The following is a 52,514-nucleotide window of genomic DNA, read 5'->3' on the forward strand; positions in this document are numbered from 1 at the left end:
GGTTCAGCAGGCCGGACAGCCGTGCGGCGCCGACCGTCGAGCTGCTGCCCTTGAGCCGGTGCGCCCGGAACGCCACGGCGTCGGCGTCCGCCAGGTCGACGGCGGCCCGGAAGGTCTCGGGGAACCCGGCGCAGTCGGCGAGCCACTGGTCGACCACCACGTCACGCACCTCCGGCCCCAGCTCACCGAGGTCGGCCCACTGCTCGAGGTCGAGCACCGGCGCGGTGCCGCCCGCCGAGGCGCCCGGCCCGGCGACCGCGGACGCCGGGACGCTCTGTACCACTGCGGGTTCCGTCGCGGCCGGTTCCGTCGCGGGCAGCGGCTGCCGCTCCGGCCCTGGCGGTCCTGGCGGCTCTTGCGGCACTGGTGGCTCTTGTGGAGCTGGTGGCTCCGCCGCCGCGGCGGGGCCGCCGGGCAGGTCGGTCCGGCGGCCGGCCAGCGGCACCACCTGGGCCAGCGTCGCCCGCAGGTCCTCGGCGCGGACCGGCTTGCTCAGGTAGGCGTCCATCCCGGCGGCAGCGCAGGCTCGCTGGTCCTCGGCGGTCACGCTGGCGGTCAGGGCGATGACGAACGGCTGGTGCACCGCGCCGTCGAGGCCTCGGATCGCTCGGGTGGCGTCGAGCCCGTCCATGACCGGCATGTGCACGTCCATGAGCACCGCGTCGTACGCGGTCCGGCGCACCGCGTCCACGGCCGCCCGCCCGTCGCCGACGATGTCCACCCGGTGACCGGCCAGCCGCAGCATGGCCTGGCCCACCGACTGGTTGATCTTGTTGTCCTCGGCCATCAGCACGTACAGCGACGGGCCCGCGGCCGCCGGGGGAACCAGGTCGACGCGGGCCGGCCCGCCGTCCGACAGCAGGCCCATCACCACCTTGTGCAGGTCGCCGCTGCGCACCGGCTTGGTCAGCACGGCCGCGAAGACCGCGCGGTCGTCGGCGGACATCGACGCGGACAGGCTGGTCAGCAGGACCAGCGGCACGCCGTCCCAGCCGGGCAGCCGGCGCAGCTCCCGGGCCAGCGCAACCCCGTCCCCGTCGGGCAGGTACATGTCCAGCAGGGCGATGTCCGGCACCGCGGCGCCCGCGGACCCGACTGCGGACCCGTCCGGTCGCGCGGCTCCGTCCGCAGCGCCGTCCGGGGCGTCCGGTGGGGCGAGGGGTGAAGCCGGCGCGGTGGCCACCGCCAAGGCCTGCCTGCCGGACGCCGCCGGCAGTCCGAGCATCCCCCACCGGGTCAGCTGGCCCTGCAGGATCCGCAGGTTGTCGGGATGGTCGTCGACCAGCAGCGCCCGCCGCCCCGCCAGCGACACCGTGCTCAGCGCGGAGCTGCCCCGTGGCGCCTGCGCCGGACCGAACTCGACGGTGAAGGTGAAGGTCGATCCCCGGCCCGGTTCCGACCGGACCGCGATGTCGCCGCCCATCATGGTCACGATGGCGCGGCTGATCGCCAACCCGAGCCCGGACCCGCCGTACACGCGCGTGGTGGAGGCGTCGACCTGGCTGAACGGTCGGAAGAGCCGGGACATGCGGTCGGCGGGGATGCCGATGCCGGTGTCGGACACCGCGAACTCGACGAGCGTCCGCCCGCCCGGCCGGGTACCCGCCGGCCGGACCTCGACCACGACGCTGCCGTCGGCGGTGAACTTCACGGCGTTGCCGACCAGGTTCAGCAGCACCTGGCGGACCCGGGTGCGGTCCCCCCTGACCCAGCTCGGGCAGCCCTCGGCGAAGTCGCAGAGCAGGACGTCGTTCTTGCCGTCGGCGGTGACGGCGACCAACCCGAGCACGTCCTCGACCGCGTCGACCAGGTCGAACGGCCGGTCCTCCAGGTCCAGCTCGCCCGACTCGATCTTCGAGAAGTCGAGGATGTCGTTGATCACCTCGAGCAGCAGGTCACCGCTGCGACGCACGGTCTCGACGTACTCGCGCTGCACCGGGTCCAGCGGCGTCTCCAGCAGCAGCCCGGTCATGCCGATGACCGCGTTCATCGGGGTGCGGATCTCGTGGCTCATGGTGGCCAGGAACGCCGACTTGGCCGCCGTCGCCGCCAGCGCCTCGTCCCGCGCCACCGCCAGGCTGCGGTTGAGCTCCACCTCCTGCTGGGTGAGCCGGAAGGCGGCGCGTGCCGCCAGCAGCAGCCGGGCCGCGCCGGCGAGCAGGGTCGCGATGGCGAAGTACTTGGACAGCGCCGGCAGCGGGAAGAACTGGTCCACGACGACGACCAGCAGCGCGGCGAAGGTGAACAGCGACGGGCCGATCAACGACAGGGTGGCCATCGCGCGCCGCGGCGCCGGGGGCCGCCCGGTGCGCCACGCGACGACGGCGATCAGCAGGAAGGCCAGCGGAGCGGCGGCGTCGGCGATCGTCCCGCGCTGGTAGGTGCCCGAGACCAGCGACGGCACCAGGGCGGCGTTGCCCGCGGCCAGCACCGCCCACGCCGCCGTCATCAGCCACCAGTTGATGCTCGGCCGGCGCCCGAGGACGGTGGCCGCGCCGATCATCAGGGACACCAGCACGGTCACGCCCACGGCGTAGGCCAGCGCCTGCACGTTGCGGCTGCCCACGTCCTGGAGCGGAGCGAACATCAGCGCCGCCGCGACGGCAACGAGACCGCAGCTGGCGATGAGGCCGTCGAGCCAGACGCCGGACCCGGCGCGCGGCAGCCGGGGCCGCAGCAGCACCACGGTGCCGACGAACGCGGTGGCCAGGAACGCGACGTAGCACGCGTCGGCCGGCGTGGTCGCCGGCTGCGGCTGCCCGGCCGGGACCGTGACGGAGACGATCGCGTCGCCGAGGAAGATCCAGAACACGCTCAGCCCCAGCAGCCCCCAGGCGGCGCGTTCGCTGCGGATCCGGAGGACGCGGGCCGCGATCAGCGCCGGCGCCGCCAGCTCGAGAGCCAGGTAGAACCACGAGTCCCACCACCCGGGCCGGTCGGCGCGGTGGCTGACGAGGGTGGACGCCGCGTAGACCAGGACGCCGGTCAGCAGGACGGCGAAGGATGCGGTCACCCAGCGCGGGCGGGGCAGCGGTGCACTGCCGACCGGGCCGACCGGGCCGGCCGACACCGGCCTGGCACCGGACCGGCGCACGCGCTCCGTCGACGTCGCCGGCTCCGTCACGGAGGGTGTCGCAACCCAGTCCATCCCTGCCGCGCACCTCCGACCGCCCGCCGCCACGCCGGTGCCCGTGCACCGTCGGCCACCGCCCGGGGACCGCCGCCGGGGAAACGGTGGAATTGTGCTCCGCCGCCTCCGCCGGTCTGCATCGGATGGCACACTCATGGTGCACCACAACGGTGCCGGACGGGTCAGGAACAGCGGAAGCGGGAGGCCGATGGAGGTCCGCGGATATCGCGGCGCAGCAGCGGCGGACACCTCCGTCGACGGCGATGGGGTGAATGGTTCGGCCGCAGTTCCGTGCGATTTCACCGAGCGTATACCGGGTCCGGCCGGCGCTCCCGCGCGATCGGGCGTCCGATCACCCCAACGCGCATCGACCTCACTGTCCGTCACTGCTACGGCGCCGACCGCCCCGGCGTTTCCGGGCGGCGGTCGTGACGGAGGGTCACCGGATGCGGTGGCCGGGTCCGACCGGAGCGAGCGACCCGCCGGGCCGGTGCGACCGCCGGCCACGGGTGACGACGGACACGTCGACGCCGCCGCGACGGCCGTCGGGATGCGACCGGCGGGTACGGCCCGGGCCGCCGGGCTCCGGGTCGGCGTGGTGACGGCGTACCCGCCGGGACGGAACAGCCTCAACGAGTTCGGCCACCACCTGGTCAAGCACCTCGAGCGGCAACCGGAGGTGGCCGAGGTCGTCGTCTTCGCCGACGAGACGGACGCGGGCGTCGCGCCGTCCCGTCCCGGTCTGCGAGTGGAGGCGTGCTGGCGGTTCAACAGCGTCGGCAACCTCGTCCGCATCGCCGCGGCGGTGCGTCGCACCCGCCCGGACGCCGTCCTGCTCAACCTGCAGTTCGCCACCTTCGGTGACCGCCGGGTGGCCGGCGGGCTCGGCCTGCTGCTGCCGCTGGTGCTGCGCATGCTGCGGGTGCCCAGCATCGTCGTCCTGCACAACCTGGCCGACAACGTCGACATGCGGGATGCCGGATTCGCGTCCTCGGCGGCGGTGGCGCGGCTGCTGACAATGGCCGGGCGAATCCTGACCCGAGCATTGTTGAAAGCCGATCTGGTGGCCCTGACCATTCCGCGGTATGTCGAGTTCCTGCAGCGCAGCTATGGCGCCGAGAATGTGGTGCTGGCGCCGCACGGTAGTTTCGAGGAATTGGCGGTCCCGTCGGTGGACGTTCCACCCGGACGGCGCCGGATCCTGGCCTTCGGAAAATGGGGTACGTACAAGACCGTCGACATCCTGGTGCAGGCCTACACGGAGCTGCTGCGACGCGGGCACGGCGACGACCTCGAGCTCGTGCTGGCCGGGACGGACAGCCCCAACTCGCCCGGGTACATGGCCTCCGTCGCCGAGCGGTTCGCCGACGTGCCGCACCTGGTGCTGCCGGGTTACGTGGCCGAGGAGGACGTCCCGGCGCTGTTCAGCTCGGCGGCGGTGGTGGCCTTCCCGTACACGTCGACCACCGGCAGCTCCGGGGTCCTGCACCAGGCCGGCGAGTACGGCCGGGCCGCGGTGCTGCCGCGGATCGGCGACCTGGTCGACATCATCGAGGAGGAGGGCTTCCGCGGCGTCTACTTCGAGCCGGGCGACGCGGTGAGCCTCGCCGACGCGCTGCAGACGGTGCTCCAGGACGACGATCTGCGCAGCGACCTGGGCCGCCGCAACTTCGCCGCCGCCACCGGCATCCCGATGTTCGAGGTGGTGCACTGGCACGTGCTGCACCTGCAGCGGCTGCTGGACCGCCGGCGTGCCCGCCGGGGTGCGCGATGACGGCCGCCACCACCGGGACGGGCGGCAGTCCGGTGCCCGCTCCGGTGCCGGCCGGCGGCACGCCGGCTGCCGCGCCCCGCGGTGGCCGGGAACTCGTGGGCGGGGGCGCCGTCCTCGGGCTGGCGATGATCGTCGCCAACGCCGGCAACTACGCGCTGAACCTGGTGCTCGGCCGCTGGCTCGGTCCCGCGGAGTTCTCCGACGCCAACCTGATGGTCACCCTCATGCTGACCGTGGCGTCGGCGGCGCTGTGCCTGCAGATGGTGGCGGCCCGGTTCGTCGCCGCGGCGGACGAGGCCGGCGACCCCGACCGCGCCGACCGGATCGCCCACCGGCTGCGGCGGTGGGCGCTGGTCGGCGGGATCGCCACGGGCGTGCTGCTCGCCGCGCCGGCCGCCGGCTGGGCGCGGCTGTTCCAGACCGGCTCGGCCTGGCCGTTCGTCCTGCTGGGCGCCGGCATGCCGTGCTACCTCCTGCAGTCCGTCGGTCGCGGTGTCATGCAGGGCCGGCTGCGGTTCCGGCCGCTGGCGGCGACGTTCGTGGTGGAGATGGCCGTGCGGCTGGTGCTGGGCATCGCGCTGGTCGCCGCGGGCGCCGGCGTCCTCGGCGCGACCGCGGCCCTGACCGCGTCGTTCGTGGCCACCTGGCTGGCGGTCCGGCTGCTCGGCGGGACCGGCGGCACCCGGGCCGCCGCGGGCGGGATCGGCGACGTGCGCGAGGTGCGCCGCTACGCCGGCACCGTGTCGGTGCTGCTCGTCGGCCAGATCCTGGCCAACAACACCGACGTGCTCGTCGCCAAGGCGTTCTTCGCGCCGGCCGAGGCCGGCGTCTACTCCGCCGTCGCCCTGGTCGGCCGGGCGGTGTTCTTCCTGGCCTGGTCGGTGGCCACGGTGCTGTTCCCGGCGGCGGCGCGCCGGCACAGCAGCGGCGGCCACACCGGCGGGCTGCTGCGCGGCGGTTCGCTCGCGGTGCTGGCCATCGGGGCGCTGTGCACCGCCGGGGCAGCGTTGGTCGGCGGTCCGGTGCTCGGCGTGGTGCTGGGACCGGACTACGCCCACGTGTCCGGGCCGCTGGCCGGGTACGCCGCGATGACCACGCTGTTCGCCGTGGCCAACCTGGTGGCCAGCCACGACCTGTCCCGCGGGCGGTTGGGGACGTCGGTGCTGGTGCTCGCCGGCGCCGCGGTGCAGCTGGTGTTCCTGCTCGTCCGGCACGCCGACATCGGCCAGCTGATCGCCGGCCAGACCGTCGCGATGGCGCTGACCCTGCTGGCGGTGGCCGTGGCGGCACGGTCCGAACTGTTCGGCCGGCACGGCCAGCACGGACACGACCACGAGAGAGAGGTCGCGGCGGCATGAGCGGCAGCACACCGACGGTCGCCGGCACGGACCGGTACCGCGCGTTCAAGGCCTGGGTCAGCACCCCGCTGACGGAGCCGCCTCGCATCTCGGTCGTCATCCCGGCCTACAACGAGGAGTGGCGGATCCTGCCGACGGTCGGCGCCATCGCCACCCACCTGAGCGCCCGCGGGGAGCCGTGGGAGCTCGTCGTCGCCGACGACGGGTCGAGCGACAGCACGGTGGCGTTGCTGCAGGACCTGCGCTTCCCGAACCTGCGCGTGCTCGTCGCGGATCGCAACCGCGGCAAGGGATCCGCGGTCCGCCGCGGTGTCGCGGCGGCACGCGGCCGGTACGTGCTCTTCGCCGACGCCGACCAGTCGACCCCGATCGAGCAGTTCGACCGGCTGCTCGCGCTGATCACCGACGAGGGGTACGACGTCGTGGTCGGCTCCCGGGCGGCCCGGGGTGCCGCCGTGCACAGCAAGAGCCTGCTGCGCAAGGTGCTCAGCCGCGGCCTGCGGATCCTGGTCTCGGCCGGGTTCGGCGTGAAGGTGGCCGACACCCAGTGCGGCTTCAAGCTCTTCACCGCCGATGCGGCACGCAGTCTGTTCGCACTGCAGGTGGTGGACGGGTTCTCGTTCGACCTCGAGGTGCTGTACCTGGCGAGCCGGCTGGGGCTGCGCACCGCCGAGGAGCCGGTGGAGTGGATCGACGCGCCCGGCTCGACGGTGGACGCCGCCAAGGTCAGCCTCCAGTTCCTGGCCGACCTGGTCCGGATCCGGCTGCACGACCTGCGCGGCGGCTACCGGCAGCGCCCGGCGCTGCCGGCCTCGGAGGCTCCGCACACCGCCGATGCAGCGGAGGCGGGGGAGGTGGCGGATGCGGCCGACGGACCGGGTGTCCCGGCCGCGACCGGGATGTCGGCGCGACCGGTCGCACGGCCGGACGAGAACGTCACCACTGCACCCGGTCCCGCGGCGAGGCGCTCCGCGGCGCCGGGTGCCGCCGAGCCCCCACCCGTCCCGCCCGCCGGCCCGGACCCCGCGCCGCAGCCGGTCGAGCAGTCGACCGAGCGGCCGGCGCCTGCGCCGGCGCCGAGGCACACCCACGGTCCCGTCCCTCTGTCCCTGTCCCGAGAGGTCGCCCCGCGATGAGGATCCGTATCGACACGTCCGGGAGCCGGGCGTCCGTCGCCGTCGCCGGACGGTTCGACGCCCACGAGGTCGCCGAGTTCCGCACGGTCGTCGAGCCGCTCGTGGCCGCGGCGGACGAGCTGCGCCTGGACCTGTCCAACGTCGTGTTCATCGACTCCACCGCGCTGGCCGAGCTGGTCCGGCTGGACAAGGCGACCCGCGCCGCCGGCGGCACCCTCGTGCTCACCGACCTGTCCGACCCGGTGCGGGTGATCATGGAGATCACCGCGCTGCTCCCGGTCTTCACCGTCGAGGAGCCCGCGGGGGCCGGCGCGGACGGAGCGCCGTGAGCAGTGCGCTGAGCAGTGCCGTCGCCGGGCCCGGCGGTGCCGGCCCGCTGGAGTCGGCGCTGGCCCGGCTGACCGACCCCGCCGGGTCCGACGCCGACCGCCGGGAGGCGGCCGACGGGATCCGCGACCTGGTGCAGGACATGACCCTGGCCCAGCACGAGATCACCGGCGCGCTGATCGCGGTGCAGGACCGGATGACGGCCCTGCGCGCGTTGACGCAGATCAACGTCGAGTCCCTCGGCGAGGCCGAGGCCGACGTCCGGATGCTGACCGAGGCCCGGACGATGACCGACTCCGACACGGTGGTGCTGGTGGGCGACGACACCCACCTGTACGCCGGTCCGGACCCGGAGGCGGCCGCAGCGCTCGTCCGCCTGGTGCGCGACCAGCTGGCCGCTCCGCGGCAGGTGCCGATCGCCGTCACCGACGGCGGCGCCACCGTGGTGGCGGTGCTGCGGCAGCCCGATCCCTTCCGGCGTGCGCTCGGTTTCGCCCGCGACGGGTGGGCCTTCACCACCGGCGACCTGCAGCTCGTCGAGGCGGTGATGAGCGCGACCGACATGATGCAGACCCTGACCCGGATGCACCTCGAGGCTGTGGAGCGGGCGGCCATCGCCCAGGAGCACCAGGCGGCGTCGTCGCTGGCGCAGGCGGTCCTGGCGCAGCCGCTGCCCCGGGTGGACGGCGTCGAGCTGTTCTGCAGCTCCATGCCGGCCAGCCTGGCGGGTGGCGACTTCCACGTCTTCGCCGTGGTCGACGGTCGGCTGTGGTTCGCCGTCGGCGACGTCGCGGGCAAGGGACTGCCCGCGGCGATCGTCATGTCCAGGGCGGTGAGCGCCACCCGGGTCGCGCTGCGCACCAGCCTCGACCCCGGCGCCGCCGTCGCCGCGGTCAGCGCCGAGCTCTACGACTACCTCGGGGACGTCGGCGTGTTCGTGACCCTGGTGGTCGGCGTCCTGGACCCGGCGGACGGCACCGTCCGGGCCTGCAACGCCGGGCACTCGCCGGTGCTGGTGCGGCAGCAGGGGCGGGTCCGGCCGGTCGCGGCCGACACCGCGCCGGTCGGCGTGCTGGAGATCGAGGACCCGACGGTCACCGAGCTCCGGCTGGCCCCGGGCGACGCGCTGCTGGTCGGCTCGGACGGGTTGGCGGAGCAGGAGGACGGCGCGGGCGAGCTGTTCGGCTACGTGCGGCTGGAACAGGTGCTGGCCGGCGGCCCGTCGTCGGCGGAGGAGCTGGGCCGGCAGGTGCTCGCAGCCGTCGCCGGGCATGCCGACGGGACGGCGCCGTCCGACGACTGCACGCTCGTCGTGCTGACCCCGTCCGGGGCGGTGGCCCGGTGACCGAGGTCGCGACGTCGCTCGACCTGGGAGCCGACCTGCTGTCGGTGCGCCGCATCGGACCCTGGCTGTCCGAGCTGCTCGACGGTCTGCCGGCCGCGGAGGCCGGCGCGCTGCACGGCCGGCTCGAGCTCGCCGTCCACGAGGTGTGCGTCAACATCGTCGAGCACGCCGGCGTCGCGGACGGCGACGTCCTCGGACTGCGCGGGGACGTGACCCTCGACGCGGTCACCGTCCGGGTCACCGGGCCGGGGATGCCGATCGACCCGGCCCTGATCCCGGAGCCCAGGCCGTCCGAGCCGCAGATCCGCGGGTACGGGCTGATGATCGTCCGCCGGCTGGTCGACCGGCTGGAGTGCCGTGCCGACGGTGGGCGCGCCGTCTGGATGCTGCGGGTGGACCGCGACGGGAAGGGAACAGGTCGATGACGGGCGTCGCGACGGACACCGGCGCGGCTGCCGGCGGCGAAGGCACGGACCTGCGGATCGAGATCACCGCGGACGAGCCGGGAGCTGCGGTGCTGCGCCTGGCCGGGCGGCTGGATGCGCTGCAGGCGCCGGAGCTCGACGCGCGGTTCCGCGAGCTGGTCCCGCTCGGCCGGGTGCGGCTGCTCGTCGACCTGTCCGCGGTGGGCTTCGTGGACAGCGCCGGCCTGGCCGTGCTGGTCCGCGCCCGGCGGACCACCCGCGAGCACGGCGGGGACGTGGTGCTGATCCGGCCGCGGTCCCCGGAGGGGCAGCGGGTGTTCCGGCTGACGCAGTTCGACCAGGTGTTCCGCATGCTCGACGAGAGCCCGCGGTGACCCGGCCGTCCGCCGGCGCGGCCGGCGAGGGCCGCCGCGCGCTGGTCGTCGACGACGACACCGTCTCGCGCCTGGTGCTGACGCACATGCTGCGGCGGTCGGGCTGGCAGGTGACCGAGGCCGCGGACGTCCAGCCCGCCCTGGAGGTGCTCGAGGCCGGCGGGATCGACATGGTCCTGAGCGACTACTCGATGCCCGGCGGGACCGGCGTCGACCTGCTCCCGGCCGTGGACGCACAACCGCGGCGGCCGCTGTTCGTGCTGATCACCGGCATCCTCGAGCACCTGGAGAGCGGCGGCGAGGGTGGCGGCGTGGACGCCCGGCTGACCAAGCCGATCAGCAGCCGCGCGCTGGCCGACTGCCTGACGGCCCTGCGGGCCGGCGGGGCCGCCCGGTGACGGAGGCGCCGGCCGGCACCGCCCGTGCCGCCGGTGCCGGACGTCCCGCCCGCCCCGGACGTGCCGGACGTGGTGCCGTCGCGCGCCGGGTGGCCGTCGCCGCCGGATGGCTGGCGGCCGCCGGGATGTCCGTCGCCGCCGGCGCCCGGCTCTGGCGGTCGCAGAGCGAGCCGGTGCTGATCGGCCTGCAGGGCACGGTGATCTGGTCGCTGCTGCCCGCCTACCCGCTGGCCGTCGCGGCGCTGGTCGGCCGGCGTCGCGCGCTGGCCGCGGTCGCCGGGGCGCTGTGCGTCGCGCACGCCGGCTGGACGCTCGCGGCGGTCGGCTGGCACGGCGACCGGCCGGCACCGGCCGGGACGGTGCAGGTCCGGCTGGTCACCGCGAACGTGCTGCTGGACAACCCCTCCGTCCCCGCGCTGGCCGACGACCTGCTGGCCGCCCGCCCGGACGTGCTGCTGCTGCAGGAGGTGACGCCGCAGATCCTCGACCGGCTGGCCGGCACCCCGCTCTGGCAGGCCCTGCCGTACCGGGTCACCGACCCGCTGCCGGGCTTCCACGGCTCGGCGATCCTGTCCCGGTGGCCGGTGCTGTCCGGCGGGGCCTTCGACGTCGCCGGGTTCCCGATGACCCAGGCGGACATCCGGACGCCGGCCGGGCCGGTGCACGTCGTCGACGTGCACGCCCAGGCCCCGCTGAGCCACGAGGCGGCCGCGCGGTGGTCCGCGCAGTTCGACCGGCTCGCCCGGTTGCCGCTGCCAGCGGGCCGGCCGCTGGTGCTGGCCGGGGACTTCAACGCCACGCTCGACCACCGCCCGATGCAGCGGCTGCTCGCCGCCGGGTTCCGGGACGCCTTCGCCGAGTCGGGCACCGGCCTCGGCGCGACCTGGCCGGAGTGGTCCGGGCCGGTGCCGCCGCTCATGCGGCTGGACCACGTGCTGGTGAACGACCCGGTGACGGTGCTGTCGATCCGGGAGCGGACGAGCCCGGGCAGCGACCACCGGCGGCTGGAGGTCGAGCTCGCGGTCCCGGTGGCGCGGTGAGCACCGCCGCCCCGCAGCGGGCGGAGCCCGGGACGCCCGCGGAGCCCGGCACGCCGGCGGATCGCGCCCGTCCCGACGGGACGGGGGACCCGGCGGCCGAGCCTGCACGGCGCCATCCGGGCCACCGCTGGACCCGGCACTGGATCGAGCGCTGGATCCGCCGCCGGCGACGCAGCCCCGAGGCGCCGCACGGCCCGGCGGAGTCCGGTGAACCCCGCGGCACGGAGGGCGGCCGGAGCCTCCTCACCACCGACGACACCGACGGCACCGACGACATCGCGGGAAGCGACGGCCCCGCGGGCGCCGAGGCCGGAACCGCACCTGACACCGTCCCGCGCGGGACGGACCCGGGCGCCCCGTCCCCCACGGAGCCCGCGAGCCGCCGAGGTCCCGCCCACCGCGGGCGTCGCGACCCGGCGGACCCCGACCGCCCCGGCTGGATCGCCCGGCACCGGCTGCTGTGGCTGGCGCTGCTGCTCGTCGTCCTGTTCCACGGGGCGCTGCTGCTGGCCGGCAGCTACCAGCGGACCTACGACGCCTACGTCCACATCTTCTTCGCCGACCACTACCGCCGGAACTGGTTCTCCAGCTGGGACGACCGCTGGTACACCGGGTTCTCGGTCTTCAGCTACCCGCCCGGCGGCCACCAGGCGATCGCCGCCGTCAGCGAGCTGATCGGGTTGCGGCCGGCGTTCGTCGTCGTGCAGCTGTTCGCGCTGGTCAACCTTACCGTCGGGGTGTACCGCTGGTCGGCGGTGTGGGTGGACCGGGCGGCGGCGGGCTGGGCCGCGGTGCTGCTGGCGGTGAGCTCGTCGATCGCCGAGACGGTGCACGTCTTCGGGCAGCTGCCGACGACGCTGTCGCTGGGCTTCCTGCTGCAGAGCCTGCCGTTCGCCGACCGGTGGGTCCGCATCGGCGACCGCAGGGCCCTGGTGGCGGGCGTGGTCTGCACGATGGCCACCACCGCGTGCCACCACGTCACCACCCTGTTCGGCGCCGTCTTCTTCCTGGGGCCGGTGCTGGTCGCCGCGCTGGTCGGCGCGCTGCGCACGCCGCGGGTCGACGAGCCGGACGGCCACCTCGGGCGGGTCCCGCGGCGGCTGCTCTGGCCGCTGACCGCCCGCCGGTTGCGCCGGGTGCTGCCCTCGCTGCGCCGCGCCTGCGGGTACGGCGGGCTGGTGGTGACCGCCCTGCTGGTGGTCGTGCTGCCGTACTGGCTGTACTCGCGCAGCGACCCGATCACCCAGGTGACCATCCCGCACGCCAGCCGGGACAACTTCCTGGTCAACCTCAACGCCGGCCTGGTCTTCTGGCTGATCCCGTGGGGGACGACGCTGCTCGTGCTGCCGTACGCGCTGGTCCGCGGGTTCGCCTCGCGTGCCTGGCCGCTGGCGCTGTCGCTGGCCGGGCTGGCGTTCCTGGGCACCGGCGGCACCACGCCGCTGCCCAAGATGCTGCTGGCCGGCGCCTACAACATCCTCACCCTCGACCGGTTCACCTTCTGGGCCACGATCTGCGTGCTGCCGCTGGCCGGCCGGTTCGTCGACAGCCTGGTCCGCGGCACCCTGCGGCACTGGTTGGTCCGGCAGGTGGGCCGGACGATGGCCGGGGTGCTGCCGGTGCTGCTGCTGGTGGCGCACCTGGTCACCACGCTGTTCGCCGCGAATCTGACCCACTACCGGCCGTTCCAGCCGGCGGCCATCGACGTCACCCCGATCACCGCGTTCCTGGCCAAGGACCAGCACGACGACTGGCGCTACCTGACGCTGGGCTTCGGCGACCAGATGGCCTGGCTCGGGGCGAACACCACGGCACAGACGGTCGACGGCGACTACCACTCGGCGCGGCAGCTGCCCGAGCTGACCAGCCGGCCGGTGGAACGGCTGGAGGGTGCCAAGTACTCCGGGGTACCCGGCATCGGCAGCCTGCAGCAGTTCCTGGCCGTCCCGGAGCGCTACAACCTGAAGTACGTCTTCTCCAACGACGCCTTCTACGCGCCGCTGCTGGACGCGAGCGGCTGGACCGACCTGGGGCCGCTGGAGAACGGGATCGAGGTGTGGGAGCGGGCCGACGTGGCGCCGCTGCCGGTGTCCGCGGTGGACCGGGAGGGTCCGCTGTGGGAGCGGCTGCTGTGGGGCACGGTGCCGCCGGCCTCGATCCTGCTGGCCCTGCTGGTGCTGGCGTGGTGGGCCGTCGGTGCGCCGGGCCGGCTGGGCCGGCTGGCCGTGCTGGGCCGGCCCGCCCGCTGGGCCGCGGTGCCGTTCCGGCGGGTCGCCGCCCGCGTGGACCGCCGGCTGCGCCGGGCGGCCGACCGGCTGCCGGCCGCGGAGCGGCTCGCCGGTGGTACGGCTGTGAACGCGGGTGGCACGGCACCGGACGCCGGCGGCACCGCACCGGACGCCGGCCACACGGCACCGGACGACGTCGGCGCGGCGCCGGGTGCCGTGACCGGTGCCCGGCCCGGCGGGTCCGGCGGTCCGAGCGTCGACCGTCCCGACCCGGTCCCTGGTGCGGCGGCGGCCGGGGCCACCGGCACCGCCCTCGGCGAGTCGGATGCCGCTGCCCGGTGGCTGCCCTGGCGGCCCGTGGCCCGCCGGGTCCGCGACCGGGCGCGGCGACCGGTGCCGCCCGGCCGTCGCCGGCGGCAGGCCGTCGCCGTCGCGGTGGTGCTCGTCGCCGGTGCCGGCACGGCCGGCGTGCTGGTGCTCCGGCCGTCCGCGCCGACGCCCACGGCGGTCGTCGAGGCCTACTACGACCACCTGGACTTCCGCCGGTTCGCCGACGCGTGGGCGTTGCTGGACCCGCAGACCCGCCCGGCGTTCGAGGCGTACCAGCTCGACCTCGGCCGGGACGGCGGGCTGGTGGCGTCGTTCGCCAAGCTGTCCGACGACTCGGTGGTGCTGCGCTCGGCGTCGCCGGGGCGGGCCGTGGTCACCGCGACGCTGGACTACCTGACCTCGCTCGAGTCGTACCGGGTGGTCACCGACGTCGCCCTGGTCGAGCGCGAGGGCCGCTGGTACGTCGACCTGCCCGCTGCCGACCCGTCCGTGTCGCCGGACGAGTTCTACAGCCGGCCGGGGGTGGACTTCCGGTCGCAGGGCCGGCGGACCACCAACGGCGCCACCACCGACGGCACCGGGGTCACCGGGGCCGGCGGGACGGGTGCGACCGGGGCCGGCGGGGTGGCGGCGGCGACCGCGCCGGTGGACGTGCTGGACCGTCCCGAACTGGTGCTCCGCGATGTGCGGTCGCTGCGGGTGGACGGCCGGTGGGTGGTGATCGGCGAGGTGGCCAACGCCGACGTCGACCCGGCCGACGTCACCGTGGAGGCCCAGCTGCGGAACCCGGCCGGCACGCTGCTGGCGTCCTGGGACGCCGCCCAGGTGCTGGTGCACAAGCTGATGCCGGGGGAGAGCAGCCCGTTCCGGATCGAGTTCCAGAGCATCGCCGGCACCGGCGACTACGGCACCGAGGCCGACGGCGGCGTCAAGACCGCCACCACGGGCGGCGGCACCGGCGGCACGGGCACGGGCGGGACGGGCACCGGCGGCGACGGCGCCGGCACCGCCGATACCGGCATGGCTACCGGCATGGCTACCGGCACGGGCAACGGTGCGTCGGTGGGGCCGGCCCCCGCCCCGGCCGCCGCCGCAAAGAGCGTGCACGGCCCCGTGGAATTCGACCCGCAGACCATCACGCCGCTCGTGCTGGCGCCGGGCGCGACGGTGGCGTCCGTCGACGTCTACGCCCGGGCGGTGGTCACCACGGCAGCCACCACGCGGGGTCTGCAGGTGCTCGGCCTGCACGTCGCCACCGGTCCCGACGGCGCACCCGCGCTGGCCGGCGTGCTGCGCAACGACACCACGACCGAGGCGTCCGTGCCGCACCTGCTGCTCTCCTACACCGGCGCCGACGGCGGGCTGGCCTGGGTCGACCATGCCTACCTGGCCACCAGCGTGGCCCCGCAGTCCGACGTCGCCTTCTCCGTACCGCTCGCCGCCGCCACGGGGCTGCAGCCGTCGGGAGTGGCCACCGCGGGGTACGCGGGGCCGTCGCACACCCCGCCCAGCCGGCTGCTGCCGCCGATGCTGACGCTGCCGGTCGGGACTGGCTTCGCCGGCGTCAGCGTCACCGCGACGACCTTCGCCCGGGGAGCCACCCAGTGACCGGCCGGCCGCGCCGGAGCCGGCCACGGGTGACCCGCCGGCGGACGGCGGTCGCGCTGGTGGCGGCCCTGGTGCTACCCGCCGGCTGCCCCCTGGCCGCCGCGGCCGCGGCCGCGTCGCCGCCGGGCCCGGGTCCGTCCGACGCGAGGGCGAGCGACCCGCGGCTGGACGTCGCCGCGGCCGCCGTCACCGCCGGGGACCCCGCCACGGTCGTGGTCACCGGGGCGCCGGCCGGCAGTACCGTCACGCTGACCGTGCTCACCTCGGTCGGCGCGGTGGTGCTCACCGGCACCACGTCCGGCACCACGTCCGGCACCACGTCCGGCACCACGTCCGGCACCGTCGCAGCCGGTCCGGCGGCCACGTTCCGGCTGCCCGCGGCGGTGACCCGCAGTGCCGGCACGGCCGGCCTGGTCGCCGTCGCGTCCGGTGCGGTGGGTCGTGGCGAGCTCGCCGTCCGCCCCGGCACCGTCGCCGGGCCGGTGCAGTCGGTGGTGGGCGCCCGGTCGATCGTCGCCGACGGGGCGGACACCGCCATGGTGGTCACCATCCCCACCGACCGCTGGGGGAACGCCGTCGCCGACGGGACGCCGGTGACCGTCGGGCGACGCGGCCCGGACGGCGCGGTGACCACCGCAACGACCGCGGTCACCCACCTGCTCGCGTGGCAGGACCTGCGCGCCGGGACGCGGGCCGGCCAGGGCGCCGTCTGGGCGTCGGTCGGCGGCACCAGCGGGCCGGAGGTCGGCCTCGCGGAGGTTGCCGGTGTCCCGCTGCCGTTCACCGTGGCGCCGGTGGAGCCGGCGGCGGCGTCGCACGCCGTGGCCGACGGGCGGTCGCTGCTGGCCGTGCAGACCTCGGTGCTGCGGGACGCCCGGGGCAACGTGGAACCGGACGGCACCCTGGTCACCCTGGAGTGGGGCGGGCCGGGCGGCCCGTCCCGGGCGGCCGGCGAGACCGTCGCCGGTGTCGCGCGGCTGTGGCTGCAGGCGCCGGGATCGGCCCGGACGATCGAGGTCACCGGGTACAGCCGCGGGGTGACCGCCGCCGCCCCGCTGCGGCTCTCCTTCGCCGCCGCCGTGACCGCGTTCCCGGTGCGGTCCTCGCGGTCGGGAGCGGACGCCGTCGTGGACGTCGGTCCGGTGGCGGTCAGCGGCGGGGCGCTGGCCGCCGACGGCACGCCGGTCTCGGTCACCGTGGCGGCGGCCGGCCGCCGCTGGACGGCGCCGGGCCGGCTGCTGTCCGGGTCCGTCCGGGTGACGGTGCCGGGCGCGGCCGTGACCGGCCCCGTCGAGGTGTCGGTCGCGGTGCTCGGCGCCACGGAGCGCGAGGTGCTCCGGTGATCCGCCGCAGCACGGCCAAGCGTCTCGTCGCCCAGGTGCTGGTCCTGCTCGGCGTCGTCGTCGCGCTGGCCGCCGTCGTCGGCGCCGCACAGCTGGTGCTGCGGCTGTCGACGGGCGCCAGTACCGCGTCGGCGCTGCACGAGGTGGACACGGTCCCGGCCGACGCGGACCTGCTCGTCCACTGGGCGCCGGACGCCTGGCAGCGGGACCGCCGGCCGGAGCCGGCGACCCGGACGCTCGTCGCGGCTGCCTACGTGCGGGCCTGGGCGGCCGTCGGCCACTACCAGACCACCGGCGACGGGCAAGCCCTGCAGGACACCTTCAGCGGTGCGGCACGGGCGGCGGCGCTCGCGCTGCCCCGGTCCGGGGTCGCGACCTGGGACGTCGGGCACCGGCTGCGGCTGGAGTTCTACGCCCTGGACGGCGCCACGGTCGCGTTCCGCGACGAGGCTGCGGACGTGGTGCGGTCGGTGCCGGGCGCGGGCGTGCTGCTCAGCCGGGAGAGCTACGACGTGGTCATGGTGCTGGAGGACGGCTACTGGCGGGTGCGGCAGCTGCGGCGGGACGGCGACGCCGGCACGGTCACGGTCGCCGGCGGCGGTGCGCCGGCGGTCGACGGGGCGACCCCGGTGCCGGCGGCCCGGCTCGCGGACGGCACGGCGACGGAGTTCCGGCCCGCGGACTGGGCGCACCTGGACCGGGCCGGCTGCGCGGCCGAGTTGGACCGGGCCCGGGCGCTCGGCCTGACCGCGATCCGGGTGCCGCTGCCCTTCGCCGGGCTCGGCGGCGGGCGGCCCCCCGCCGCCGCGCTCGACGCCGTGCGCACCGTGCTCGGGCTGGCCGCCGACCGCGGCCTGTCCGTGGAGCTGGTGCTGTTCGACGGGCTGACCGACCTGTCCCCGGCGACCTGGGCCGCCGCCGACGCGCAGCTGCGGGCGCTGGTCGCCGCCGTGGCGCAGCGGCCGCCGGCGCTCTGGGATCTCGCCGACCGGCCGGACGACCGGGTGTCGGCGACCGCCGGTCCGGCCGAGGTGCGGGCGTTCGCGGTGCACGTGGCCGGGACCCTGCGCGACGCCGACCCGGCCGCCGTCTCCACCGTCACCTGGGCCGACCCGGCGACCGCGGCGGACCCGTCGCTGGCGGCCGTGGTGGGCGCGGTGTCGGTGGCCGTGCCGCCCGGCGCCGACGCCGCCGCGGTGGTGGCCACGGTCCGCGCCGGGATCGGCGACCGGCCCCTGCTGCTGGTGCTGCCCGGTCCGGCGACCGACGGCGGGTGGGGCCCGGTGCCGCGCACGCCGGCGCGGCAGGCGCACGACCTGGCGTCCGACCTGCTCGCCGCCCACCAGGCCGGGGTCGGGTCGGTCTCGGTCGCCGCCCTCGCCGACTCGCCGGCCACCGGCCAGCGCGGTCTGCTCCGCGCCGACGGGACGGCCAAGCCGGCCGCCGCCCTGGTCGCCGCCGGCGCTGCGCTGGCCGCCGTCCCCGCGCCGGGGGTGCTGGACCTGGTGTCCGGCCGCTTCTGGTGGGCGGTGGCCGCGGCGCTCGTGGTCGCCGCCGCGGGGATCTGGTGGTGGCGCCGGCGCCGCGCCCCGGTCGGCCGCCGGGCCGGACCGGCGGACGGCGGCGGGCCGGCCGGGCCGTCGCCGGACCGGACCCCCGGCAGAACACCGGCGGGCATCCCGCCCGGCGGCGAGCGGGGTGGCCGGCACCGCGCGGCCCCGCGGGCCGGGCACTGAGCCCCACGGAGCGCGACCGGCCGGGCCGACCTCCGGTCGGGACCCGACCGGACGGCGGACCGGTTCGACCATCGACGGAGTGCCACCGGTGCGGGCCATACGGTCACGCCATGTATTCCTCGCAGAAATAACGAGTGAAAGTGATGTGAACGGTGTGAGTGGGGAACCGCGCTAGGCGGTCGGGTGGCCGCCCGGCCCGTCAGCGTTGCCGAAGGAGGCACCGTGTCGTCAAGGGTCCCGTCCCCGATCTCATCCCCGTGCACCACCTCATCCGCGGTCCTCGCGCCGCCGGGCCGCCGGTCGCCGGACCGGCGGCCGGCGACCGCCCGGAGGCCGCGGTGAGTGCCGTTCCCGCGCCGATGACGGTGCGCAGCACCGTCCCGGCCCGCATGGACCGGTTGCCGTGGACCCGGTTCCACTGGCTGGTGGTCGTCGGGCTGGGCGTCTCGTGGATCCTCGACGGGCTCGAGATCCAGATCGTCTCGTTGAACAGCGCGCCGCTGACCAACCCCGCGGGGTCGATGCACCTGACCGCCGGCGAGGCCGGAGCGCTCGGGTCGATCTACCTCGCGGGCGAGGTGGTGGGCGCGCTGGTGTTCGGCCGGATCACCGACCGGCTCGGCCGGCGCAAGCTGTTCATCCTGACCCTGGCGATCTACCTCGTCGGCAGCGGCCTGGGTGGTCTGTCCTGGGACTTCTGGTCCCTGGCGGTGTTCCGGTTCGTCGCCGGAACCGGCATCGGCGGCGAGTACACCGCGATCAACTCGGCCATCGACGAGCTCATCCCCGCGCACTACCGCGGCCGGGTGGACATCGCCGTGAACGGTACGTACTGGGGCGGTGCGGTTCTCGGTGACCTGGCCGGTCTGTACCTGTTCTCCAACCACGTGTCGCTGAACTGGGGTTGGCGGATCGGCTTCTTCATCGGGCCGGTGCTCGGCCTGGTCATCATCTACCTGCGCCGCACCATCCCGGAGAGCCCGCGGTGGCTGCTCACCCACGGGCGAGCGGAGGAGGCCACCCGGACCGTCGACGACATCGAGGCGCGCGTCGCGCACGAGGGCGTGCACCTGGAGCCGGTCCCGGACTCCAAGGCCATCGAGCTCAAGGAGACCCCGCCACTGGGGTTCGGCCAGCTCACCAGGATCTTCTTCGGCACCTACCCGAAACGGTCGGTGCTCGGCTTCACCATGATGGTGACGCAGGCCTTCCTCTACAACGCCATCTTCTTCAGCTATTCGCTGGTGCTCAAGGCGTTCTACGGCATCCCCGCCGGCAGCATCCCGTACTACTTCTTCCCGTTCGCCGCCGGAAACCTGCTCGGGCCGCTGCTGCTCGGGCACCTGTTCGACACCGTCGGCCGGCGCAAGATGATCCTGGCGACCTACGGCGGATCCGGTGTGCTGCTGTTCGTCACCGCACTGCTGTTCCACGGTGGCGTCCTGAACGCCACAACACAGACCGTGCTGTGGTGCGTCATCTTCTTCTTCGCTTCGGCCGGTGCGTCCTCGGCGTACCTGACCGTCAGCGAGATCTTCCCGCTGGAGCTGCGGGGGCAGGCGATCTCGTACTTCTTCGCCATCTCCCAGGGCGCCGGCGGGGTGGTCGCGCCCTGGTTGTTCGGCAAGCTGATCGGCGATCCCAACGCGATCGCCGAGACGGGCGCCGCCCCGCCCAGCGGTCCACTCACCTGGGGCTACATCATCGGCGCAGGACTGATGATCACCGGCGGTCTGGTGGCGTGGTTCTGTGGGGTCAATGCCGAGCGACAATCCCTGGAGGACATCGCCACGCCGCTGTCCGCGGTAGGCCGCGCCGAAGGCGACCTCCGTCAGGAACAGAGTCGGGCGTGACCACCGGTGCGCCCTCCGGCGATCGGCCTCGCATCGTGGTGGCCATCTCGCCGCGCAGTGGCTCCCCGGAGGCGCTGCGGTGGGCTGTCGGCGAGGCGGAGCGGCGCGGCGCCGAGGTGGAGGCGGTCATGGCGTGGCGGCCACCGCGGCCGCCGTCCGTTCCCGGTAATCGGCCGCCGGCGATGCTGGTGACCGAGCAGGAGCCGGACCCGGAGCAGGCGGCGCAGGAACGGCTGTCCGCCCTGGTGGCCGCCGCGGTCGGTCCGGACGCCGACGTGCGCTGCCGTCCGATGCACGGCGGGGCGCGCTCGGTGCTGCTGCGTGCGGCCACCGGCGCCGAGATGCTGGTGCTGGATGCGCCGCGCGTTTCCAAGATCTCGGTCCCGGGAGCGCGACTGCTGGCTCCGCGCATCATGTTCGCCTCGCCGTGCCCGGTGGTGCTGATGCCTGCCGGTGCGTCCGGGGCGGCCGGCGAGCTGCGCAGGGCGGCCGCCGGGCTGGCGTCGGCCGCGGTGCACGCCGCCGGCACCGCCGGGCGCCCGGGGCTCCCGCCCGTGCCCCGGTCCGGCCCGGTCCCGTGACCGGGTAGCACCCGTGCCGGTCGACCGGGGCGGTGTCGGGCTGTTTCGACGGCGGCCCGGCACCGCCCCGGTCGCGTCCGGTCGGGGCTCCGCGAGCCCGTCGCGCCCCGGTGGCCGCCGCCCCGGGCCCGTGGCAGGCTCGGCGCGGTGACGACGCGCCGGGAGTGGCAGCGCGAGGCGGACCGGCTGGCCGGACCCGCCGTGGCGGCGGGGACACCGGCGGCCTGGTTCGAGCCGCTGTGGGCCTCCGCCCGTGCCGGCGAGGTGACGATGCCGTGGGACCGCAGCGACCCGCACCCGGTGCTGGCGTCCTGGGCCCCGGCGGCCGCGCCGCCGCACCCGGGCGCCCGGGCCGTCGTCGTGGGGTGCGGCCTCGGTGCGGACGCCGCCCACCTGGCACGCCAGGGCTGGCGGACGACGTCGTTCGACATCTCGCCCACCGCGGTCGAACTCGCCGGCCGGCGGTTCGCCGGCCTGGGCGTCGACTGGCAGGTGGCGGACCTCTTGGCGCTCCCGGCCGACCTGCCGGCCGCCTTCGACCTGGTCGTCGACATCTACACGGTGCAGGCGCTGCCCCGGTCGGTCCGCGCGGCCGCGACCGCGGCGGTCCGCAGCCTGCTGGCGCCCGGTGGCGTCCTGCTGGCCGTCCATGCCGGGCTCGACCGCGCTCCGGCCGGGGATCCCGCCGGCGACGGGGCACTCGACGGTCCGCCGTGGCCGCTGACCCGGGACGAGATGGCCGCGTTCGCCTCCGGCGACGTCACCGCCACCGAGATCGTGCCGGCCGCCGGCTGGTGGCGCGGCGAGTTCCGCCGCGCGGCCGGGTCGCCCCTCTCACCGCCGGCGCCGCCGGACGCCGGCCGGCAGGATTTGCCCGGGACGGGGCCGGGTTAGGCTCGCAGCTCTCCGGCCGGAACACCGAGGTCCCGCCCGGTCCGCCCGCCGGCGTCAGGCCGGCCAGCCCCGGAGGACTGCCCGATGACCACGGACCTCGTGCCCACCCCCACCGCCGCCCCGACGCGCGCCTTCCGGCTCGGCATCGCCGGCCCGGTCGGTACCGGCAAGTCGTCGCTGATCGCGCTGCTGTGCCGCGAGCTGTCCGCCGAGCTCGCCCTGGGCGTGGTGACCAACGACATCTACACCGACGAGGACGCCCGCTTCCTGCGCTCGGCCGGCGTGCTCGACCCGCAGCGGATCCGGGCCGTCGAGACCGGCGCCTGCCCGCACACCGCCATCCGGGACGACGTGACCGCCAACCTCCTGGCCGTCGAGGACCTGGAGGCCGACTTCGCGCCGCTGGACATGGTTCTCGTGGAGTCCGGAGGCGACAACCTCACCGCCACGTTCTCTCCCGCGCTGGTCGACGCGCAGATCTTCGTGCTGGACGTGGCGGGCGGCGGCGACGTCGCCCGCAAGGGCGGTCCGGGCATCGGCCGCGCCGACCTCCTGGTGGTGAACAAGACCGACCTCGGCCCGTACGTCGGTGTGGACGTCGAGCAGATGGTCGCCGACGCCTCGGCGGCCCGGGACGGCCGCCCGGTGATCGGCCTGTCCCGCACCGACCGCCCGTCGATCGAGGCGCTCACCGGCTGGCTGCGCGGCGTGCTGGCCGGGTTCCGGTCCGGCGGCCACGTCGCCGTCGACCCCGGTCCGATGGCGCCGCACTTCCACGCCGATGAGGACCACCCCGGCGGCGGCTACGTGCACGCGCACGACGACGCCGGGTCGCACACCCACGGCTGAGCCGGCGGTCCAGGGGTCGCGGACGGTCTGCGCGGGACCGGGTGCGATCGGGAGTCCGCCGCGACCGGGGGCGCCCGTCGGGCCCGCGCCGCGGCGCGGCAGGATGGGCCCGACCGCCGCATGCCCGACACCTCAGGGGGACGCCGTGTCCACTGCCCTGCCCGCCAGCCACGCCGACCTGCTCGAGCGTCCGGTGTTCGCCTGGCCACCGTCCGGCCGGACGGGTCGCCGCAGAGCAGCGTCATGTAGTTCGACTGGGACGGCTCCCGCATCCGGCTGACGCACACCAGGAACCGGCAGAAGTTCGCCAACCTGGCGCACGAGCCCCGGGTGGCGCTGTCGATGGCCGACCCGGCGGACCAGTACCGGTTCCTCGAGGTCCGCGGCGTCGTCGAGTCCGTCGAGGACGACACCGCCGACGCGGCGTTCTACCGGTCGCTGCAGGAGCGGTACGGCAACGTCTACCCGATCCAGGACGCCGACGTCCGGGTCGTCATCACCATCCGGCCGGAGCGGTACGTCGCCGTCCGGGGCGGCAGCGTCGTCCGGGACTGACCGCCCGTCGGCCGGTGACCAGCAGCGGACCCGGACGCCCGGTCAGCCCGCCGCCGGCCGCTGCTCGTCGACCCACCGCCGCACCACGACACCCAGCGCCGGCAGCGGCAGCGAGCCGTGGTCCAGCACCGCGCCGTGGAAGCCCGGCAGGTCGAAGCCGGCGCCGAGCGCGTCACGGGCGACGTCGCGCAGCCGCAGGATCTCGCGCTGGCCGGTCATGTACGCGAGGGCCTGGCCGGGCCAGGCGATGTACCGGTCGGTCTCCGACGTCAGGAACGGCTCGGGGGCGGGCATGTGGTCCAGCAGGTACCCGCGGGCCTGCTCCCGGCTCCAGCCCAGGGCGTGGATCCCGGTGTCCACGACGAGCCGGGCGGCCCGGTGCAGCTCGGCGAACACGGCGCCGATCTCCTGGCGCACGTCGCTGTACAGGCCGAGCTCGCCGGACAGCCGCTCGGTGTAGAGCCCCCAGCCCTCCGCGTGCACCGTCACCAGGCTCTGGGTGAGCAGGGCCGGCAGCGCGGTGTTCGCCTGGGCCCGGGCCAGCTGCAGGTGGTGTCCGGGCACGGCCTCGTGGAACGCCACGGCCTCGAGATCCCAGCCGGTGCCCATGGTCGGCAGCAGGGTGTTGAACCAGTACGTGCCCGGCCGGGTCCCGTCGGTGCGCGGCAGGGTGTAGTGCGGCGCGGTGCCGCTCGACGCGACCGGCTCCGGCATGGGCTCCACCGCGCACGGCGGCGGCAGCGGCGGCGCGACGACCCGGTCGGCGACCGCCTCGGCGCGGCGGACGGCGGCCCGCACCAGCCCCAGCGCCTCCTGGGCGTCGGTCAGGGTGCCGGCCCGGAAGGCGGCGTGCACGGCGTCGAGGTCGGGCAGGTCGAGCTGCGCCCCCAGCTCGACGGCGCGCGCCTCGAGGCGGCCCACCGCCTCCAGCCCGATCTCGTGGATCTCCTGCGCGGCCAGCGGCAGCGTGGTGTGCCGGCGGATCGCGTCGGCGTACCGCTGCTCGCCGCCGGGCAACCACACCAGGCCGGCCCGGTCGTCGTCGCGGGCCACCGGCAGCAGCTCGTCCCGGACGGCGTCCCGCCAGCGCTCCAGGGCGGGCCGGACGGTGTCGGTCGCGACGGCGACGAGCCGCTCCCGCCACCCGTCCGCGCCGTCCCACCCGGCCGGCGGCTCCGGGCTGATCAGGGCGCGGGGTGCCGGGTCGGCGAGGACGGCGTCCACCCACGTCAGGGCGTTGGCGGTGAGCGTCGAGACGGGGGTGAGCCCGTTGGCGGCGCCGGCCCGGAGCCGGCCGGTGACCGCGTCGATCCAGCCTGCCGAGCCGCGCAGCCGGGACAGGTAGGCCTCGGCCGCGTCGCCGTCCGCGAGCTTGGTCCGCGACGCGATCGCCACCAGGGTGGCCGGGCCGGACCAGGGGTGCGGCGTCACCGTGTACTCGACGGCGGCGATGTCCAGGTCGAGCAGCGCGCCACCGGCGAAGGCGTCGATCGCCGCGGCCAGCGTCGCCTCGTCCGCCGACAGGTCCGTGCCCGGCCCGGCCAGCTCGGCGACCCGGTCGCGGATCCGGCCCAGGTCCGCCCGCAGCTCCGCCTCGCCCTCCGGGGACGCGTCGGGGACCAGCGCGTCGTACTCCTGGAGTCCGAACTCCGACGCCCCGAAGGGGTCGGCCCGCAACAGGCGGGTGTTCAGCTCGTCGGCCAGTCGGTGCAGGGGAGTGGTCACGGTGTGCCTCCGGACGGTGCGTGGGTGCCCGCCGAGTCTGTCGCACCGTCCGCCGTCCCGGCCGGCCGGGGGGACGGGCGCGAGGGTCCCGGGCTACCGTCGCCCGGTGGCGACGCCGTCCGAGGTCTACCGCCGGTTCGGCGAAACCTGCGACGTGGCGTCGCTGTCCGGACACGTCGCGCTGGCCGTGAGCCGGTCGGACCCGGCGCTGCAGGTGCTCGCCGCAGCGCCGGGGCGCGCCCGCCGGCCCGCAGCGCTGCTGGCGGCCCTGCACGACCTGGCCGTGGCCGGCCGGGCTCCGGCCCTGGCCGCCGCCTACGCCGCCGGTGACGGCCCGGCCGCGGCGGCCGCCGCGGTCGCCGTGCTGCTCCGGGACTCCGGCGCGGTGCTGGCGACGGCGGCCCGGCGCGCGCCGTGCGGCGACGAGACCGGGCGCTGGGCGGCGCTGTACCCGGTCGTCGCCGCGGCCGCCCACCGCACCGGTGCCGCGCGGATCGGACTGGTCGACGTGGCGCGGCCGGCCGCACTGAACCTGGTGGTCGACCGGGTGTGCGTCCGCTACGACGACGGCACCGTTCTCGGCGACCCGGCGTCGACCGTGCAGCGGTCCGCCTCCGTGGTCGGCGGGCACGGCGTCCCGTCCCGGCCGGTCCCCGAGGTGGTGGCGCGCGTGGGTGTCGACCCGGATCCGCTGGACGTCGGCGACCCCGACGACGGCCGCTGGCTGCGCGCCTGCGTCCCGCCGGACGCCGCCGGGGCGGCCGCCCGGCTCGACCAGGAGATCGCGCTGGCGGCCGCCGTGCCCCGGTCACTGGTCCGCGGGGATCCGGTGGACCTGCTGTCCGAGGCCGTCGGGGGGGTGCCCGCCGGCGTGCTGCCGGTGGTGACCACGACCTGGGTGCTGTCGCGCTGGACGCCCGAGCGCCGCCGGGACTTCCTGCGGCGCCTCGAGGTCGAGGCGCACCGCCGGCCCCTGGCGTGGGTGTCGGTCGAGGGCGTGGGCGTCGCGCCCGGGGTGCCGACGTTCGGCGACCGACCCGCCTCCGGGCACAGCATCCTCGGGGTGACGGTGCCCGACGGGTCGACGCTGCGCAGCGAGGCGGTCGGCCGGTGCTGGCGGCGCGGGCGCCAGCTGGCCTGGCTCGCCGACCGCTGACCGCCGGCCGGGCGCACGGTCAGGCCGCGGACGCCGCCCGCCGGCCGGCCGGGCGGCGCCGGAGGTCCGGGTCGCGCAGCGCGGGCGGCAGGTAGGTCGCCTGGTCCGGCGCACCGACGTTCGTGCCCGGCGCGACGACGGCGTCGATGCGGTCCAGCACGTCGTCGGAGAGGGTCACCTCGGCCCCGGCCAGCAGGTCGTCGAGCTGCTCGCCGGTGCGCGGGCCGATCAGCGCGCTGGTCACCCCGGGGTGCGCGATCGCGAACGCCATCGCCAGGTGGGTCATCCGCAGGCCCGCCTCGTCGGCCAGCGCCACCAGGCGCTCCACCGCGGCCAACCGGCTCTCGTCCCGGAGGCTGGTGAAGCGCTCGACGCGCCGCAGGTCGGTCGGCTGCTCGCGGCGGATGCGGCCGGTCAGCATCCCCTTGGCCAGCGGGCTCCAGACGAGGACACCCAGGCCGTGGCGCTGGGCGACGGGCAGCACCTCGGCCTCGATGCCCCGGTCCAGGATGGAGTAGGCCGGCTGCTCGGTGCGGAACCGCTCCAGCCCGCGCCGTTCGGCCACCCACTGCGCGTGCACCATGTCGGAGGCCGGGAGGGCGGACGAGCCGATCGCACGGACCTTCCCTGCGCGGACGAGATCGGTGAGGGCGGACAGCGTCTCCTCGACGTCGGTGTCGGGATCGGGGCGGTGGACCTGGTAGAGGTCGATGTGGTCGGTGCGGAGCCGGCGGAGCGAGTGCTCGACCTCGGCCACGATCCACCGGCGGGAGGCACCCCGGCGGTTGGGGTCGTCGCCCATCGGCAGGCCGAGCTTGGTGGCGAGCACGACGTCGTCGCGCCGCCCCTGCAGGGCCTTGCCGACGATCTCCTCCGACTCGCCGGAGGCGTAGATGTCGGCCGTGTCGACGAGGTTGACGCCGGCGTCGAGCGCGCGGTGGATCATCCGGATGCAGTCGTCGTGATCCGGGTTGCCCAGCGCGCCGAACATCATGGTGCCGAGGGCGAAGGGGCTGACCCGGATGCCGGTCGCGCCGAGGGTGCGGTAATGCACGGTGACTCCTGGGGTGGGGTGGTGGCGGCACGTCGACCCGCGCGCACGGCGGCCCGCGGGCTACAGTGGCGATGCGGATCGACGATCCGGTTGACTCGCTCCACCATACGGATCGTTGTTCCGTTTACGCAAGGAGGTCCCGTGACCGGGGAGGCGGGACGCCGTCCGCGGGCCGACGCGCAGCGGAACGTCGACGCCCTGGTGCGCGCCGCCACCACGGTGTTCGCGACGGCCGGCGTGGACGCGCCGATCCGGACCATCGCCGGCGAGGCCGGCGTCGGGCTGGCCACCCTGTACCGGCACTTCCCGCAACGCTCCGACCTCGTCGCCGCGGTGTTCCGGCGCGAGGTCGACGCCTGCGCCGCCGCGGCCCCCGTGCTGGCCGCCGCCCACGAGCCGGGTGAGGCGCTGGGCCGGTGGCTGCTGCGCTACACCGAGTTCCTCGCCGCCAAGCGCGGTCTCGCCGCGGCGTTGCACTCCGGGGACCCGGCGTTCGGTGCCCTGCCCGGCTACTTCGATGCGCACCTGGGCCCGGCCCTGGAGGGCCTGCTGCACTCGGCGGTCGAGGCCGGCCAGGCCAGGGACGACGTCGACGCGCGCGACATCCTGCACACCGTGGCCAATCTCTGCGTGCCGGCCGCCGACGGCGGCACGGAGCGGGCGCAGCGGATGGTCGCCGTGTTCGTCGACGGCCTGCGCCGCACCGACGGCCGGTAGCTCCTGCAGGCGGCGGTGCACCGGGTGCGCCGGCAGCCCGTTCCGCAGGGCTGGTCCGGGCCGCGCCCTGTGCGATGCCACGAAACGGGTGGTCAGCGGTACGTTGGCGCAGCGAGACACGCGTGGAGGGCGGACGGTTCGACTGGGGAAGTGGTGGACCTGTCCGAGGCGGAGCAGCAGGCCGGTCGGTACCGACAACGGCGCCGCACCAGAACGGCCATCGTGGAAGCGGCCACCGCGTTGTTGGCGGCCGGCCGCGATCCTTCGGTCGCCGAGGTCGCGGAGGCGGCCGAGGTCTCCCGGCGGACGGTCTACATGCACTTCCCGACGCTGGAGCACCTGCTGATCGACGCAACCCTCGGTGCACTCAGTCAGGGCGCCGTCGACGAGGCGATCACCGCTGTCGGCTCGCAGGGAAGACCTGCGGACAGGACGGTGGCGATGATCGAGGAGGTCGTGGCCCAGTCCGCACGGACCCTGGCACTGGGACGGTCGTTGCTGCGGTTGACGGTGGACCAGCCACCGGTCGCAGATCGGTCGGGTCCGGTGCGGGGCTACCGGCGGGTCCAGTGGATCGAGGCCGCTCTCGAGCCGTTGCGCGAGGAGCTCGACGAGCGTCAGCGGGATCGCCTGCTCTCGGCCCTCACCACGGTGGTCGGCTGGGAGGCACTGATCGTCCTGCAGGACCTCCGCGGTCAGGCGCTGGACGACGCTGTTGCGACCGTCCTGTGGACGGTCCGGGCCCTGATCTCGGCGGCAACGAACGCCACCGACCCACCCCCCCGGTCCGGTGCGAAGACCCGCGGCGGCGTGGCCCACGGCGATTGACAGCAGCCCCTCTCGAGGTGACACTTGTGCAGTCATTGCACAGTTGTGCAACTCGAGAGAGGTGTTCGGGATGGTGCAGTTCGTCAACTGTTTCGAGGTTCCCGTCGGCAGGGACGACGACTTCCTCCGCCTGTGGACCGAGGTCAACGGCTACATGGTCACTCGGCCGGGCTATGTCAACCACCGGCTGCAACGCTCGCTCATGCCGGACGCCCGGTACCGCTTCGTCAACCTCGCCGAGTGGCGATCGGCGGACGACCTCCGCGCCGGCCACGACGAACGCTTCCGGAAGCTGGCCACGGGCCCCGCCTGGGCGGACTTCCGGTCCACGCCGGCGATGTACGAGATCGTCCACAGCGGACAGCGCGACCACACCGACGACGACTGATCGGGTTCCCGGCGCGCAGCCCTCGGCGCCGGACTGCGCGGCGGCGGACCGGAGCCGGGGCTGCCGGGAGGGTGCGGACCGGCCGGGGCGGCCGTCCGGTCGACTGCCGAGCAGTTGCGGCGCATCGACAGCCCGGCCGGCCTTCCGACCGCGCTGTTCACCCCTCCCGCGCGGGCGGGCAGTCGGACCCCTCGAACGGCCGACCGCGACCGCGGAGCCACGGGCGGTGGCGTCCGGGCTCTGCTGGCCGATCCCGCGGAGCAGTGGGCGTGCCGTCCGCCGCACCCCTGCCCGTCGGCGGACGGTCCGGGTCAGAACGGCTGCGATCGGTTCCCGTCGACCCGCTCCGGGGGCCGGTGACCGGGCACGTCCGCGGGTGGCCAGGGACCGGGAGGCCACGGACCGGGAGCGCCGATGCCCGGCCACGGACCGGGTGCGCCGGCGGGTGGCCACGAACCTGGAGCGCCCGCGGGCGGCCAGGACCCGGGCCACCGACCATCGGCCGGGCGGCGCCGGGCGGCCAGGGTCTCCGCCTGGACCAGCCGCCGGCTGCGGACCAGCGCGACGATCGTCACCACGGTGCCGGCGACGCCCCAGCCGAGGACCGCCAGCCCGCACAGCGCCTTGACCTCCAGCGCCGGGGACATCGCCGACTGCAGCACGACGGTGTCCCACAGCACGTGGGCGAGGACGAGCGGCCAGATCCGCCGGGTCCGCCAGAACAGCCAGGCCAGCACGACGGCGAGCCCGACACGGGCCACCGCTCCGACGCCCCACAGCGGGACGTGCAGCAGCACCCGGACCGCGGTGCCGGCGGTCACCGCGACGACGGCGACCGACCGCGGGTCCCAGTGGCGGGGGCGGAACCGGTCCGTCACCATCGCGGCGGTCAGCACGACCAGCGCGACGCTGCACTCCTCGAGGACCGAGGTGTTGAGGGCCAGCAGGGCCGCCCGGCCGACGGCGCCGCCGACGGTGGGCACGCCGGGGATCGAGACCGGGCGCTGGTGCAGGAACGGCGCCGACGCGACCGACCAGGCGAAGCTGGCGCCGAGCGCGGCGAGCGCGGAGGCCAGCAGCACCGCAGGGCGCCGGAGCCGCGCCGGCCCCCTCGCCGGCCGGGCGGTGGGACCGGTCGGCACGACGGGGATCGGGACGGTCGGCGGGGTGCTGCCCGACGGGCCGGGCCGGCGTCGCAGCCGGCGCAGACCCGCGACGGTGCCCAGGTAGCCGGCGATGCAGACCGCCAGTGTGGCCAGCCACCACCACCGGGGCAGGTGGTCGTCGGCCACGACGTCGGCCGTGGTCGTCGCCAGGACCGCGACGGTGACCACCGGCAGCCACCCTGCCGGCGGGACGGCGGTGCGGCCGTCGGGCACGCTGCGCAGGCTCATCCGCGGCCGGCGCGGCGGCGGAGGGTAGGGCCACCACCCCGGACCCGGGATCGGCGGACCCACCCGGCCGACGGCTCCGGGCGGCGGCGGCGGGAGGACACCCGGAGGAGCCGACCAGGACGGCGCCGGCCCGGGGGTGCGCCACGGATCGGCCGGCCCACCCAACTGCGTCACCCGTTGCCCCTTGCTCGTGGGCGCCGGCCCGGCCGGCGCCGTGCCGCGCCCGTGGTGGCTGACGCCGCGGGGGTCACGGTCCTGCCGACGCCGGCATCAGCGCCGGCGCGGCTCCCTGGAGTGGTGACGTCCGCCGGGTGGACCGTCGCCGACGGATCCGCGGGCACACGACAACGGCCGGCGGCCTGCGCCACCGGCCACACCCGTCCGGGTCAGCGGCGCGACGACCTCGAGGCGTACCCGCCTGCGGGCTCGTCGTCGTCGTCGGGGAGGTACTTCGTGTAGTCCTCGTCGTCGTCGTCGATGTCCTCGACGGCGGCGCCGGTGGTCGGCTCGGGCAAGGGGGCGCCGGACAGCTCACGCTGCAGGGCCCGCGCGTCCAGGTCGCTCACGTGGTACTTGAGATCCCGCGCGACCTTGGTCTGCTTTGCCTTCTGACGGCCTCGCCCCATGAGCGGACCCCCTCGCACGTAGAAAAGGGGGCGGCCGACGAGCGGCGGCCCCAGCTCAGTTGTCTGTCGTGCCCCCGATCGTACAGGTTGCGCACGACCTTCCGCGGGCGGCGCGGGACACAGCTCGCGGCCCGCCGACCGCCGCGGACCGGCCCGCGCGCGACCGTCAGAAGACGTCCGGCGCGAGCTCCACCACGCCGACCGGGCGGCCGCCGCCGAGCACCGTGCCGGTGGCCAGCTCGTCGAGCAGTTCGGACCCGACGCCGAGCATCCGCAGCCCCGCCACCAGCACCGGCATCCGGGCCCGGTCGCCACCGTCGGAGATCTTGACGGCGACCGCGCTGCCGTCCGGCAGGGCGGCGCAGTGCACGCCCTCGGCGCCGCCCTTGACGAGCAGCTCCGGGTGCCGCTGCATCAGCCGGGTGTCCTCGCGACCGGTGCCGCCGACCATCTCCGGGTGGTGCCGCATGGCCGCGGCGACCAGCGCCGGCTCGCCGTCCGTCGCGGCCGCCACCCGCCCGAAGGCGCGGGCCAGCCCGGTCAGCGACACGGCGAACAGCGGCGCCCCGCAGCCGTCGACGCCCACCGCGGACGGCTGCTCGCCGGACAGCTCGGCGACCTGGCGCGCCACGGCCTGCTGCAGCGGGTGGTCCGGGTCCAGGTAGGACGCGACATCCCAGCCGGCCGCGACGCAGGCGGTCAGCATGCCGGCGTGCTTGCCGGAGCAGTTCATGGCCAGCCGCCGCGGCCCGCCGCCGGCGGCCAGCACCGACAGCCGCGCGGCCTCGTCGAGCGGCAGCGCCGGCGGGCATCCCAGGTCGTCCTCGGTGAGGTCGACCCGGTCCAGCATCGCCTGCACCCGCTCGGTGTGCATGGGCTCGCCGGAGTGCGACGCCGACGCCAGCGCCAGGTCTGCCCCGGCCAGCTCGGCGCCGGCCGCCAGCATGGCCACCGCCTGGAACGGCTTGTTCGACGAGCGCGGGAAGACCGCGGCGTCGACGCCGCCCCGGGCGTGCAGGACCTCGCCGCCCGGCCCGGTCACCACCACCGCGCCGAAGTGCGTCCCCTCGTGGAACCCGGAGCGGACGACATGGACCAGGGGGACGTGCGGTGCGTCCTCGGTGCTGTGCGGCATGGGGAGCATCCTCGCGTCCCCGGCGGCCGCCCGGCGACCGGGGTGCCGGGCGGACCCGGGTCGGCGGGGGCTGGGGCGGGTTGGGTGGGCGGGGGCTCGGGCGGGCCGGGTGGGCGGCGGCTCAGCCGCCCAGCAGCGACCGGAACAGCGCCGGGTCGATGTTGCCGCCGGAGAGGACCGCGACGGTGGTGCCGCTGGGCAGCCGGTCGGCGTGGTGCAGGTACCCGGCCAGGGCCACGGCCCCGGACGGTTCCGCCACCAGCCGCGCCTCCAGCGCCAGACGCCTGGTGGCATCGGCGATCTCGTCCTCGGTGACGGTGATGATGTCGTGCACCTGGGTCCGGATGTGCTCCCACGGGACGACGCCGACGCTGTCGACGCGGAGCCCGTCGGCCATGGTGCGGGCGGTGTCGGCCGACGCCCAGGCGCGGCGCTCGCCGGCCCGGAACGACTCCGCCGCGTCGCCGGCCAGCTCCGGTTCCACCCCGACGACCTTGGTCCCCGGCAGCAGCGCGGTGACCGCCGCGGCGATGCCGGCGAGCAGGCCGCCGCCGGACACCGGCACCAGCACCGTGTCGACACCACCGACCCCGGCGGAGTCCTCGGCGATCTCGAGCCCGACGGTGCCCTGGCCGCTGACCACGTCACGGTCGTCGAACGGCGGGACCATGGCCTTGCCGGTGGTGGCGGCGAGTTCGGCCGGGCGGCTGAACCGCTGCGCGAGCGGGACCAGCTCGACCGTCGCGCCCAGGGCCCGGGTGGCGGCCACCTTGCGTTCCGGCGCGCTGTCCGGGATGACGATGTGGGCGTCGACGCCGAAGAGCCGCGCCGCGTACGCCACCGCCTGCGCGTGGTTGCCCGAGGAGTGCGCGAGGATCCCGCGGGCCCGCACCTCGGGATCCATCCGGGAGACGGCGGTCAGCGCGCCGCGGATCTTGAAGGCGCCGATCGGCTGCAGGTTCTCGGGCTTGAGCCACAGACCCGGCCACGGCGAGGGCAGCAGCGGCGTCCGGACGGCATGTCCGGCGATCCGGGTGGCGGCGTCCCGGATCTCGTCCAGCGTCACCAGGGCAGGAGCGGTGGTCGCGGTCACCGGAGTCGTCACGGCCCCGACTGTAGCCAGCCCTGCCGGGGTGGCGCGGCCGCCGGCGGGACCGGTCCGCACCGGATCTCCCCGGGCCGTCCCCGGTGCCACGCGGCCGTCAGCGCCGGCGCAGGTCCGCCCACTGCCGGCGGTCCACCGCGGACAGTGGGGTGGCGACCTCGGCGGCGTCGTCGTCGGGATCGACGGCGGCGTCGACGCCGTCGGCCAGCAGCGGAGCGCCGGCCGCGACGCCGCGCTTGACCAGGGCCAGCGCCACCGGCCCGAGCTCGTGGTGCTGCGCCACGGTGCCGACCCGGCCGACCGGGCGGCCCTCGGCGGACAGCACCGTGCTGCCGGTCTCCGGCAGCCGGTCGACCGACCCGTCCAGGTGCAGCAGCACCAGCCGCCGCGGCGGTCGCCCGACGTTGAGCACCCGCGCCACGGTCTCCTGGCCGGGGTAGCAGCCCTTGTGCAGGTGCACGGCGTCGTCGAGCCAGGACAGCTCGTTGGGAATGGTGCGGTCGTCGGTGTCGACGCCCCAACGTGGGATGCGGGCCGCGGCGCGCACCGCCGACCACGCCCAGGACCCGGCGGCCCTGGCGCCGGCGGACAGCAGCCGCGTGGCGACGGCGCCGAGCTCGGCCCGCGGCACCAGCAGGTCGACGGCGCCGGCCTCGCGGCCGACCGGCCCCCGGGCCGTCCCGCCACCGGCCAGCGCCACGGCCGTCCCGGTTGCCGGTGCCTGCTCGACCAGGCCGGCGGCGACCGCCACCGACGCGGCCTCGGGTCCGACGACGCGCAGCTGCGCCCACTCGGCGCCGGCCGGGTGGACCTGCACGTCGGACCAGAAGACCATCCGCTGCAGGTGGTCCAGCAGCGCCGGGACGGTGGCGGCCTCGGTGTCGAGCCACGTCGTGCCGTCCAGGTCGGTGACCCCCAGGTGGTGCAGGACGTGTCCCTGCGGCGACAGCAGCAACGCCTGGGTCGTGCCGCCGTCCGGCAGCTCGCCCAGCTCCTGGGAGGCGAGGGTGTGCAGCCAGCGCAGCCGGTCGGGGCCGGTGATCCGGACGAGCCCGCGGTGCGACAGGTCCACCAGCGCCGCCCGTTCCTCGGCGGCGCGCTGCTCCCGCATCGGGTCGCCGTAGTGCCAGGCCACCCCGGCGTCGGGCCGGTCCGCGGCGACCGCGCCGGGCAGGCCGAGCAGGGGGGAGGTCGGCGGCACGTCGGAACCGGTCACGGCCCCATGCTAGGCGCGCCGGCGACGGTGACGGCCGGTCGCGCGGGCCGTGCCCGGAGCCGGCGGGCACCGCGCTCGCACCCGGCGCCGACCGTGCGTGGCGCGACCCGTCGGGGCCGCCGCGCGGCTGTGATCCCAGCCACCGGACCGGCCGCCGGAGCGGCCGTCGCGGCCGGTGGCGGGCAGACTTGGCGCTCATGGCACGCGAGGACGCAGGGCCGCTGCTCGACCGGGTCGCCGCGTTGATCGAGCCGGGCGGCGACACCGGCGGCGACGGCCCGCGCGGTGCGCGCCGGGCCGGGGTCACCCCGTGGGTCGAGCTGGCGCGGGACGAGTGGGCGGCACTGGCGCAGTCGACGCCGCTGCCGCTGACCGGCGACGAGCTGGCCCGGCTGGCCGGGCTCGAGGACCCGATCGACCTGGCCGAGGTGGAGACGGTCTACCTGCCGCTGTCCCGGCTGCTCAACCTGTACGTCGCCGGGACCGGCGCGCTGCACCGGGTGACCAGCACCTTCCTCGGCGAGCGGTCGGCGCGCACCCCGTTCGTCATCGGCGTCGCCGGGTCGGTGGCGGTCGGCAAGTCGACGACCGCCCGGGTGCTGCGCGAACTGCTCGCCCGCTGGCCCGACACCCCCAAGGTCGAGCTGGTCACCACGGACGGTTTCCTGTTCCCCAACTCCGTCCTCGAGCAGCGGGATCTGATGGGCCGTAAGGGGTTTCCCGAGTCCTACGACCGGCGCGCGCTGCTGGAGTTCGTCGCCGCGGTCAAGTCCGGCGCGCCCGAGGTGCGGGCCCCCAAGTACGACCACCTGACGTACGACATCCTCCCGGACGAGCAGGTCGTGGTGCACCGCCCGGACGTCCTGATCATCGAGGGGCTGAACGTGCTGCAGCCCGCCCGGCCCGGGACGGACGCCAGTGCGCTCGCGGTGAGCGACTTCTTCGACTTCTCGATCTACGTCGACGCCGACACCGCCGACATCCGCCAGTGGTTCGTCGAGCGGTTCCTGCGGCTGCGGCAGACCGCGTTCGCCGACCCTGACTCGTTCTTCAGCCGGTTCGCCGCCGTGCCCGACGATCAGGCCGTCGAGCTGGCCATCGGCTTCTGGTCGGCGATCAACGAGGTCAACCTCGTGGAGAACATCCTGCCGACCCGGGGCCGGGCCAACCTGGTGCTGACCAAGGGGCCGGACCACAGCGTGCAGCGGGTCCGGCTCCGCAAGCTGTGACCGGCGCGCCGGCCGGCGGCGCCGGTCCGCGCGGGCCGGTCGCGCCGCCGGGGCTGGCATACGCTCCGCCGGTGACCGGTACCTCGCTGGTGGCCCTGCTCGACGGGCGGTTGCTCCCCGCCACCGAACCCCTGCTGCGCCCCGACGACGCGGGGGTGGTCCGCGGCGACGGCGTCTTCGAGACGACGCTGGCCGTCGACGGCGAGCCCCGTGACCTCTCGGAGCACCTGGACCGGTTGGGCCGGTCCGCGGCCGCGCTCGAGGTCGACATCCCGGATCGAACGGAGTGGTCGCGGGGCGTCGACGCGGTCCTCGCCGACCGGCCGGCGGGGCAGTGGTCGGTGCGGCTGACCGCCACCCGCGGACCCGACGACGGCCCCGCCACCTGCTTCGTGGTCCGCAGCCCGGTCGGTCCGCGGCTGCTCGCCCAGCGGCAGGGGATCGGGGTGCTCGCCCTGGACCGCGGGTTCGACGGCCCCGCGGTGGCCCGGGCGCCCTGGCTGCTGGCCGGGGCGAAGACGCTGTCCTACGCGACCAACATGGCCGCGCTGCGCTGGGCCGCCGCGCACGGCGCCGACGACGTGGTGTTCGTCGGGACGGACGGGACGCTGCTGGAGGCGCCGACCGCGACCGTCGTGCTGGCCCGCGGCCGGTCGCTGGTGACACCGCCGCCCGAGGGCATCCTCGCCGGCATCACCGCCGAGCGGCTGTTCGCGGCCGCGGCGGCGGCCGGCTGGGCGATCGCCCGCGAGCGGGTGACCGTCGCCGACCTGTTCGCCGCCGACGCGGTGTGGCTCACCTCGAGCGTGCGGCTGCTGGCCCCCGTCACCACGGTCGACGGCCGCGCGCTGCCCGCCGGCCGCCGCGCTGGTCTGACCGGGGAGCTGGCCGCGCTGCTCGACATGCCCGCGCCGGCCGCCGTGGGCTGACGGCGCACCGCCCGGTCCGTCCGGGGCGGCGTCGCACCGCGGCCCGCGGTGCCGGGCCGTCAGCCCTTGACGGCCCCGGCGCCCGCCCCCCGGACGAAGTACCGCTGGAACACGAAGAACACGACGGCGACCGGGATGGTCATCAGCAGCGCGGCCGCCATCTTGAGCGGGAACTGGTTGCCGCTGCCGAGCGACCCGGACGCCAGCGTGGCGACGCCCTTGGTCAGGGTGTTCAGCTTGGGGTCCTGCGCCGCCACGATGTAGTGCGGCAGCTCGTTCCACGACGCCTGGAACGACAGGATGGTCAGGGTGATCACGGCCGGGCGGGCCATCGGCAGCACCACCGACCAGAACGTCTTGAAGATCGAGGCGCCGTCGATGCGGGCGGCCTCCTCCACCTCGACCGGGATGTTGACGAAGAACTGCCGCATGATGAACACCCCGGCGGCGTCCGAGAGCAGCGGCACGATCAGCGCCCAGTAGGTGTTGTACATGTGCAGCTGCACCAGCACCAGGTACTTGGGGATCAGCAGCACCACGCCGGGCACCGCCATGACGGCGATCAGGGCACCGGAGATGGCCGTCCGGCCGCGGAAGTGCAGGCGTGCCAGCGCGTATCCGGCGAGCGAGTCCAGGAAGACCCGCCCGATCGTCACGAAGAACGTGACGAACACGGAATTGAAGAACCAGCGCGGGAAGTCGGCCTGCCCGAGCTGCCGGAAGGCCTCCAGCGTCCAGGTGCCGGGGATCGGGTTGAGCGGCGATCCGGTGGCGTCCGGCTCGGTCTTGAACGAGGTCCCGATCTGGATCAGGAACGGGTAGATGTAGATCAGCGCGAAGAAGATCAGCACCAGGTACGCCAGCCAGCCGAACCGGGACCGCCGGGTGTGCAGCGGCGCCGGCAGCGCCTCGGTCGGGCCGGCGGAGCGGCGGCCGGCCAGGGTGGTGGTCACTTGCCCTCCCAGGAGGCGAAGCGGCGGCGGCGCGGCAGGGTCTTCCGCTCGCGCATGACGAACCGCTGGATCAGGCTGAAGACGACGATGATGGCGAACAGGATGAACGCGATCGCCGCGCCCTGTCCCCACTTCCCGTCGGTGAACGAGGTCCGGTACGACAGGAACGCCGGGGTCAGCGTGGTGTTCGAGGGCTGGCCCTGCGACATGATGTAGATCGCGTCGAACACCTGCCAGGTGCCGATCAGCCCCAGCGTGACTACCAGGTACAGCGTCGGCTTGAGCTGCGGCAGGATCACCTTGCGGAAGGTCTGCCAGCCGGAGGCGCCGTCGACGGCGGCCGCCTCCTCGATGTCGGCCGGGATGTCCTGGAGCGCGGCCAGGAACATGAGCATGAAAGTGCCGCCGGTGGTCCACACGGCGAGCACGATGATCGCGCACATGGCGATGGACGGACCCGAGAGCCACTGCCACCAGGACAGTCCCAGGAACCGGTGCGCCGACAGCCAGGACGGCGGGTTGTCGGTGTCGACGCCGAGCGCGCCGAGCAGCAGCTGCAGCACGCCGCGCGGGTCGGCGAACCAGTTGGGGCCGCGGACGCCGAACCACTGCAGCACCGCGTTCACCACGCCGCTGGCGTTGAACAGGAACAGGAACACGATGGCGATCGCCACCGAGCTGGTCACCGACGGGAAGTAGAACGCCGTCCGGAAGAAGCCCTTGCCGCGCAGCCGCCGCCGGTTGAGCACCAGCGCGAGCCCCAGCGCCAGGATGGTCTGCAGCGGCACCACGAGGATGACGTAGTAGAGGTTGTTGCGCAGCGACGTGGCCAGGTTCCGTTGCGCCAGACCGGACTTCCCCAGCAGGGCGTCGTAGTTGTCCATCCCGACGAAGTGGGCGCCGAGCGGCGACCCCTTGCCGGTCCAGTCGGACAGCGACACCCACAGCGCGGCGAACACCGGGAGCAGCAGGAACAGGCCGATGATCACGATCGTCGGGGTGACGAACAGCCAGCCGGCAGCACCTTCACGCCCGCGGATGCCCGGTCCCTTGCTGCGGCCGCGACGGGGCGGGCGGGCCGGGGCGTCGAGGGACGCGGCCTGCCCGAGGGTCTGCTCGAGACCCGGCTGGCCCGAAAAGGTCGTCATGGCGCGCTCCGATGGCGGTGTCCGTGGGGGTGTCCGTGGGGGTGTCCGTGGGGATGCCCGTGGACATGTCACTGCAGGGATCGGCGGTGGGCGGGGCCGCTGCCCACGTGGTGCCGGTGCCGCCCGGCCGGGCGTCGGCCGGACGGCACCGGGGCTGGTGGGTGGCCACCGGGGCGGCCGTCCCGCACCGCGCGAGTGCGGAGCGGGACGGCCGGCCGGCGAACCGGTGGGTGCGGTGCGGTCAGCCGCCGAGCGCGCTGGACAGGTTGTCCTGGACCGAGTCGAGGATCTCCTTGGGATCCGCGGTGGCCAGCGACTGCAGCTGCGAGTTGAAGTCGTCGAGCACGTCGGTGATGCCCGGCGCCGAGACGACGCCCTTGGCGTAGGCGACGCCGTTGACGAACGGCTGGTTGGCCGGGAAGGCCTTGAGGTACTGGGCCTGCGCCGACTGCACGGACGGGATGACGCCGAACGCCTTGGCGAACTCGAGCTGCTGCGGCGTGGACGTCAGGTACTCCACGAGCGCCTTGGCCTGGTCGGGGCTCTTGGTGGTGGCGGAGATGCCCCAGCAGTTGGTGAAGGACAGCGTGCCCTTGGTGCCGGTCGGGCCGGCCGGCAGCTCGGCCACCGTGTACTTGACGTTCGGGTAGTCGGCCTTGAGCGAACCGAGCAGCCAGTTGCCCTCGATGGTCATCGCGGCCTGCTGCTTGCCGAACGCCTCACCGGCCCACGACGCACCCAGGTCCTTGGGGAACTTCAGCGCGCCCTCGGTGACCAGCTTCTTGACGAAGGTCAGCGCCTGCACGTTCTGCTCGCTGTTGGCGGTCGGCTTGCCCTGGTCGTCGACCAGGTAGGAGCCGTTCTGCACCAGGAACGCGTCCATCCGGTCGCGCTCGGGCGAGACGGACAGGCCGGCGACGTTGCCCTGGGTCAGCTTCTTGGCGACGGTCTCCAGCTGGTCCCAGTTCTTCGGGACGTCCGCGTCGGTCAGGCCGGCCTTGGCCCACAGGTCCTTGTTGATGAACAGGGCCAGCGTCGAGAAGTCCTTGGGCGCGCAGTAGAACTTGCCGTCGTAGGTGAAGGACTGCTTGAGCGCCGGGTAGAAGTCGTTCGCGTTCGACAGCGAGTCGGCGTAGTCCGCGAGGTTGCCCGCCTTGGCGTAGTTCGGGAACTGGTCCGCCCCGACGTAGAAGACGTCCGGCGCGTTGTTCGACGAGAAGCCCTGCGCCAGCTGCTGGACCAGGTCCTGCGCCGGGGTGACCGTGACGGTGGACCCGCTCTGCTTGCCCCAGGCGGCGGTGGCCGCGTTCAGGGCGTCGGTCTCGGCCTTGCCGGACGAGCCGAACAGCAGGGAGAGCTTGGCCGCGGGCAGGTTCGCGGTGCTGCCCGAGCCGCCCGACGTGGCGGCCGACGACCCGGCGGCCGACGACCCGGCGGCCGACGACCCGGCGGCGGACGACCCGGCCGCGGACGACCCGGCCGCGCTGGAGGACGACTCGACCGTCGAGGCGGCGGACGAGGACGAGGACGAGGAGGACGAGGACGACGACCCGCCGCCGCAGGCGGCGAGCGTCAGCAGCAGGGCGACGCCGGCGGCGCCCCCGCTGATCCGGGTCAGTTTCCGGCGGTTCATCAGATGCGGTTCTCTTTCTCGTGGAGGTGGCCGGCGCGGTCGCGCCGGCCGGGTGGCGGGCCGGACCGGGAGGTCACGGCGGCCCGGAGGACGAGTCCCGCACCACCAGGCGGGGTGCGAGCAGCAGCCGCTCGGGAGTGTCGGCCCGGCGGGGATCCTCGACCAGCTCGGTGACGAGCCGGGCGCACTCGGAGGCGACCTCGGACAGCGGCTGGGCCACCGAGGACAGGCCGACCAGGGCGGCGATGTCGGTGTCGTCGAACCCGGTGACGGCGACGTCACGGCCCGCGATCCGGCCGCGGGCGGTCAGTGCGGAGAGCACGCCCAGTGCCAGCAGGTCCGAGGCGCACACCACGGCGTCCGGCCGGACCGTGTCGAGCAGCGCGTCGGCCGCCCGCCGCGCCTCCTGCGGGTCGTTGACGCTGCGGCCCGGTTCCGGCGCGGGCAGACCCGCGGCGGCCACGGCGGCGGCCCACCCGGCGAGCCGGTCGTCGCCCACGGCCGAACCCGCGGGCCAGCCGAGAAAGGCGATCCGGCGACGCCCCGCGCCGACCAGGTGCCGGGTGGCCTCCGCGGTCCCGGCCGCGCCGTCGACGTCCACCCACGGGTGGTGGTCCGAGTCGTCCCACGGGCGCCCGAACGTCACGCACGGCAGGCCGGCGCCGGCCAGGTGTGCCGTTCGGCGGTCGCCGGGGTGGGTGGTGGTCAGCACGACGCCGTCGATGTCCCAGCGGCCGCGGAGCTCGGTGTAGGCGGCGATCTCGGCCTCGTCGTCGCCGGCGGTGTAGAGCATCACCCGGTAACCGCGGAGGTCCGCCGCCTCGGTGAGCGCGTGCAGGAACCGGTCGAAGACCTTGTCCCCGGCGGAGAGCTCGACCCGCAGGCCGAGCAGCCGGGACCGCCGGGTGCGCAGTTGCTGGGCGGCGCGGTGCGGCCGGTACCCCAGCTCGGCGATGGCCGCCGACACCCGCCGCGCCGTCTCCGCGCGCACCAGGTGCGGGAGGTTCAACACGTTCGAGACGGTCTGCCGGGACACGCCGGCGCGAGCGGCGACGGAGTCGAGCGTGGGCCGCGGGTGGGTGACGTCCGGGCGCACGCCGTCCGGCGGTCCGCCGGCGGGGGGACCTGCGGTCCCCGCGTCGACGTCGGGCCGGGCGTCCGTCACGGGGCCTCTCTTCGTCGAGATCGCAGTCCAGTCCGGCGGTGTGAGCGGACGGTGCCGCCCACGGCGGGCCCTGCCGGAGGCGGCGCCGGACCCCGGGGCGGATCGCTCCGGCAGCCGGGTGATCGGCTTGGAACGATCCAATCGTTGGTCGTAGTGTTCTGGCGGTCACCGGGGGCTGTCAAGTGCGCCGCCACGGCCGCGGGTCACGATTGCGCCACGGCGCGACCAGCCTGCCCGGTCCGGTGGCGACGCGGCCCCGCGCCGGGCCGGCGCCGGGGCAGCCGATCCCGACGGCGCCGATACCGGCGAGAATGGGCGCCCACGATGCGGCGCCGGGCACGGCAGCGACCCTGCGACGCAGGGCAGGCGACACAGAGAGGGGTTCAGCGTGGCGGAGTCGCTACCGGACGGCCGGAGCGGCAGCGGCGCGGTCGTCGCGCGGGCACCCGGGCACCCGGCCACCGGGCGCCAGCCGTTGCTGCACGATGCGGTGACGTCGCTGCGGTCCCCGACGACGGTGTTGTCCGGCGCCGACGGGCAGATCGGGGCGGCGCCGGCCCACGGCGTGTACTGCGCGGACCTGAGGGTGCTCCGCTCCGCGTGGGTCGCCGTGGACGGGACGGCGCCGGAACCCGTGTCCGGGGCCGTCTCCGCCGCGGACACCGCCGAGTTCGTCGGCGTCCTGCGGTGGCTCGGCAATCCGGGTGCGGATCCCACGGTGTGGCTGCGGCGCCGGCGGACCGCCCGGGTGGACGGCATGGCCGAGACCCTCACCCTGGTCAACGCCTCCACGGTGCCGGTGGCCGCCGAGCTGACGCTGACGCTCGCCGCCGACCTGGCGGAGATGGACCGGGTCAAGTCCGGCGACGCGACGGTGGACCGGCCGCTGCGCGTGGAGGACGGCGCGGTGTCGGTGCGCGGCCCGCACGTCGGTGTCGTGGTGAGCGCTCCCGGGGCATCGGTGGCGATCGCCGAGGACCCGGCCGGGGCGGACGCCGCCACCGGCACCGTCGCCGCCGTGGGCTGGACGGTCACCGTGCCGCCGCGGTCCGAGCAGGCGGTGAACTGGTTGGTGCGGGTGCTCGACGCCGGAGCGGTGGTGGTCCCGCCGACCGGCGCCGCGGCCGTGCTGCCCGAGGTGTCCGCGGACGACCGGCGTCTCGGGCCGCTGGTGGCGCGGTCCGTGCAGGACCTGGCCGCGCTGCGGATGGCGACACCGCAGTCACCGGAGGACGTCTTCTACGCCGCCGGCAGCCCGTGGTACCTCACGCTGTTCGGCCGGGACTCGCTCTGGGCGGCGCGGATGACGCTGCCGCTGGGCACGGAAGCGGCCGCCGGCACCCTCCGCACGCTGGCCGCCCGCCAGGGCGACCGCGAGGACGAGCGCACCGCCAGCCAGCCCGGGAAGATCCTGCACGAGGTGCGCCGCCCGCTGGTCGCGGCCGACGGCGGCCCGGCCGAGGGCTTCCTGCCGCCGGTCTACTACGGCACCGTCGACGCCACCCCGCTGTGGGTCTGCCTGCTCGCCGACGCCTGGCGCTGGGGGATGCCCGCCGACGAGGTGGCGGCGCTGCTGCCGGCGGCCGAACGCGCGCTGGACTGGTTGCGCCGGGACGGCGACCAGGACGGCGACGGCTTCCTGGAGTACATCGACCGGTCCGGCCGGGGCCTGGCCAACCAGGGTTGGAAGGACTCCTCGGACGCGGTCCGGTTCGCCGACGGGCGCATCGCCCGGGGTCCGGTCGCGCTGGCCGAGGTGCAGGGCTACGCCTACCAGGCGGCGACCGCCGGTGCCGCGCTGCTCGACGCCTTCGGCCGGCCCGGCGCCGACGAGTGGCGCCGCTACGCGGCGGACCTGGCCGTGCGGTTCCGCGAGCGGTTCTGGACCGCCGACGACCTCGGCCGGTACCCGGTGCTGGCGCTGGACGGCGACAAGCGCCCGGTCGATGCCCCGGCATCCAACATGGGGCACCTGCTGGGCACCGGGATCCTGTCCGCGCCGGAGTCCCTGGCCGTCGCGGACCGGCTGGTGCACCCGTCGATGTCGAGCGGCTTCGGCGTGCGCACCATGTCCTCGGCCGCCGGCGGGTACTCGCCGCTGAGCTACCACTGCGGCTCGGTGTGGCCGCACGACACGGCGATCGCCCTGCACGGGTTGCTGCAGGACGGGCACGTGCGCCAGGCGGCCGAGGTCGTGGCCGGGTTGCTCGCGGCGGGCGAGGCCTTCGACGGCCGCTACCCGGAGCTGTTCGCCGGCTTCGACGCGGCCGACCTGCCCACCCCGGTGCCGTACCCGGCGTCCTGCCGTCCGCAGGCGTGGTCGGCGGCGGCGGCCGTGGTGCTGGTGCGGGCGCTGCTGGGACTGGACGTCGACGTGCCCGCGGGCCGCATCCGGCTGCGCCCGCTCCCGGTGGCCGGCGCGCTGGACGTGCGGGGGCTGCGGGTGGCCGGGGAGCGCTTCGGGGTCCGCGTGGACGCGGACGGCACGGTCCGCGACGTCGACTACGCGGGCCAGCTGGACGTCGTGATCGGGTCCTGACCCGCGCGCTGGACCAGCCGGCGGAGCGCCTCCGCGCCCTCCTCGGAGGCCTCGGCCGACGTTCCGGCGGCCCGCGCCGGCGCGCCGGTGAGAGCGGCGAGCAGCTCGGCCTCCGGGAGCGGCCGACCCAGGTGGAAGCCCTGGGCCAGCCGGCAGTGCTTGTCCAGCAACCAGGTCGCCTGCTCCGGCGTCTCGACGCCTTCGGCGACCACCGCCATGTCCAGTGCCGCGCCGATGGCCAGGATGCCGCGGATCACCGCCTCGCAGGCGGGGTCGTTGCCGATGCCGGCGACGAAGTTGACGTCCACCTTCAGCAAGTCCACGGGCAGCTCGGTGAGCCGCGCGAGACTGCTGTACCCGGTGCCGACGTCGTCGATGGCGAAGCGGACGCCCAACTGCTGCAACCGGTCCAGGTCCGCCCGGACCGCGCCCTCCAGGGTCGGCGCCTGGGTCTCGGTGAGCTCGAGCACCATCAGGCCGGGCGGGATCCCGTGCCGCTCCAGCGCTTCGGTGACGCTGCGGTGCAGCCCGCCGCTCTGCATCTGCCGTCCGGACACGTTGACGTGCACCTCGGGCGTGCTGGACCCGCAGCGGCTCAGCCAGTCCGCGGCCATCCGGCACGACTCGTCCAGGGCCCACTCGCCGAGCCCGACCACCAGGTCGCTGTCCTCGGCGACGTCCAGGAAATCGCCGGGCCCGAGCAGGGTGCCGCTGGGGTGGCGCCAGCGCAGCAGCAGCTCGACGCCGACGACGTGCTGGGTGGCCAGGTCGACGATCGGCTGGCCCCACAGCTGCAGCCCGCGGCCGCCGGCGTTGAGCGCGTCGCGCAGCTCGCCGTCGATCCGGATGCGCCGCACGGCCGCGTTGTGCCGCTCGTCGCCGGCCGGCAGGTGGTGCGCGTCCAACCGGATCCGGCCCTTGCCCGCCCGCTTGCCCGCGTACATGGCCTCGTCCGCCCAGGCCATCATCTGTTGCGGGGTGCAGTCCGGCACCGACAGCGCGACGCCGATGCTGCCGCCGACGGCGAACGTGTACTCGCCGATGTGGTGCGGCTCGTGCAGCCGCGCCAGGATGCGCTCGGCGATGCGCACCGCGGCGGCGTCGTCGTGGATCTCCGGGCAGACCACCACGAACTCGTCGCCGCCCAGCCGGGAGACCGTGTCGCCGGGCCGGGTCGCGCCGCGCAGCCGGTCCGCCACCTCGACCAGGGTGTGGTCGCCTGCGGCGTGGCCGGCGGTGTCGTTGACGGCCTTGAAGTCGTCCAGGTCGATGTACATGACCGCGACCCGGGACCGGGTCCGGCCGGACGCCGACAGCGCGTGGTCGATGCGGTCCATCAGCAGGGCGCGGTTGGGCAGCTGGGTCAGGTTGTCGTGGAGCGCCAGGTGGGTGAGCCGGGCCTCGAAGTCCTTGCGGACGGTGATGTCCTCGACCTGCGCCACCATCGATCGCCCGACCACCGGGTCGGTCGTCTCGTTCAGGTGCAGCAGGATCCAGATGTCGTGCCCGTCCTTGGCGACCCAGCGGCGCTCCGGGCTCATCTCGACATCGCGGTGGCGCAGCACGTTTGCGATCCGCTGGTCGTAGAGCTTGCGGTGCTCCGGGTGCACCAGGTCTCGCAGGGTCATCCCGAGCAGCTCGTCCTCGGAGTACCCGGTCAGCCGGCTCAGCGCCGGGTTGACCCGGAGGAACTTCCCCACCGTCGAGCGCTCCAGGCTGATCAGCATCATGCCGTTCGGCGCCGACTCGAAGGTGTCGCGGAACTGGCGCTCGCTGGCCTGCAGCTCGGCCTGCGTCTCGGACAGCGCGGTGATGTCGGTGCCGACCTTGACGTAGCCCTCGATCGTGCCGGCCTCGCTGCGCACCGCGCCGGTGGAGTCCAGGACCCGCAGACGCCGGCCGTCTGCGGCCAGGTAGGTGCACTCCACCGAGCGCGCGCCCGGGCCGCTGTGCGCGTCCGCGGACCGATCCAGCATGGTCCGGAAGGCTGCGTCCGCGTCCGGCCCGCCGAACAGCTCGACCAGCTCCGCCGGATCGTGCAGCTCGACGGCGTTGCGGCCGACCATCTCGTCGGCAGGGCGGCCGAGCAGCTCCTCGGCGCCGGAGTTCCAGGCGATGACCCGCCCCTCGACATCCAGCGCCAGCACGGCCTGCGGGGTGGCCCCGAGGACGCCGGTCAAGAGCTGCAGGGCCCGGCGGAACTCGCGCGCCGTCGCGTTGAGCTCGGTGACGTCCTGGACACAGCCGATCATCAGGGCGCCGCCGCCCCGCTCCTCGACCCGGAAGCGGGCCAGCATCTGCCGGGTCCGGCCGCCCATCTCCAGGCGGAAGTCCTGGGTGGTGTCCCGCCCGGTCTCCCTGGCGATCTCGAACGCCAGGCCCATCTCCTGCGCGTCCTCGGCGGGCAGCAGCGCGCGCAGCTCGTCGACGTGCAGCGGCGGCAGCTCCGGGGACCGGCCGAAGATCCGGTACATCATCGGGGACCAGGACATCTCCCTGGTCCGCAGGTCGTACCGCCAGCTGCCGACCTTGGCCAGGTCCTCGGCGTTGCGCAGCGAGTCGGCGTTGTCCTTGGCCCACTGGAGCGCGCCAGCCAGCTCGAGCTCGAGCTCGGCAATGCGGCGATCCCGGTCGTCGAGCACGGCCAGGGGGTCGTCGCGGGTCGTCATCCCACCGCGTCCCGTGCGGAGTTCGGGAACGGGCCCGATCTGTCCATGACGCAAATCCTATGGCCGAGAGAGGGTACGGGAATGATCATCCCGAGATATCACTCGATCCGACCGAAACGGTCCGTACCGTCCTCACCCAGGGTCGGGACAGGGCCGGGTGGACGCCCGACGCGCCTAGCGGAAGCGCCGCACGACCGCCTCCTGACCACGGAGGGTGACGTCTCTCGGTCGGTGGGTGTCGGTGGGTGACCGGTGTGCGCCTCCGACCGGCACGGTCGGCGCGCTGATGCCGCCCCGGTCGGCGTGCGGTTGAATCCCTGCATGGACCCGCGCGCAGGGCAGCCCGCCCAGGCCAGTGACCTCGTCGACGTCGACGCCCTGGTGGCGGCGTACGAGGACCTCCACCCCGACGTCTCCGATCCGGCCCAGAAGGTGGTGTTCGGGACGTCCGGGCACCGGGGGTCGGCGCTGGACACCGCGTTCAACCGCGACCACATCCTCGCCATTACCCAGGCCATCTGCGAGTACCGCGCGTCGCAGGGCACCGACGGGCCGCTCTACCTGGGTGCGGACACCCACGCCCTGTCCGCGCCGGCGACCAGCACCGCGCTCGAGGTGCTCGCGGCCAACGGGGTCACGGTCATGCTCGACGCCAACGACGGCTACACGCCGACACCGGCGGTGTCGCACGCGATCCTCAAGGCCAACCGGGGCCGCACCAGCCGGCTGGCCGACGGCATCGTCGTCACGCCGAGCCACAACCCGCCGCGGGACGGCGGGTTCAAGTACAACCCGCCGAACGGCGGCCCCGCCGACACCGACGCCACCTCCGTGATCGCGGCCCGGGCCAACGAGCTGCTGGCCGCGGGGCTCGACGGGGTGCGGCGGATGCCGTACGAGGCGGCGCGGAACGCGGACACCACCGGCTACTACGACTTCCTGTCCTCCTACGTCGGCGACCTGGACGCGGTGCTGGACATCGACGCGATCCGGTCGGCCGGGGTGCACATCGGCGCCGACCCGCTGGGCGGGGCGTCGGTGGCCTACTGGGAGGCGATCACCGAGCGGCTGCGGCTGGACCTGACCGTGGTGAACACCGTCGTCGACCCGGCGTGGAGCTTCATGACGCTGGACTGGGACGGCAAGATCCGGATGGACTGCTCGTCGCCCTACGCCATGGCCTCGCTGGTGCAGCGCGCCGGTGAGTTCGACATCGCCACCGGCAACGACGCCGACGCCGACCGGCACGGCGTCGTCACCCCGGACGCCGGGCTGATGAACCCGAACCACTACCTCACGGTCGCCATCGACTACCTGTACCGCAACCGGGCCGAGTGGCCCGCCGACGCCGGTGTCGGCAAGACCTTGGTGTCGTCGTCGATGATCGACCGGGTCACCGCGGACCTGGGCCGACGGCTGGTCGAGGTGCCGGTGGGCTTCAAGTGGTTCGTGCCGGGCCTGATCGACGGATCGATCGGCTTCGGCGGCGAGGAGTCGGCCGGGGCGTCGTTCCTGCGCCGCCGCGGGACGGTGTGGACGACGGACAAGGACGGCATCCTGCTCGCCCTGCTGGCCTCGGAGATCCGTGCGGTGTCCGGGAAGTCGCCGTCCGAGCGTTACCGCGAGCTGACCGAGCGGTTCGGCGACCCGGCGTACGCCCGGGTGGACGCGCCAGCGAGCAAGCCGGAGAAGGCCAAGCTGGCCAAGCTGTCGCCGGACGACGTCACCGCGGACACCCTGGCGGGGGAGCGGATCACCGGCAAGCTGGTGAACGCGCCGGGCAACGACGCGCCGATCGGCGGCCTCAAGGTCACCACCGAGAACGCCTGGTTCGCCGCCCGCCCGTCCGGGACCGAGGACGTCTACAAGATCTACGCGGAGTCGTTCCGCGGGCCCGAGCACCTGGCGCAGGTGCAGGAGCAGGCCCGGGAGGTCGTGTCGGCGGCGCTGGCCGGCTGACCGGGCGCGGGGCGGCCGCGGCGGCGTGCCATCATCGGCAGGGTCGCGCGGGCGGCCGCCGGGAGCGTCGCGGACCGCGGCGCCCGGCACGGTCGAGGAGGATCCATGGTCGACGAGAACGCCGAGCACAACGTCAGTTTCCCCAGCGGCGGCGGCGAGGCGTTCGGCTTCCTGACCGTCCCGGAGTCCGGTGAGGGTCCGGGTGTGGTGGTCATCCAGGAGTGGTGGGGGCTGACGACGCACATCGCCGAGATCACCCGCCGGCTCGCCGCCGAGGGCTTCGTCGCGCTGGCGCCGGACCTGTACGGCAAGCGCACCACCCACGACGCCGCCGAGGCCAACGACCTCCTGCAGCAGCTGCCGGTCGACCAGGCCGTCCGGGACCTGGGCGGGGCCGTCGACTTCCTGCTCGACCTGCCGTCGGTGACGTCCTCGACGGTGGGCGCCATCGGCTTCTGCATGGGCGGAGCCTTCGTGCTGCGGCTGGCCGCGGCGCAGGGCGACCGGGTGTCCGCGGCGGTGCCGTTCTACGGACTGCCCGGGCCGGAGGTCGACTGGAGCGGGGTCACCGCGGCGGTGCAGGGCCACTACGGGCGGCAGGACCACAGCATCGACCTGGACGCCGTGCAGCAGATGGCCGACACCGTCCGGAAGACCGCTCGCGGTCCGGTCGAGATCCACGTCTACGACGCCGGTCACGCCTTCTACAACGACGAGAACCTCATCGGCACCTACGATCCGGCGGCCGCCGAGCAGGCCTGGGGTCGGGCGGTGGCGTTCCTGCGGGAGCACGTGCGCTGATGCTGCCGCGATCTCGGGTGGCTTAGGAGGTGGTCGGCCAAAGTCATGTCCGGCTTGCTTCATCACCAAATCCGGTGTTCAACGCGTTTGATATCGCTCCGCTGCCACGTTCCCGCGGTCACAGTGGTGGCGACCCAACCGCAGCGTGGCCGTCTAGGGCTACCGCCACGAGCAATCGGATGGGAACCATCCGCAGGATGAGCCAAGTGGCCGTGAGGCCAATCTGGGCTAACGTGCTGCAATGAAGCTCGATACGGCCCTTGCACGAGGCTACCTCCCCCAGGAGCTCCCGCCCTGCTTCAGTTCGGTGACGTTCGCGGCGGCAGCTGCTTCGCTCACCTTGCCGCCGGATCGGGAATGGACGTCGCCGGCACGCTTCAGTTTGGTACGAGCAGGTGGTCTACGTCGGTCAGCGGAAATACCAAACCCGTTCAGCCACCTGTTTGTAGCTCGGGAATGTTGCGACAATTGGTCGCAATTGCAGCGCCTCACGGCCGGTAGTGCGATTTCGATCAGTCGACCAGTACGCGGCGCGAGCCCGAGATCTGTGAAGTACTTCCGTCCCATCGAGTCCTGGAGTAGGGAGCTTGTTACACGAATGCCGGGGGGGCGGGTGACGCTCAAGACGGACATAAGTCAGTTCTACCCGTCGGTCTATACACACGCGGTGGACTGGGCAATCCGTGGCAAGCAGCGTGCGAAGCGAGACTTGAGGGCGTCGGGGCTCGGTCCACGGCTTGACCGATTGCTTCGCAATTCGCGCAGTGGACAGACGATTGGACTATCGGTCGGACCCGACACGTCGTGGCTTATTGCTGAAGTGGTACTAGCGCGGATCGATCGGGAACTCGTCGCCAAGTTCCCGCGGTTGACGCGTCGCTGCGCCCGGTTTGGTGACGATATGACGTTTTATGCGGCCTCCTACGACGAGGCGCATGACGTCCTAGCAACTTACCAAGGACTCCTCCTTGATTACGAACTTGCGCTCAATCCGACCAAGGTGGCCGTGATTGATGGCCTGGATCCCGTAGAACCTCGCTGGATTCGCCGCTTGCGGGCACACCGATACCGAAGCGATTCGGACACCAATCTTGCTACGGATATAGTTGACCTTTTTGACTCGGCGTTCGATGAGCGGCAGCGATTCGCCACCCAAGGCGTACTAAGTTATGCCATTATGCGCTGTAATCCCTTCCCGGGAGGGCCCACGAGTTGGCCCCTATTCCGCGACCTTGTCTTGGCTGCAGCGGGCTTAGAGCCCAGTACCCTCAGACACTCGTACGAGGTGCTCCGTTTCGCGAAGGATCGCGGACTGCCGGTCAACGACGACCGAGTAGCAGAGGTCATGAACGAGCTTCTCGTACGACACGGTCAACTGGGACGAGGATACGAAGTGGCTTGGATTCTTTTCATGATGCGAGAACTAGACGTTCGACTTGAAAACGAAAGCGCGGAAGTGGTATCTCACGTCAACGACGCTTGCTCTCTCGTAATCCTTCGGGATCTCTGTGAGCAGTCTCCGCACTTGCGCGCGTCCGTTGACTTCGATCAGGCTACACGTCGTGCTGAGGCAGAAGGCGCACTTTCTGGCAGTGATTGGTTAATGGCGTACGAGTTCCGGCGCAACAAGTGGGCTAGGCCTTGCAGGTGGGACAAGTCGCCGTCTTGGAAAGCCCTACATTCAGCTGATGTCTCGTTTTACGTGCCAATGCGCAGGATGCCGAAGCCCAAGCTACGGCGGTGGAAGCCTCAGTTCCTCAACGCTTGGCCATATCCGGTGCGGTAGGCCTCAGAGCCGTCATATGAGGCGGAAGTTGCTCCGTCAACCTGAGGAGGCGCCCTGACAGCAATGAGAGGATAGCCTGGTAGTTGCTCCCATCGCTGAGTGGCGGCAACGAGTTCGCCCCACTCTGGCCGCGTCAGGCTGACCTTTGCGGCTCAACAGTGCGTCATTGTCAATTGGCGGCTCGACGCCAATAGGGTTGTATAGTTCGGCTAGCATCCCTTAACGTGACGGACAGTGCTTCGAGGAGAGGACGGCACGTGCGCCCCTTCACCGACGTCTCGGTGCTCGACGGAAGTCCTTACTCCTTTGAGGATGGGAGTGGTTTTCGTAGCGTGGGGGCAGATGAGGCAAGGATTAGGCTAGGTCTGGATGAGGCACGTGAGAAGTTGGTAGCCAGCCTCTCCGGGCAAGTCGAAGTAGCGCAGCAGCAGGAGTCTCGGGAAATTTATGAAAGCAACAAAATTGAGGGCCTAGGACCAAGTCTTGAACGCACGGCCGAGCTTCTGTTGAAGCATCGAGGTGATGAGGTCCGGGATCAGGGCCATCCAGTCAACCAGCTGCGACATGTGGTGAGACGTATCAATAGGTAGCGAAGTCGTGTGCTCACTACCCTCAATTGCGTTGGGGAAGGTCTTATAACTTCCTGCGAACCACTCACCGACACAAATCTGCGCGTGTAAACCCCGGATGTCCGCTGCCGACAGGACCATGTTTGGCTCCTTCGCCAAGTCGAACGCAATCTTTCGCGCGGCGGCGAGTCCTAAAACTTCAACCAGGTTGTGATCCGACGAGACGCTGGCGAGGAGCATGTGCTGGAACAGCGGCTGAATGGGCAGAGGCCAAGTACCGTAATCGCCGCCGTCGTCCACGCCTGGCTTGCTCATATACACCCTTTCCCAGACGGCAATGGCCGACTAGCAAGGATCTTGATGAACGCGACATTGATGAGGGCAGGGCTACCCCCGGCAATTATACGTCATAAGACGGATGGCAGTATGTACATTGCTGCACTAGCTGTACTGCTCGGAGAGGTTGGTTGAGCGGGTGTGATGACACGATCTGATTGATCTTGTTC

41 protein-coding genes (1 of these 41 running past the window's edge) are annotated in these 52,514 nt (G+C 74.3%); 27 read left to right on the forward strand and 14 right to left on the reverse strand.

The annotated features are described in order from the left end of the window. Window positions 1–3,070: the 5' portion of a hybrid sensor histidine kinase/response regulator gene (locus IEY37_RS15325; protein WP_188943061.1), read on the reverse strand. 128 nt of this gene lie to the left of the window's left edge; only the first 3,070 of its 3,198 coding nucleotides appear in the window; its start codon is at window positions 3,068–3,070; its stop codon lies beyond the left edge, outside the window. A 658-nt stretch (window positions 3,071–3,728) separates the two neighbouring features. Here IEY37_RS15325 and IEY37_RS15330 point away from each other — a divergent pair. From IEY37_RS15330 to IEY37_RS22210, 17 genes are all read left to right on the forward strand, one after another. Continuing rightward, entirely contained in the window at window positions 3,729–4,904 is a 1,176-nt protein-coding gene (locus tag IEY37_RS15330) for a glycosyltransferase (RefSeq protein ID WP_229674485.1), read from the forward strand. After that, on the forward strand, window positions 4,901–6,262 hold the full coding sequence (locus tag IEY37_RS15335; RefSeq protein ID WP_188943063.1) for an oligosaccharide flippase family protein: 1,362 nt from the start codon (window positions 4,901–4,903) through the stop codon (window positions 6,260–6,262). Before IEY37_RS15330 ends, IEY37_RS15335 begins: the two co-directional genes overlap by 4 nt. Continuing rightward, a complete protein-coding gene (locus IEY37_RS15340) occupies window positions 6,259–7,398 on the forward strand; it encodes a dolichyl-phosphate beta-glucosyltransferase (protein WP_188943065.1) in 1,140 nt (379 codons plus the stop codon). The genes IEY37_RS15335 and IEY37_RS15340 overlap by 4 nt, the downstream gene beginning before the upstream one ends. Continuing rightward, complete coding sequence (locus IEY37_RS15345) at window positions 7,395–7,727, forward strand: STAS domain-containing protein (protein WP_188943067.1); 333 nt, start codon at window positions 7,395–7,397, stop codon at window positions 7,725–7,727. The genes IEY37_RS15340 and IEY37_RS15345 overlap by 4 nt, the downstream gene beginning before the upstream one ends. After that, the gene (locus tag IEY37_RS15350; RefSeq protein WP_188943069.1) at window positions 7,724–9,070 is read left to right on the forward strand and encodes a PP2C family protein-serine/threonine phosphatase; all 1,347 of its coding nucleotides are present in this window, start codon (window positions 7,724–7,726) and stop codon (window positions 9,068–9,070) included. The genes IEY37_RS15345 and IEY37_RS15350 overlap by 4 nt, the downstream gene beginning before the upstream one ends. After that, window positions 9,067–9,495 (forward strand): ATP-binding protein, encoded by a 429-nt coding sequence (locus IEY37_RS15355; RefSeq protein ID WP_188943071.1) that lies wholly within the window; start codon window positions 9,067–9,069, stop codon window positions 9,493–9,495. Before IEY37_RS15350 ends, IEY37_RS15355 begins: the two co-directional genes overlap by 4 nt. Beyond that, the gene (locus IEY37_RS15360; protein WP_188943073.1) at window positions 9,492–9,869 is read left to right on the forward strand and encodes an STAS domain-containing protein; all 378 of its coding nucleotides are present in this window, start codon (window positions 9,492–9,494) and stop codon (window positions 9,867–9,869) included. Before IEY37_RS15355 ends, IEY37_RS15360 begins: the two co-directional genes overlap by 4 nt. Continuing rightward, window positions 9,866–10,267: a response regulator gene (locus IEY37_RS15365; RefSeq protein WP_188943075.1), complete on the forward strand. Its 402-nt coding sequence runs from the start codon at window positions 9,866–9,868 to the stop codon at window positions 10,265–10,267. The genes IEY37_RS15360 and IEY37_RS15365 overlap by 4 nt, the downstream gene beginning before the upstream one ends. Before the next feature lie 89 nt (window positions 10,268–10,356). Next, window positions 10,357–11,307, forward strand: a complete 951-nt coding sequence (locus IEY37_RS15370; RefSeq protein ID WP_188943077.1) for an endonuclease/exonuclease/phosphatase family protein — start codon at window positions 10,357–10,359, stop codon at window positions 11,305–11,307. Beyond that, entirely contained in the window at window positions 11,304–15,473 is a 4,170-nt protein-coding gene (locus IEY37_RS15375; protein ID WP_188943079.1) for a hypothetical protein, read from the forward strand. The genes IEY37_RS15370 and IEY37_RS15375 overlap by 4 nt, the downstream gene beginning before the upstream one ends. Window positions 15,474–15,502: 29 nt before the next feature. Continuing rightward, entirely contained in the window at window positions 15,503–16,816 is a 1,314-nt protein-coding gene (locus tag IEY37_RS15380) for a hypothetical protein (RefSeq protein ID WP_188943081.1), read from the forward strand. After that, on the forward strand, window positions 16,813–18,552 hold the full coding sequence (locus IEY37_RS15385; RefSeq protein WP_188943083.1) for a hypothetical protein: 1,740 nt from the start codon (window positions 16,813–16,815) through the stop codon (window positions 18,550–18,552). Before IEY37_RS15380 ends, IEY37_RS15385 begins: the two co-directional genes overlap by 4 nt. A 359-nt stretch (window positions 18,553–18,911) precedes the next feature. Next, window positions 18,912–20,405 (forward strand): MFS transporter, encoded by a 1,494-nt coding sequence (locus IEY37_RS15390; protein ID WP_373298365.1) that lies wholly within the window; start codon window positions 18,912–18,914, stop codon window positions 20,403–20,405. After that, the gene (locus IEY37_RS15395; protein WP_188943085.1) at window positions 20,402–20,986 is read left to right on the forward strand and encodes a universal stress protein; all 585 of its coding nucleotides are present in this window, start codon (window positions 20,402–20,404) and stop codon (window positions 20,984–20,986) included. The genes IEY37_RS15390 and IEY37_RS15395 overlap by 4 nt, the downstream gene beginning before the upstream one ends. Window positions 20,987–21,133: 147 nt before the next feature. Beyond that, window positions 21,134–21,880 carry a class I SAM-dependent methyltransferase gene (locus IEY37_RS15400; RefSeq protein ID WP_229674487.1) on the forward strand — a complete coding sequence of 249 codons (747 nt, stop codon included), beginning with the start codon at window positions 21,134–21,136 and terminating at the stop codon, window positions 21,878–21,880. 84 nt (window positions 21,881–21,964) lie between these two features. Next, window positions 21,965–22,729, forward strand: a complete 765-nt coding sequence (gene ureG / locus IEY37_RS15405) for an urease accessory protein UreG (protein WP_188943087.1) — start codon at window positions 21,965–21,967, stop codon at window positions 22,727–22,729. 312 nt (window positions 22,730–23,041) lie between these two features. After that, complete coding sequence (locus IEY37_RS22210; protein ID WP_373298366.1) at window positions 23,042–23,284, forward strand: pyridoxamine 5'-phosphate oxidase family protein; 243 nt, start codon at window positions 23,042–23,044, stop codon at window positions 23,282–23,284. A gap of 42 nt (window positions 23,285–23,326) precedes the next feature. Here the strand turns inward: IEY37_RS22210 and IEY37_RS15415 are convergent, their stop codons facing one another. Beyond that, on the reverse strand, window positions 23,327–25,009 hold the full coding sequence (locus tag IEY37_RS15415; RefSeq protein ID WP_188943089.1) for a DUF885 domain-containing protein: 1,683 nt from the start codon (window positions 25,007–25,009) through the stop codon (window positions 23,327–23,329). A gap of 106 nt (window positions 25,010–25,115) precedes the next feature. Here IEY37_RS15415 and IEY37_RS15420 point away from each other — a divergent pair, with 106 nt between their 5' ends. Then, the gene (locus IEY37_RS15420; protein WP_188943091.1) at window positions 25,116–26,165 is read left to right on the forward strand and encodes a DUF2332 domain-containing protein; all 1,050 of its coding nucleotides are present in this window, start codon (window positions 25,116–25,118) and stop codon (window positions 26,163–26,165) included. A gap of 19 nt (window positions 26,166–26,184) precedes the next feature. Here the strand turns inward: IEY37_RS15420 and IEY37_RS15425 are convergent, their stop codons facing one another. Continuing rightward, a complete protein-coding gene (locus IEY37_RS15425; RefSeq protein WP_188943093.1) occupies window positions 26,185–27,219 on the reverse strand; it encodes an aldo/keto reductase in 1,035 nt (344 codons plus the stop codon). Window positions 27,220–27,360: 141 nt separating this feature from the next. Here IEY37_RS15425 and IEY37_RS15430 point away from each other — a divergent pair, with 141 nt between their 5' ends. The 3 genes from IEY37_RS15430 to IEY37_RS15440 all read left to right on the forward strand — a co-directional run bounded on the left by IEY37_RS15430 (window position 27,361) and on the right by IEY37_RS15440 (window position 29,152). Beyond that, entirely contained in the window at window positions 27,361–27,936 is a 576-nt protein-coding gene (locus tag IEY37_RS15430) for a TetR/AcrR family transcriptional regulator (protein ID WP_229674489.1), read from the forward strand. 150 nt (window positions 27,937–28,086) lie between these two features. Further along, window positions 28,087–28,764, forward strand: coding sequence for a TetR family transcriptional regulator (locus tag IEY37_RS15435; protein ID WP_188943097.1), 678 nt, complete (start codon window positions 28,087–28,089; stop codon window positions 28,762–28,764). 70 nt (window positions 28,765–28,834) lie between these two features. After that, the gene (locus IEY37_RS15440; protein WP_188943099.1) at window positions 28,835–29,152 is read left to right on the forward strand and encodes an antibiotic biosynthesis monooxygenase family protein; all 318 of its coding nucleotides are present in this window, start codon (window positions 28,835–28,837) and stop codon (window positions 29,150–29,152) included. A 311-nt stretch (window positions 29,153–29,463) separates the two neighbouring features. Here IEY37_RS15440 and IEY37_RS15445 read toward each other — a convergent pair whose 3' ends face one another. The 5 genes from IEY37_RS15445 to ygfZ all read right to left on the reverse strand — a co-directional run bounded on the left by IEY37_RS15445 (window position 29,464) and on the right by ygfZ (window position 34,628). After that, complete coding sequence (locus IEY37_RS15445; protein WP_188943102.1) at window positions 29,464–30,546, reverse strand: CPBP family intramembrane glutamic endopeptidase; 1,083 nt, start codon at window positions 30,544–30,546, stop codon at window positions 29,464–29,466. 386 nt (window positions 30,547–30,932) lie between these two features. Further along, window positions 30,933–31,172, reverse strand: a complete 240-nt coding sequence (locus IEY37_RS15450; protein WP_188943104.1) for a DUF3073 domain-containing protein — start codon at window positions 31,170–31,172, stop codon at window positions 30,933–30,935. Window positions 31,173–31,338: 166 nt separating this feature from the next. Beyond that, a complete protein-coding gene (locus IEY37_RS15455; protein ID WP_373298358.1) occupies window positions 31,339–32,316 on the reverse strand; it encodes an asparaginase in 978 nt (325 codons plus the stop codon). 112 nt (window positions 32,317–32,428) lie between these two features. Next, the gene (locus IEY37_RS15460) at window positions 32,429–33,412 is read right to left on the reverse strand and encodes a threonine ammonia-lyase (protein ID WP_229674490.1); all 984 of its coding nucleotides are present in this window, start codon (window positions 33,410–33,412) and stop codon (window positions 32,429–32,431) included. 97 nt (window positions 33,413–33,509) lie between these two features. Next, a complete protein-coding gene (gene ygfZ, locus IEY37_RS15465) occupies window positions 33,510–34,628 on the reverse strand; it encodes a CAF17-like 4Fe-4S cluster assembly/insertion protein YgfZ (protein WP_229674491.1) in 1,119 nt (372 codons plus the stop codon). 197 nt (window positions 34,629–34,825) lie between these two features. Between ygfZ and coaA the strand changes: the two genes are divergently transcribed. Together coaA and IEY37_RS15475 are read left to right on the forward strand one after the other, a co-directional pair. Then, the gene (gene coaA / locus IEY37_RS15470) at window positions 34,826–35,857 is read left to right on the forward strand and encodes a type I pantothenate kinase (RefSeq protein ID WP_188943108.1); all 1,032 of its coding nucleotides are present in this window, start codon (window positions 34,826–34,828) and stop codon (window positions 35,855–35,857) included. Window positions 35,858–35,928: 71 nt separating this feature from the next. Continuing rightward, window positions 35,929–36,786: an aminotransferase class IV gene (locus tag IEY37_RS15475; RefSeq protein WP_188943110.1), complete on the forward strand. Its 858-nt coding sequence runs from the start codon at window positions 35,929–35,931 to the stop codon at window positions 36,784–36,786. 59 nt (window positions 36,787–36,845) lie between these two features. Here the strand turns inward: IEY37_RS15475 and IEY37_RS15480 are convergent, their stop codons facing one another. The 4 genes from IEY37_RS15480 to IEY37_RS15495 form a co-directional block, all read right to left on the reverse strand. Then, window positions 36,846–37,739: a carbohydrate ABC transporter permease gene (locus tag IEY37_RS15480; protein ID WP_229674492.1), complete on the reverse strand. Its 894-nt coding sequence runs from the start codon at window positions 37,737–37,739 to the stop codon at window positions 36,846–36,848. After that, entirely contained in the window at window positions 37,736–38,887 is a 1,152-nt protein-coding gene (locus IEY37_RS15485) for a carbohydrate ABC transporter permease (protein WP_188943113.1), read from the reverse strand. The genes IEY37_RS15480 and IEY37_RS15485 overlap by 4 nt, the downstream gene beginning before the upstream one ends. Window positions 38,888–39,128: 241 nt before the next feature. Next, a complete protein-coding gene (locus tag IEY37_RS15490; protein WP_188943115.1) occupies window positions 39,129–40,520 on the reverse strand; it encodes a sugar ABC transporter substrate-binding protein in 1,392 nt (463 codons plus the stop codon). 73 nt (window positions 40,521–40,593) lie between these two features. After that, on the reverse strand, window positions 40,594–41,685 hold the full coding sequence (locus IEY37_RS15495) for a LacI family DNA-binding transcriptional regulator (protein ID WP_229674493.1): 1,092 nt from the start codon (window positions 41,683–41,685) through the stop codon (window positions 40,594–40,596). A 388-nt stretch (window positions 41,686–42,073) separates the two neighbouring features. On the opposite strand from IEY37_RS15495, the gene IEY37_RS15500 reads away from it, so the two are divergent. Further along, window positions 42,074–44,224 carry an amylo-alpha-1,6-glucosidase gene (locus IEY37_RS15500; RefSeq protein WP_188943117.1) on the forward strand — a complete coding sequence of 717 codons (2,151 nt, stop codon included), beginning with the start codon at window positions 42,074–42,076 and terminating at the stop codon, window positions 44,222–44,224. Here IEY37_RS15500 and IEY37_RS15505 read toward each other — a convergent pair. Continuing rightward, window positions 44,188–46,893: a sensor domain-containing protein gene (locus IEY37_RS15505; protein WP_188943119.1), complete on the reverse strand. Its 2,706-nt coding sequence runs from the start codon at window positions 46,891–46,893 to the stop codon at window positions 44,188–44,190. The two genes, IEY37_RS15500 and IEY37_RS15505, sit on opposite strands and share 37 nt — an antisense overlap. 321 nt (window positions 46,894–47,214) lie before the next feature. Here IEY37_RS15505 and pgm point away from each other — a divergent pair, with 321 nt between their 5' ends. Together pgm and IEY37_RS15515 are read left to right on the forward strand one after the other, a co-directional pair. Continuing rightward, entirely contained in the window at window positions 47,215–48,852 is a 1,638-nt protein-coding gene (gene pgm / locus IEY37_RS15510) for a phosphoglucomutase (alpha-D-glucose-1,6-bisphosphate-dependent) (protein WP_188943121.1), read from the forward strand. 105 nt (window positions 48,853–48,957) lie between these two features. Continuing rightward, on the forward strand, window positions 48,958–49,653 hold the full coding sequence (locus tag IEY37_RS15515; protein WP_188943123.1) for a dienelactone hydrolase family protein: 696 nt from the start codon (window positions 48,958–48,960) through the stop codon (window positions 49,651–49,653). Between the two features lie 2,256 nt (window positions 49,654–51,909). Here IEY37_RS15515 and IEY37_RS15520 read toward each other — a convergent pair. Continuing rightward, window positions 51,910–52,323 carry a hypothetical protein gene (locus tag IEY37_RS15520; protein WP_188943178.1) on the reverse strand — a complete coding sequence of 138 codons (414 nt, stop codon included), beginning with the start codon at window positions 52,321–52,323 and terminating at the stop codon, window positions 51,910–51,912. On the opposite strand from IEY37_RS15520, the gene IEY37_RS22830 reads away from it, so the two are divergent. Next, entirely contained in the window at window positions 52,249–52,479 is a 231-nt protein-coding gene (locus tag IEY37_RS22830; protein WP_373298359.1) for a Fic family protein, read from the forward strand. The two genes, IEY37_RS15520 and IEY37_RS22830, sit on opposite strands and share 75 nt — an antisense overlap. Window positions 52,480–52,514: the final 35 nt, after the last annotated feature.

The sequence above is a fragment of the Nakamurella endophytica genome (genome assembly GCF_014646215.1).
GTDB classification, from domain to species: domain Bacteria; phylum Actinomycetota; class Actinomycetes; order Mycobacteriales; family Nakamurellaceae; genus Nakamurella; species Nakamurella endophytica.

Bases quoted from the DNA above. Each gene is read 5' to 3' on its own strand.
- pgm (WP_188943121.1), top strand. From the start codon at position 47,215: ATGGACCCGCGCGCAGGGCAGCCCGCCCAGGCCAGTGACCTCGTCGAC.
- IEY37_RS15345 (WP_188943067.1), top strand. From the start codon at position 7,395: ATGAGGATCCGTATCGACACGTCCGGGAGCCGGGCGTCCGTCGCCGTC.
- IEY37_RS15505 (WP_188943119.1), bottom strand. From the start codon at position 46,893: ATGACGACCCGCGACGACCCCCTGGCCGTGCTCGACGACCGGGATCGC.
- IEY37_RS15485 (WP_188943113.1), bottom strand. From the start codon at position 38,887: ATGACGACCTTTTCGGGCCAGCCGGGTCTCGAGCAGACCCTCGGGCAG.
- IEY37_RS15520 (WP_188943178.1), bottom strand. From the start codon at position 52,323: ATGAGCAAGCCAGGCGTGGACGACGGCGGCGATTACGGTACTTGGCCT.
- IEY37_RS15490 (WP_188943115.1), bottom strand. From the start codon at position 40,520: ATGAACCGCCGGAAACTGACCCGGATCAGCGGGGGCGCCGCCGGCGTC.
- IEY37_RS15335 (WP_188943063.1), top strand. From the start codon at position 4,901: ATGACGGCCGCCACCACCGGGACGGGCGGCAGTCCGGTGCCCGCTCCG.
- IEY37_RS15360 (WP_188943073.1), top strand. From the start codon at position 9,492: ATGACGGGCGTCGCGACGGACACCGGCGCGGCTGCCGGCGGCGAAGGC.
- IEY37_RS15340 (WP_188943065.1), top strand. From the start codon at position 6,259: ATGAGCGGCAGCACACCGACGGTCGCCGGCACGGACCGGTACCGCGCG.
- IEY37_RS15515 (WP_188943123.1), top strand. From the start codon at position 48,958: ATGGTCGACGAGAACGCCGAGCACAACGTCAGTTTCCCCAGCGGCGGC.
- IEY37_RS15445 (WP_188943102.1), bottom strand. From the start codon at position 30,546: ATGAGCCTGCGCAGCGTGCCCGACGGCCGCACCGCCGTCCCGCCGGCA.
- IEY37_RS15450 (WP_188943104.1), bottom strand. From the start codon at position 31,172: ATGGGGCGAGGCCGTCAGAAGGCAAAGCAGACCAAGGTCGCGCGGGAT.
- IEY37_RS15440 (WP_188943099.1), top strand. From the start codon at position 28,835: ATGGTGCAGTTCGTCAACTGTTTCGAGGTTCCCGTCGGCAGGGACGAC.
- IEY37_RS15455 (WP_373298358.1), bottom strand. From the start codon at position 32,316: ATGCTCCCCATGCCGCACAGCACCGAGGACGCACCGCACGTCCCCCTG.
- coaA (WP_188943108.1), top strand. From the start codon at position 34,826: ATGGCACGCGAGGACGCAGGGCCGCTGCTCGACCGGGTCGCCGCGTTG.
- IEY37_RS15390 (WP_373298365.1), top strand. From the start codon at position 18,912: ATGACGGTGCGCAGCACCGTCCCGGCCCGCATGGACCGGTTGCCGTGG.
- ureG (WP_188943087.1), top strand. From the start codon at position 21,965: ATGACCACGGACCTCGTGCCCACCCCCACCGCCGCCCCGACGCGCGCC.